The sequence below is a fragment of the Algibacter sp. L4_22 genome (assembly GCF_023473045.1).
Classification (GTDB): domain Bacteria; phylum Bacteroidota; class Bacteroidia; order Flavobacteriales; family Flavobacteriaceae; genus Algibacter.
Window position 1 is genome coordinate 1 of the sequence record NZ_JAMCOK010000006.1, and the last position, 57671, is coordinate 57671.

Here is a 57671-nt window from a genome sequence, read left to right on the forward strand (position 1 = left end):
AAAATATAACTCTGAACACTTTAAATATAGTAAAGAAAACGACACCTATACCTGTCCACAAGGAAACATACTTAAAACTAATGGAAGCACCTATAAAGCGCGTAATTATCGCTTCAAACAATATAAAACAAACACATGTAAAAACTGCCCAGTAAGAGCTTTATGTACAACTTCTAAGGTTAATGGAAAGGTAGTACAGCGCAGTGAATTCCATCGATATATTGAAGCCAACGCACAAAGCGTATTACAAAACCCTGATGCTTATAAAAAACGACAAGCCATTGTTGAACACCCGTACGGAACAATAAAACGCCAGTGGAGTTTTGATCATATCATCACTAAGAAAACGATGCAACGTGCTAGTGCTGATGTAGGGGTGATGTTTATTGCATATAACTTAACAAGAATTTGGAATATCATTAGAAAAACCAACACGTCTATTTCTCATGCTCACAAGGCCTGTATTAGGTTTATAGAAGCTATTTTAAGAGATATAAAAGTGCTCTACGAACAAAATTTAAAAAATCAAATCGTTGAACACAACTAATACTAAAAACTGTATTTTAGTAGAAATATTTAAAATTGCAGTAAGTTATTAGACAGACTGACGTTTACGTATAAGAATAGTGCGTAGTTTGTGTGCGAGGATTTTCCGAAGGAAAATCAGATGCATGCAAACACGCATTTAGTCTTGATTAGGCACTAAATTACGCATTATTTTTATACAATGTTAACGCACGTTGTTATGTTTTTCTCACAAGAGTATTTAAATATGATTTTTTCACGCAACAACGAAAAGTCCGAAGCAACAGTTGCGTATTGTTTCGCAAGAGTCAGAATTTTTTAAACACAAGAGTTAAGTCAGTTGCGCGTAAACTTTACGTATTGCTTTGTCAGAAGTCGGTTTAATTTTTTATTTAATTTTAGTTTGCGAGAGTAAAATCAGACTTAGGTAACAGTTACGTTTTGATTTGACAAAAATCAATTGAGTAAGTTTTAGTAATTGTGTTTAAAATAGTTTGAACGTCTAAATATTAACTAAAAAGAGTCAACCTATATCAGTATAATACAGTTGCAGTTTTCCTGTTTTAGGATTACGATATGAAAAGTAGACATACCAACGTTTGGTTACATCACCTTTAGCATTATAAATTTTTGGTTCTGAAAAAATATTTTTCAATGGCAGACTGTGTTCTAAATCGTGTTCACTTTCCTGTTCAAATGTAACGATTCTGTTCAAATTAGACATAAAAAAAACGGTTTAGTGTGAACTAAACCGTCTGTTTTAAAGCAATTCTACTTAGTAGCGGGAACTGGACTCGAACCAGTGACCTTCGGGTTATGAGCCCGACGAGCTACCTACTGCTCTATCCCGCGATATAATCTAGAAAAAATTTACTTAGCTTTTAACTCTTGGCTCATAATACCAATCAAATTATTTCCGACTGCAAATATACAATGCTTTTTAGATATTACAAGCTTTTTTTTACAAAAAAATCACATTATTTACTAACTTACTTAAAACCTGCATATTCCAAATCAATATTTTTTTTCATTAATATAATTAACACTTTTCACTTAAATAAATGCAGAAAAAAAGGTAACCCTTCAAGGTTACCTTTTTAGTATTAACTGTAAAATACTTTTCCTTATATACTATTCTTTTTCAATGTCTATACTTGCAGCTGTATTGCTATGAAAAATAATATTAGATAAGTTTTGAGGACGATTACCAGAAACCGTAATATAATCCTGTTTTAAATTATTATCGCTTACCATTAAAGTTTTTAGTTTAGCTAAATTAACAAACTCTACTGGCAAGTTACCAGTAAAACTATTTGAAGATAACAATAACTCTTCTAAATTATCAAGTTGAGCTAATTCTGCTGGAATTTCTCCATCCATTTTATTATCCATTAAACCTAACTTCTCTAACTTCTTTAGAGATTTAATACCAACAGGAATTGTTCCTGTCAAAAAGTTACTACTTAATAATAACTCTTTTAAATTGGTTAAATTCATTAATGAATCTGGAATATTTCCTGTTAGTTTATTTCCATAAAGCTTTATACTTTCTATTTTTTTTAACTGTCCAATTCCTGAAGGTATTTGCCCTTCTAAATTATTCATAAATAACACTAAAGCTTTTAAGTCCTTTAAGTTCTCCAAAGAAGCTGGTATTTTACCAGAAATTTTATTGAATCCTAAATTAAGTATTTTTAAATAGCGTAAACTTCCTAATTCATTTGGTAACTCACCTTGCAAGTTATTAAACTGAAGGTTTATCTCTACAATATTATCATTTTTAACCGTAACTCCAAACCAAGTACTTACATCGGCATTTAAATCCCAAGAAGTATTCCATTCTGTTCCATGAGTAGATTTATATAGAGCTACTAAAGCACTTTTTTCATTTTTAGTAACACTAGCAAATGAGTAGCTAGAAATCAAGCAACATATCAATATAAGTTTTAGATTTTTCATAGGAAATACAGTTTTAATGTTTATTGTCCTACAATATTACGCTCAAATCAGATTAATAACTATTTTATTCGTTAAAACGCAAGAAATTTTAACATTTGACTTCAGACAAAATACACTTTTAATCGACAAAACGTATAGATCCTAATAGAAAAGGTCTTTAAAGCTCAATATTCAAAAGCACTCCACAAATTTGAAGCATTTGAATTTCGGCTACTTTCGCCAAATATTTAGCCTGGTTACGGCTCAACTCAGCATTTAACAAATTAAGCTGTGCTTGTCTAAACTCGATAGAATTTACCTGACCTAATTTAAACTTCTCTTCTGTTCTATCAAAATTATTCTGAGATGTTTTAATATTATGCTCCTGCAGTTTATAAATACTTAACTTATTTTCATAATCATCCCAAGCATTATTAAAATCTCGCACTACAGAAACTAAAAGTTGTTCTTTCAGAATATTTTGTGTTTCCAAATTCAATTTAGCATTTCTTACATTAGTAATTGTACTTCCTCCATCAAACAAGTTCCAACTTAAGTTCAAACCTGCAGAAAGTCCGGTATTAATAGAATATGCTGCAAATGAGGCTGCATTATTATTATTTTTATTCCACCCATAGCTCCCGGTTAATCCAACTGTTGGTAAATAGGCTGATGTTTCAGATTTCACTCCCAAAGTATTAATGTCAATATTTTTATTCACCTGTAAAACACTAATATTATTCATCTTAGCATTTTCTAACAACTCATTTTTATCATAAAGCGTATTAAAAGACACTTCTGTATTTATGGTAAAATCTTGAGAAATTGTATTCCCTAATACAAAATTTAAATCACGCTTAGCATTCTTTAATTCTTGAGTAGTATTCATTAAACTAATACTATCATTATTAATATCAACTTCCGCATTAAGGCTTGCTAATCTTGTGCTTTGCCCATAATCAAACTGATATTGAGAACGTATTAATCGGTCTTTAGAAATGGTTAACGTTTGTGAAACGGCATCTTTATTTTCTATGAGTTCGGCTACATTATAATAAATTGAGAACAACTGTACTATGGTGTTTTCAATAGTTTCACGAGCTTGCAACTCAGTTAACTGTTTGGTTTCTTTATTTTGTTTATACGTATAAGATCTTCCCAAACCATCAAATAACGTGTAATTTAAATCTACCGATGCATTATAACTAGAACTCTCTGCACCGTTTAATACTCGATTAGTTCCATCTGCAAAACCAACTTCTGTATCATCTAAATTATAATTTGCTCCCGCACTTCCTGTTACAGTTGGCAAATATCCAGAATTTAAAATATCGGCATTATTCTCAGCAATTTCCACATCGGTTTTGGCTAACTTAATACCGTGATTATTTTCTAAAGCCAAACTAACAGCCTTCTCTGGCGTTATCAATTCTTGTGCAAAAACAATTGTTTGCAACATTATTATTATACTAAAAAAAACAAATTTAATGTTCATGAGCTTCATTTTGTTCTTTAATTGCACGTTCTACTTCTTCTTTTGTTACTTTATTGCCAGTAGCCAACCACTTCGCATTCTTTTTAATACTATTACTAAATGATAAAAATAAAGGTAAAACCAAAAGGGTTAAAATGGTAGCATATGCTATTCCAAAGGAAATTGAAATGGCCATAGGTTTTAAAAACTGAGCTTGTCTACTTTTTTCTAATAACAATGGAGCCAAACCTGCAACCGTTGTTAACGAGGTTAAGAAAATTGCTCTAAACCTAGATTTACCCGCATCAGAAAGCGCCAAATCAAACGGCATACCATCTTTTAAATTGGAATTAAATTTCCCTATTAAAACCAAACCATCGTTCACCATAATACCTATTAATGCAATTATACCTAAAAGCGATAAGATGTTTACCGGAAATCCTAAAACCCAATGTCCCCAAGCCACAGCTGTTAAACTAAAAGGTACTAACAAAATAAGCAAAATAGGTTGACTATAACTTCGGAAAGTAAAAGCAATGGTTATATAAATAAGACACAAAATAGGAATCCCTGCATTTGCAAGTGAGCTCGATAATTTTGAAGCTTCTCTATTTTGACCTTCATAAGATGCTGAAATTGTTGGATATTTAGAATGAATCTCTGGTATAATATTCTTCCGAATATCATCAATAATATCTGTAGCACTTGTGCTTGGGTCTTTTAAATCTGCAGAGACTTGAATTTCTCTTTGTCCTTCTAAATGATTTATAGCAACATCTCCTCTTTGAATAGTGTAACTCGCAATATCCTTTAAAGTTACACGAGCTCCAGATGGTGTTACAATACGCATATCATCTAGATTATTTATGGACTTTCTATTGGATAGATCGTAACGTACCCAAACTTTAATTTCATCTTGTCCACGCTGAAAACGTTGTGCCTGTGTTCCAAAAAAACCAGATCTTACTTGCGTCATAACCGTTTGCAAATCCAAACCTAACAAGTAAGCGCTTTCTTTTAATTCTAAACGAATTTCTTTAATTCCTGCAGGATCATTATCTTCAACATCCTTTAATAGTGGGTTGGTTTTTAAAACCTCTTTCAATTCTAATTTAGCCGCCTTTAATTCGTCTATATTATTACTTAACAAGGATACCGAAACAGGGCTACCTCCAAAATTACCGCCCGATCCAAAAATTAAACGTTCCGTACCAATAACTGGGCCAACAGCTTCACGTAATTTATTTGTTACCAAACTAGCATTTATAGCATCTGGACGCTCTTCGCCAGGCAGCATATTTATTTGTAAACTCGCACTAGATGAACTTGATAAAGACAAAATGGTATTTTCGAACAATACCTTATCTGTTCCTTTAAGGTATTTTTCCGTTAGTTCCTTATTTACCTCATATGCTTTTTCTTGAATCATAGAAATAATAGAATCTGTAACTTTTACATTGGTACCATTTGGCATATCTAATTCTACCGAAACGCGATCACTGGCAACAGACGGAAACAGAGTTACACCAATTATACCACCTCCAACAGAACCAAATGTTAATATTAAAAGTGCTACAAAAAAACCTAAGGATAACATTTTATATTTTAAAACAAAATCTAAACTCGGGCTATAAACCTTATCCCGCAAAAACACCATAAACCTATCACCTAGCTTATTAATGACACGCATTTTAGAAAAAAACTGTTTTAATCTAGAAGGGTTTTTATCTTCTACTTGTTTATGAAGCGCTTTGGAATGTGCTAAATGCGCAGGTAATATTAATAAAGCTTCTATCAAGGAAACAACCAAAGTAAGAATTACAATAACTGAAACTTCACTAAAAAACTCACCAATTCTACTATCTAAAAACAAGAATAATGAAAAAGCCAAAAGTGTGGTAATAATTGCAGAAACAACTGGTGGAAGTACCTCCATCGTTCCATCGATCGCAGCTTGTATTGGTGTTTTACCTTTTTCGTAATGCTGATAAATATTCTCGGCTATTACAATACCATCATCGACTAAAATACCAATAACGATAATCATTCCGAAAAGCGATAAGATATTAATAGTAACATCAAACTGACCTGCAAAAACAAACATTCCTAAAAATGAAATAGGCAAACCAAATGCAACCCAAAACGCTAAACGTGTATTTAAAAATAAGGATAAGAAAACCAATACTAAAATCATCCCAGCAATAGCATTCTCTGTTAATAGTTGGGTACGTTGATTTAGCGTAACAGATAAATCTCTAACAATATGAAGCTTTACGTTGTTATGACTTTCATTATAGCCTTCTATATAAGTCTTCACCTTATCGGCCGAAGAAATTAAATCTTCATTATTTGTACTTGTTACTGTTATATTAACGGCTAATTCACCATTAAAATAGGTGGCGTTTGGCGTTTCGGAAAATCGATCTCGAATTATAGCAATATCATGTAAACGTACAGTTTTACCATCGTCGGTAGCTTTAACAATAATATTAGAAAGTTCTTTTCCATAATAAGATCTATTATTGGCCCGAATTAAATATTCTTCGGTATCGGTTTTTATATTTCCTCCGGTAACTAAAATGTTTGATGCACTTACTGCTTTTGAAACATCGGAAAAACTAATATTGTAAGCCAGAAGACTCGCCTCGTTAACAGCTATTTCTATTTCTTCTTCAGGATATCCCGAAACTTCAATTTGAGAAATACCATCAATAGCTCTTAAATCATTTTCAACTTCCCTACCAAGTTGTTTTAAAGTTGATAAGGGGATGTCTTTTCCGCTTAAAGCGAAAGAAATAGTTTGACGAATAGCCTCTTGTTTTGCTACAATTAAAGGTTCCATTCCCGTTGGAAAAGAAGGCACACGATCTACCGCGTTTTTCACTTCCAATAGCATGAAATCTATATTTTCACCTTTTTCAATTTCAACAGTAATAATCCCGCTATTTTCTCTAGAAACCGAAGTTACTCTATCTACACCTTTTAAGCCTTTAAGATTATCTTCAATTTTTAAAACAACACCTTCCTCAATTTCCTGAGGAGAAGCTCCAGGGTAAGCAACGCTTACATTAATAATTTTAGATTCTGTTAAAGGAAAAAACGAAGACTTAAGTGACAGTATTCCTATAATACCAAAAACAAAAAATGCCAAAATAAAAATATTTACAGCAACGTGATACCGAATAAAATAAGTTATTAATTTTCTCATTATTGATCTTCGGTTTTATCTATATTTTTAAAAGGTTTCACAAGCATTCCTGCATAGGCGCCTGGTACTGGCTTTTTAAGAATTACTGTTCCGTTTGGCACATTTTTTAAAACCACTTTAGTCTCCGAGAAATAAACTGGTTTTGCAGAAATAACATCCAACAAACTATCTCGAACAATAAAAATCTCTTGGCTTTCAGAAAGTAAGCCTCTATCTATTTCTATTGCATCATGCTCCTCTTTTGCATTTAAGTAAGCTTCTAGATATAAACCTTCTTTTAAGGCATCGTCCTTCACGTCAATATAAGCTGCTATGGTTTGCGTAGTTGCATCTACACTACCATTAATACGAGAAACTATACCCGTATAGGTTTCCGTTTTATCTAAATTATTAAGCTTAACAGTTTCTCCAACCTTTAATAAGCTAGCATAGCTTTTACTTAAAGCGACTTCCATTTCGTAAACCGACGGATCTATAAATTCACCAAGTTTCTGTCCGCTTCTAACCAAAGTTCCTTCAGTTACCAAAGCCTCTGTTAAAATACCGGTAAATGGAGCGGTTATAGTATATTTTGATAAACGCTGTTCTAAATTCTTAACATTGTAATATCTAGAAATAATACCACGACCAGTTATAAAATAATTTTCCTTATCGGAAGTCATTTCTGGTAACTTCGGTGTCGCTTTATCTAAATCAAAACCATTAAGATAACTTTGCCATTTTTCAAAAACTTCAGGAAAATCTAAACGTAAATCCGGCATTATTGCGGCTATATCATTATAAAGATTACTTTTTTCCGACTGAACACTTGCATAATGCTCCGCAGCATCTATTCTAATTAATGTCTGGCCTTTTCTATATTTTTGCCCGGGTTTAAAAAGTACACGAGAAGCTTTAAAAACACCTTGAACTTCGGCGTAAAGTTCCACACGTCTTTTAGCAGCCAAACTACCATTAGCAGGAATTACAATCTGAATGGTTTTGTTTACAACAGTATCTGTTAAAACGGTTTTTACAACTTTTTCCTTTACAGGTTTGGGTTTGTTTTTTTCATCAATAAGTTTTTTGGCAAAAAAAACAGAAAATATAATTAATAAAATTCCAATGCCAGAAAGGATAATGTTACGCATGTTAGTAGTTTTGAAAATATATTTTCAAAACTACCTAATAACAAGATGTTATAAAGTTAAAGAAAACTTAAAATAACGTAATAACAGTAACTTACCATTATTTAAGACAAACTGAAACAATTTTGTTTTTAAGATGCTATAAATTCGAATATGACACAAAAAGGAATAAAAAAAGCTAAATGAATATCATTTAGCTTTTTTTTTTATTATTCTATCCTTCAAATTTCTCAATTTCTAGATGAATATCTTCCCATTTCTGCATAAAGTCTTGCAGATCGGATTTCATTTTCTGATAATTCTCAAAGAAGTTTGGTTTAGAAGACACTTCTTCATAATTAATTTCTAACTCTAAATCTATCTTTTTAATCTGGCGTTCAAAATCACTTATTTTAGACTCTACGTTGCTCAGTTTATTATTTAAAGATTTTAATTTCTTCTGATCCTCGTAAGATTGCTGATTCTTTTCCTTTGGCGTTTCTTTAATTACAGTACGTTTTTCAACTTCACGTAAATTTTCAACATTACGTTTTTCTAAGTAATAATCAATATCCCCAAGGTATTCTTTTATTTTTTGATCTTTAAACTCATAAACCTTGTTGGTTAAACCTTGTAAGAAATCACGATCGTGAGATACTAAAATAAGTGTACCCTCAAATCTAATTAAAGCTTCCTTCAATACATTTTTAGATTTAATATCTAAGTGATTAGTAGGCTCATCCATTATAAGCACATTAAAAGGCTGTAGCATTAATTTTGCCAATGCTAAACGGTTACGCTCCCCACCCGAAAGTACACGTACATATTTTTCAGCCTCGTCACCACGAAACAAAAACGAACCTAAAATATCTCGTACTTTACTTCTATTCGTTTCATTAGCAGCATCAATCATCGTATCTAAAACAGTTTTACTACCATCTAAATACTCAGCTTGGTTTTGTGCAAAATAACCTATTTGTACATTATGGCCCAGTTTTAAACCTCCATCGTGCTGAATATCTCCAACCATAATTTTGGCAAGTGTAGATTTCCCTTGTCCGTTTTGCCCAACAAAAGCCGTTTTGCTGTCACGTTCAATAAGTAAATCAATGCCATTTAAAACCTGATTATCACCATAGGTTTTCGATATTTTATTAGTTTCTACAACCACTTTCCCTGGTGTAATAGATACTGGAAAATTAAGAGTCATCACACTATTATCATCCTCATCAACCTCAATCCTATCTATCTTATCAAGCTTTTTAATCAGCGATTGCGCCATAGTAGCTTTAGATGCTTTTGCTCTAAACTTCTCAATTAATTTTTCGGTTTGCTCAATTTGCTTTTGCTGATTTTTTTGAGATGCCAATTGCTGCGTACGTAATTCTTCACGCAATACTAAAAACTGAGAATACGGTTTTGGGTAATCGTAAATACGCCCTAAAGATATTTCAATAGTTCTATTTGTTACATTATCCAAAAACATTTTATCGTGAGATACTATTGCTACAGCACCAGAATAATTCCTTAAAAACCCTTCTAGCCAAATAATAGATTCAATATCTAAGTGATTGGTAGGCTCATCGAGTAATAAAATATCGTTATTTTGAAGTAGCAATTTAGCTAATTCAATACGCATACGCCAACCTCCAGAAAAGGTATCGGTTAGTTTACCAAAATCTTCACGTTTAAAACCTAAACCCTGTAAAATTTTCTCGGTATCTCCTTGGTAGTTATAACCTCCAAGAATATCATATTGGTGTTGTAAATCGTTAATATCAACCATTAACTGGTGGTAACCTTCACTTTCATAATCGGTACGCACAGCCATTTGGGTATTTACCTCTTCCATTTTGGCTTCTAAAATCTTAATTTCGACAAAAGCTTCATAAGCTTCTTCCAAAACGGTGCGCCCCAAAATAAAGTCAATATCTTGTTTTAAAAACCCAATTTTAAGTTCTTTATCTGCGGCAATTTGCCCTGTATCAGGTTCCATTTCTTTCGATAAAATTTTAAGCATGGTCGATTTTCCAGCCCCATTTTTACCAATAAGGCCGATTCTATCGCCGTTCCCGAGTTTAAATGTAATATCTTCAAACAAGTATTCGCCTTGAAATGAAACCGATAAATTATGAATGTTCATCATAGAAATGTAACTTTTATTACAAAGTTTTAATTGAAAAAAACTTACTTTTGCTTTGTAATTGCGGTTGCAAAAATACACAAATAATATGTTTAAAAAAGGTTCAAAAGTATATAGTATTTTCACGGGCACTTGCCCCAAATGTCAAGAAGAATCTATGTACAAAAACAAAAACCCGTATGTACTAACAGAAACCTTAAGCATGCACGAAAAATGCAGTAATTGTGGTACAAAATACAAAATAGAACCTTCTTTCTTCTATGGTGCTATGTACGTGAGTTACGGCGTTGGCATCGCTTTTGCTGTTGCCGCATTTGTAATAAGTGGTCTTATTTTTAATGCAAGCTTAAATGGTATATTTGCATCTATTATAGCTACACTCATTGGTTTTATGCCCGTAATTATGAGAGTTTCTAGAAATATTTGGATCAATCTTTTTATGAGTTACGACAAAAAATTGGCTAAAAAATAAATTGAATTTTATTTTGGACGTTACCTTTTACAATCTTCCTAGGTTAAAATAACCTCGAAAAATTGCAAAAGGTCGGGCTTTCACTACTCGCTCCCTCCTACCGTCGGGGAGCTTAAACAAACCGTTCAATCCCTAACGCAAATCTATCTGCTAAGTTTAATAATAAATCTTAATATATAGTAAGCTCTATTTAAATCGTTCTATATTGATTTCAGCCTCTAAAGGCGTTTCAAATTCAATAAACTCAAAAAGTGCTTTCGCCACATAAGGGCCAATCATTACACCTCGCGTCCCCAAACCGTTTAAAACATATATGTTCTTGTAATCGCTATGTTTGCCAACTAAAGGACGTCTATCCTTCACTGTAGGACGAATACCAGCTAATTGCTTCATAACTTTAAAATCGCACTTAATTACTTTTTCAAGTTTATTTAAAAGTTCTATTTTAGCCTTATCTGTTGTTTCGTGAGTAGTGTCATGCCAATCGTAAGTAGCACCAACCGTATACAAATCTTCTCCTAATGGAATTAAAAACACACCAGCCTTTAAAACAAAATCCATATTCAATTCTGGAGCATAAATAGTAAGTAATTCACCCTTGGTAGGTACCATTGGTAAATAACTAAAAAACGGATTTTTAGCGACTCCAAAACCTTCAGCAAATACAATATGCTTTGCGTTAATGTTTTGATATGTAATAACATCATTTTCTACATCTAGAGCTTCATAATCAAAAGCTGTTTCAAATAAAATACCTTTCTCTAGTAAATCGGTTTTATAAGTTTCAATCAACGTTTTCACATCAATTCTTCCCGTTGTTAAAACTTCTCCAAAGCTGAACGGCGCATCAATAGACTTATTATCATTCTTTATTAAATTTGATGATAAGTATTCTGCCAACCTAGGCTTATCTGAAGCGGTAAACCAATCGTTCTGCTCTTCAAGTGAGGCAAACTTTCTATAAACAGGGATTTTATAATCAAGTTTCACATTGAGCTCGTCTTCAATATTTACATATAAATGTAAAGCCAAATTGAGCTGTTCTTCACTTTTCCAAACCGAAGTAAAGCGTTTTAAAACTACAGGATTGTATAAACCACCTGCTACGGTAGATGATTGTTGCGATGCATTATCGAACACTACAAAACTTTTATTATGCGCCTTTAATTGTTCGCAAAAACTAATTCCGGCTAATCCAATTCCAACAATAATATAATCTACTTTCATGTAATGCGAAGATAAATATTTACAACATCTATTAAACAAAAAAACGCCCACTTAAAAGTGAGCGTTTAATATTTTTATAAGGTAATAGAATTTAATATGTCCACATATCTAATTCAAAATCTCTAATTTTATCTTTAATCCTATCTGATTCCAGTAATTGCATTAAAGAATTATCAGATATATATTCGGTTATAGCTCTATCTCCTTGTACATTTTCTTCTTTATAAGTATAACCATGAAAACGGCGTGCATTCAAAATATGATCGAATGAAAATGGCATTGAGCTATTTTTGTTGTTAAAAGATTTTGCTTCGTGTAAAACCTCGCGAGCATCTGGGAAAAACACCCAAAACAACTCAACTAAATCCGGCTCATCATCATCAATAAAGTTAACATCTGGAGCCACTGGAGCAATACCTAACAATCTGTATTTCATTTCAGCTTGACGCTTATCAAAATACCAAAGTCCTTTAATATGATATTCTCTAATCTCTGCAGCTGTAATATCTCTTCTATTGATATATTCAGCAGATAAAGTTTCTCCAGCATTTAATTGCTCGATACCAACACCTGTTGTATCAATTTTGGATAAAGAAGCTTCAATATCTTTTAATGTTCTTTTAGCATTAAAATACGAGTCATCATAAATATTTTCAATCTTACCGTTTTTAATGTTCTTCATTAGAACATGGTATAACGAGCGTCTGTTACTACTAATATTATTAGTATCAATAGGATAGTATAACGGAAAGTTAGATCGTTCATCTAAAACCACTTTTTCCCAAGTCATTTTAGAAAATAGAATATCACGATCATCTACATAACCGTATTCTAGAGGTTTATCATTGTCTACAGCTTTTTGAGCATCTGTTCTAACACCAATTTCCGCGGGGCTTTTCGCATTTAAAATATTCGCCTGAGCAAACATACCAGATACGGTACAAACAGTTGTTACGGTCAATAAAAAACTTTTCAAATTCATGTTCTTACTATTTATTGTTTTAATGAAGCAACTAAATAAAATATTAATATTTAGTTGCTCATCCTAATAATACTCTTTATTCAGTAATAACTAAACGTTATTTATGCTTTTTTAGTTTGTAAGCTCAATAATAATTGGTGATACTTTTTTAAGTATTACGCTAACACCAGTTGCTTTGGCCTGAATATCAAAAATTGTAACATCAGATCCACGTTTTGCTTTACGTAATGCTCCTTTTGCTCTACTATCTAACTTACCACCACTAACACTTATTGTTGGTTGTCCTGGTACTTTAAATTTAAATCCAGTTACACGTAATGGTAATTCAAAATCAAAATCATCAAATTTAGCTCCAATAGTTGAAATTTCAAGACTATTACGTTGCATTTTTACAGCACCATCTTCACCTCTAATCGTTCCTGTTGGTTTTGGTAAATCTTTAATTCTAAAGGTTGCTTTATCTCCTACGTTACCACCACCATCAGGTAATGATGCGCTTACATTAATAGTTATTTCTCTACCTTTAATTCGAGTAGCATCCATAACATATTTACTTCCAGAAACTTTAGATAAACCTTGAGCTTTAGCATTCACTTTATTATCAGGCACTCCTGCAAAAGAAATAGTCATTGGGTTTTTAACACCTCTATATACTACATTCATTTTATCTGCAGAAATAGTTGCTGAGTTTGGTTTTGCAACTGTTGCAAAAGATGAGTTTACAGGTACTTCAACCTCTTCACCATCTTGAGCAAAAAATAATGCTCCTGCAATTTTATGCTCACCAACTCCACCAGTTCCTACTTTAAGCTTCACTTTTCCACCTTCAATCGTGTATTGCTTATCAGAAAGTTTTCTTCCGTCTAAAGTTAATTCTACTCTACTTGGTTTTGTTGAAGCATCTGTACGACCTAAAACAATTTGTCCGTCGAACTGCTCTCCATTAAAATAAGCCGATTTAGAAGTTTCCATTAAAGTTGTGTAATTTGTCATAGATACTTCACTAGAAAGTGTTCCTTGTAACATATTACCTAAAATTTCCGATTCTGTAGTTTTAATATCAGATTGTAATTGAGTCATTTTTGTTAAAGAAGCTACTAAAGGAAACCCTTTGAAGTTATGATCTAACCACTCTACAGTTCCTGCACCACGCTTAACATCTTCAGTATTAAATTTGTCTTTAACAGATTTAACAACGTCTTCCATGCCTTTTTGGCCTTCTATAACTTTAAGAACTCCTTCTCTAAAACTTACTATTTTAGCTTTAAACTCTTCACCTTCTGGTTTTAATTTTCCGCCTTTAAAAAAGTTTTGATCTAGGTAATCCCCCTTATCCATACTTTCGTATTCTTCAGGATTATCAACAGTCGCGATCATTTTACCTTTTAATTCTGCAAGGTAAGAATTAAAATCATGCGCCAATTTGTCTATCGCTTCTCCTTTAGCCTTTAAAGGTTCGTATTTTTCAGGTTGCTCACCTGCTTTTAACTTTAAGTTATCTACAAAAGTTTTATTTCTTAATTCTGCAGACTCGTTAGATTCAACAAGTCTCTCGTTCATTAATCCGAATGCTGAAAGTACTTCTTTCGACATATTTAATGCTAACATTGCAATAAATATGAGGTACATTAGATTAATCATTTTTTGTCTAGGTGATAAATTTCCTCCTGCCATGGTTAATTAGGTTTTTATAATAGTTAATTAATAATAATTTGGGGTTATTAATTAGCCTAATTATTTATTCATTGCAGATAACATTCCTCCGTAAACACCATTTAATGATGATAAGTTCGATGCTAAAGATTGCATTTGTTCTTTTAATTTTGCTGCATTCTCAACAGATTCTTCATTAATAGAAGCTTGTTTACTAGCACTTTCTAATTGTACTTTATACAAGCCGTTTAATGATTCCATTTGAGATGCTGCTAAAGATAATTCCGCACCATATTTTTTAGTTGCTTCCATAGAATCTACTGTAGGTCCCATATTTTTAGCTGCTCCTTCAAAACTTTTGATACTAGTACCTAAACTTGCGATTAATTCTCCGTCAATTTTAGCCTCTTTCAATAAACTATCTAATTTTTTAGATAATAATCCTTGAGCGTCATCATTTTGAGCTGCTTCTTTTTTTGTTCCCATACCTCCAGATAATTCCGGATATACTAAAGACCAATCTAACTCATCATCTACAGGTTCAAATGCAGATACAGCAAATATAAGCGCTTCTGTTACTAAACCAATTGTTAAAAGAGTATTACCATTTAAGGGTCCAAACTCCATGTGAGTAATTTTAAATAATGCACCAAGGATAACAACTGCTGCTCCTAGGCCATACATCATGTTCATGATTTTTTTACTTGATTTTGACTTTGCCATAATTTTTGATTTTAATTTAAGTACGAATACTTAAGTAGGTTAATTAATAAAAATTTATAATTGATTTGATTTGATTAAATATAATTTAGCTTAGTTACCGTTTTTTGTTACTTGTGTCCCCATATAATCTTGAACGGTTCTAAAGCCAATATAACTTCTTGCAGAATCTGCATATTCATAATCTCTTGAACTTACTTGTAAAAAGTATGCTACATCTTTCCAAGAACCACCACGAACAATTTTACGTTTATTATCTCTATCATTTACACTTGGGTTAATACTTGATGTAAACTCGTAAGATGAAGGATCGTAAGATGCATTTACCCATTCTGAAACGTTTCCAGACATGTTGTATAAATTGAAATCGTTAGGTTCGTATGATTTTGCTTCTACAGTATATAAAGCTTGATCGGCAGCATAATCACCACGTACAGGTTTAAAGTTCGCCATAAAACAACCTCTATCACTTTTTGTGTAAGGTCCACCCCAAGGGTAAGTTGCTGCTTGAAGACCACCACGAGCGGCATATTCCCACTCTGCTTCCGATGGTAATCTAAAGGTATTTACCATAGCTGCACCTTTTTTAGATTTCTGGTACGAATTTTTCTTTAATGTTCTCCACTCACAAAATGCCTTTGCTTGTTTCCAAGTAATACCAACTACTGGATATTCTCCATAAGCATCGTGCCAGAAATAATCGTTGTGCATTGGTTCGTTATAAGAGTATGCAAAATCTCTAATCCAAACTGTTGTATCAGGATATATTTCCAATTCTTCTTTTTTAATGGCATCTTTACGTTCAATCCCTCTGTTTTTCGCAGCTTCTTGAATATCCATATAACTGTATTGGAATTTAAACTTTTTAACATCCCAAGTACGTTGCCCGTTGTAAGAAGCCTCTAAAGGTAAATACATAGTATCCATAACCTCTGCATACCACTCATCTGGGTATTCAGCTGTATCAAAAACTAAATCTACATCTTTATTCAACTTTCTACCTTCATAACCCGTTGGGCCTAATCCAGTATAGTTTTCAAACATGTATTTTTCATAAACAGACATATTTGCAGTATCCGCATCTTTAAATGCATACTCACCAATACCTCCATCTTCTGGTACTTTACCAATTTCATCTGCTAAAACAGCAAGTTTCATTCTAACAATAGAATCTCTTACCCAATTAACAAACTGGCGATATTCACTGTTTGTTATTTCGGTTTCATCCATATAGAATGAACGTACTGTAACAGTTTTTGCGGGAGCATCTTGTACTCCTGCTAAATCGTCATCAGCTTTACCCATTATAAACGATCCACCAGGAATTAATGCCATTCCGTAAGGCTTCTCTGGATGCCATTTTTTTCCTTGTACACCAACTAATTCGCCTCTGTCATTTGAGCCGCAACTTGCTAGCAATACTAATACTGTGGTTAATAATATAAACTTCTTCATAATCATAGAAAACTCGCGGTTAATTATTTAAGCTCCAATTTCGAGAGCGTAAACATATTTATATATTATTTAAAAAACAACTTTTTAATTAAAAAAAATACATTTCGTCGTAAAAAAAACACATTTCACCGATAAAATGCGCGTTTAAGCCTTTTACAGCTATCAAATACTATTTTTCCTAATGGCTTTGTACCAGCGCTCTGGCACTTTATTATTGCATGCATCTTTATAATCTTGGTGCATGCAAGGTAATAACGTATGCCTTTTTAATTTATTATTAACTTCTGATAAAAAAGGTATTTCAATCCACCATCTACCTGTCTTATTACTCTTATAAAACACTAATTCTTCCGACTCAACCAAAGTAATAAATTTTTGGTAAGTATGTTCATCTGAAAAATCATCATCTTTTATTCTATAGTTTACACCTTCAATAAAATACCACAGCATTTGCGACACCAACATTGATGTAATTTCATCATCACTAGATGGCTTATACTCATAAATACCAAAGGAAGACACTTTATTGCTAATCCCGGCGTATCTTGCTATAGCACAAATCTCCTTGCCATCTAAACCGTTTGGCGATACTTTTTGATTTAAACTTACTTCTGAGCTTTTTACAGATCCTAAATCTATACTTACAATGTTAGCATCTCGTAAAACAGGCTCTACTATAGTAATATCGTGTGATATCTGTCCCAATCTATACGATTCAAAATACAAACTATCCATCAAATCTATTTCTTCTTGCGAATTAAAATAAGTTTGATAGCCAATTGTAGAGTAATTAAATAGGTTATAGGGTTGATCTAAAATTATTTTACCTACAAAACTATTGTTTTTAATAGATTTGGTTGAATCGCCTAAATCGAATTTACTATCAACATTTACAATATTTACCATAGGTGCAAAGCTATCGTAAGCCCGGTAATTAGCATAAGTAAGATCTTGAGATCCACCTAAAATTACCGGTATTATATTTTTCTTTATTAAAATATGGATGGCTTCTTTTAAAGCGAAATAGGTATCGTCTACACTTTCTCCTTTTTCAATATCACCCAAATCGGCAACACTAACACTCCAACTTCCTGGAAAAAGGCTATAAAATCCTTTACGTATTTCATCTAAGCAAAATTCTTCTCCAATATAATTAATATCGTTTCTATTTTCTAAAACACCAATAATTGCAATTTGAACCCCTTCTAAATCTGGAATCCCCAACTGCGCAGAGTGAATTTTTATTTTTCGTCCCAAAGCTTGAGCCGAAAGTAACTCATTATGAGCCAATACAAAATCTGAAACAGGAGACAGAAAGTTAAAATTCATTAAAGTATACTATATTATGCTGTTTTGCTTATATACAAATATCAATAAAAAAAGAAAATTAATACTACAAATCTAAAAATTTATATCACAAATAATCACCTAGAAATATCAATTATCTATAAAATTACTTCTTTTTTGCTGTTGTTTTTTTTACTGTTGTTTTTTTCGCAGCAGCCTTTTTAGGTGCTGCCTTTTTTCTTGGTTTTTTCTTCGGGGTTTTGGCTTCAATTAACTTTGCAGCCTCTTCCAATGTCATTTTAGTAACATCAACCGTTTTGGCTAATTCTACTTTAATTTTACCTTTTATTACATTGTGGCGGCCCCAACGTGCCTTCTCCACACGAATACCTTCTTCTTCCCAATTATGAATAACCTTGTCGATTTCTTTTTGAATCTTAACTTCAATAAGCTCTACAATTTCATCATCGGTTAAATTATCCCAATCGTATTTTTTATTCACATTAATAAACAAATTGTTCCATTTAATGTATGGCCCAAAACGTCCTTTACCTTTTTGTACAGGTAAATCTTTATACATGTAAATTGGCGCATCGGCTTTTTGCTTTTCTTTAATTAAAACAATAGCATCATCGAGCTCCACACTTAATGGGTCTGTCCCTTTTGGAAGTGACACATAAGCATCACCAAACTTTACATAAGGTCCAAAACGTCCGTTATTAACAACAACTTCTTCGTCTTCAAAGTTTCCTAAATTTTTAGGAAGTTGAAATAAATCCATCGCCTCCTCGAAGGTTATAGAATTTAATTGTTGATCTGGGCTTAAACTCGCAAATTGAGGTTTCTCTTCATCATCCACCGTTCCTATTTGAACCATTGGTCCAAATTTACCTAAACGCACACTTACTCGTTTACCTGTTTTAGGATCTTCACCTAAAATACGCTCACCAGATTCTCTATCGGCATTTTCTTTTACATCTTCTACAATTGGATGAAAATTAGCATAAAAAGATTTCATCATTTTTTTCCAATCCTCTTTCCCTTCAGCTATTTCATCAAAATCGGCTTCTACTTTAGCTGTAAAACTATAATCTAATATAGACTCAAAGTGATTCACCAAAAAGTCAGTTACAATCATTCCAATATCCGTTGGAACTAACTTCCCTTTATCTGACCCCACTTTCTCTGTTAAAGTCACATCTTTTACATTGCCATCTTGAAGTTTTAATTGCGAATAACTTCTTTCTTCTCCCTCTATAGTTCCTTTTTCAACATAATTTCTATTCTGAATGGTAGAAATTGTTGGCGCATAAGTAGACGGACGACCAATACCTAATTCTTCTAACTTTTTAACCAAAGCAGCCTCTGTATATCTAGCTGGGGGACGCGTATAACGTTCCGTTGCGCTAATATAGCTATTAAGCAATGTTTCGTTAGTTTTCATAGCTGGCAACATACCATCTTGCTCATCTAAATCCTCATCATCGGTACCCTCTAAATACACTTTTAAAAATCCGTCGAAAGTAATAACTTCTCCGTTTGCTGTAAAAGTTTCTTTATGTGTTGATGCACTAATTTTAACATTGGTACGCTCTAATTCTGCCTCACTCATTTGTGATGCAATAGAACGTTTCCAAATTAAATCGTATAAACGTGCTTGATCGTAATCAATATCTACAGAATGTACAGCAAAATTGGTTGGACGAATCGCTTCGTGAGCTTCTTGAGCACCTTTGGCTTTTCCTTTATAATTTCTTGACTTACTATACTTATCACCGTAAGCGTTTCTAATTTCTGCCTCTGCTCCTTTTTTAGCTTCGTCAGATAAATTCACACTATCCGTTCTCATATAAGTAATTAAACCTGCTTCGTAAAGGCGTTGAGCCATCGTCATGGTTTTACTTACCGAGAAATATAATTTTCTAGATGCTTCTTGTTGTAATGTTGATGTTGTAAATGGTGCTGCTGGAGATTTTTTCGCTGGTTTCTTTTGTAAATCTGCTACTTTAAAATCTGCCTTAGCATTTTTTTCTAAAAATTTTTGTGCTTCTTCTTTAGTTGAAAAGTTCTTCGGAAGTTTTGCTTTAAAACTTTGTCCATCTTCATTAGAAAATTCTGCATCTATTCTATATGATGCTACAGGACTAAAACCCTGTATATCGCGTTCTTTTTCAACAATTAATCGAACTGAAACAGATTGTACACGGCCGGCAGATAAACCACCTTTCACCTTTCTCCATAACACTGGAGACAGCTCGTAACCAACAATTCTATCTAATACACGACGTGCTTGTTGTGCATCTACTAAATCGTAATCTATACCACGTGGATTTTCAATCGCTTTTAAAATAGCCGATTTTGTAATTTCGTGAAAAACAATACGTTTTGTTTTGTCTTTATCTAATTTTAACGTCTCGGCTAAATGCCAAGCAATAGCCTCACCCTCGCGATCCTCATCACTAGCTAACCATACCATTTCGGCTTTCTTAGCTAAATCTTTCAGTTTTTTTACAACTGCTTTTTTATCTGTGGAAACTTCGTATTTGGGATCAAAATCACCTTCAACATCAACCCCTAATTCCTTGGAAGGTAAATCGGAGATATGTCCGAAACTAGATTCTACTTTAAAATCCTTTCCTAGAAATTTTTCAATGGTTTTTGCCTTTGCAGGTGACTCTACTATTACTAAATTCTTCGCCATAAATCATTTTTTGAAGCTACAAATGTATATCAAAAAAAGTTTATCTGCCTAATTATACAGATAATCTGTATAATTTTAATACAAAAAACCCCGCTTTTAATAGTAAAAAGCAGGGTTTTATTTTTTTATCCTTCAATGATTTTGAAAATCAACTAATCGATTTCTTACAAAACATTGTAAAAACCAATCGTATTTACATTATTCTACAGAAGTTCCTATTTCTTCAATAGCATTAGTTGTTTCATCAAATCCTACTACTTTTTTATAGATTAAATATATAGGATGCCACAAAAAGGCTTGTAAAAATAATGAACCTAATCCACAAGTAATCATCGATATTACCATAACACAAACGTAACTTACAATAAATAAAGCTATGGTTATTCCCCATTTTTTGGTTCCTATTTTAAAACTCGCTTTAACAATCTCTCCTGTACTAAACTCTGGATTAAAAGCAAAAATGAGCATAAAATACGAAACAGGTACCATTGTATATATTAATGGTATGTAACATAATAATGCAGAAGGAATAACAATACCAATAGAAATAAGCATTAACACAAAGGCTTTACTTAAATGTTTACCTTTTATATAATGAAAAAAGTCTGATGTGGAAACAACTTCATTATGATCCATTCTTTTTATAATTCTGAAAAACGACGCTTGCAATGCTAATGATAAAGTTCCTAAAACAAAAACGCCTATAACTACAAACAGAATATAGATTAAAGACATACCTCCTAAAAATGTATTTAGAGCTTCTTGATCATTATAACCACTATCTTGTTGCGCAACCATTAACCCTATTAAAGGAATGTAAAGCACTATTATTAAAGGCAGCATTACTACTATAGTAAAAACTTGAAGCAAGAAACCTTGAACCCAAGTTTTCTTATACAACTCAATGGCTTCACTAAAAATAGAGCCAAAATCGAGCTGTCTTGCATTATTTACTTTTTCTAAGAAACTAGTAATTGTATTCATATTTAAAAATTGGGGTTAAATTAGTTAAGACGCAAAAGTAATTTAATTTCTGAAAACAAAAAATTGTGTTAAAAAAAGTGTGTTTCTAATTCTAATTAATAAAACTAAAACATGAATTCTTAATAATTACTTATACTAAAAACCTGATTTATAAATGGTTTATTTAAAGTAAAAAAACCATATTAAACATAGGAATAAAGCTTTTAAAATTAAAACTGCCACTTTGTCATAAAATATAAATAATTTGTATCTTTGCACACTTATTGAACAATACCAGTTTCTAGCAAACTATGGAAAAAATTATAGACGAAAACAAACAAGGCGAATCCTTAACTCTGGATAAGAAAGAGGGCAATACACGTAAACTTTTTATTGAAAGTTACGGCTGCTCAATGAATTTTAGTGATAGTGAAATTGTAGCTTCTATCATGAAGGATCAAGGTTTTAACACCACACAAAACCTAGAAGAAGCCGATTTAGTTTTAGTGAACACCTGCTCTATTCGTGATAAAGCTGAACAAACAGTGCGTAAACGATTAGAAAAATATAATGCCGTAAAACGCGATCTTAACCCCAAAATGAAAGTGGGTGTTTTAGGTTGCATGGCCGAACGCTTAAAAACAAAATTTCTTGAAGAAGAAAAAATTGTAGATTTAGTAGTTGGCCCAGATGCATACAAAGATTTACCCAACCTTTTAGCCGAAGTAGACGAAGGGAGAGATGCCATAAACGTAATTCTTTCTAAAGAAGAAACCTATGGTGATATTTCGCCAGTACGTTTAAATACTAATGGTGTAACCGCTTTTGTTTCTATAACACGTGGTTGCGATAATATGTGTACCTTTTGCGTTGTACCTTTTACACGTGGGCGTGAACGAAGTCGCGATCCTCAGAGTATTTTAGAAGAAGTTAACGATTTATGGAGCCGAGGCTACAAAGAAATCACGCTTCTTGGGCAAAACGTAGATAGTTACCTTTGGTATGGCGGCGGACTTAAAAAAGATTTCGTTAAAGCAAGCGATATGGAAAAAGCCACAGCTGTTGGTTTTTCTAAACTATTGGAGCTTTGTGCAAAAGAACAACCAACCATGCGTATTCGTTTTTCAACATCGAACCCGCAAGATTTAACGTTGGATGTGGTTGAAACCATGGCGAAATTCGATAACATTTGTAATCATATTCATTTACCAGTACAAAGCGGAAGCAACCGTATCTTAAAAGAAATGAACAGGTTGCATACGCGTGAAGAATATTTTGAATTAATCGATAACATTCGTCGTATTATTCCAAAGTGTACTATTAGCCACGATATGATTGTAGGTTTCCCTACTGAAACAGAAGAAGATTTTCAAGACACTGTGTCCTTAATGGAATACGTGAAATACAATTTTGGATATATGTTTACCTATTCTGAACGCCCAGGAACTATGGCCGGAAGAAACATGGAAGACAATGTTCCAGAATTAGTAAAAAAACGTCGTCTACAAGATATTGTCGATTTACAACGTATACATAGTGAGATTAGAACTAAAGAGCATATAAACACCATTGTAGAGGTTTTAATTGAAAAAGAATCGAAAAAATCTACAGAACAATGGTCGGGTCGTACCTCGCAAAATGTTGTGTGTGTATTCCCAAAAGATAATTATAAAATTGGCGAATTCGTAAAGGTTAAAGTTATCGACTGTACAAGCGCAACGCTAATTGGTGAAGGCATAGAGTTATCAATGAATAATTAAAAAATTATTATAAATTGAGACTAAGCATTTTTCATTATTCACTTTTAATTTTTAATTAAGAACATGGAATCAGTTCAAGCAATAAAACAACGTTTTGGTATCATTGGCAATACACCAACGCTAAACCGTGCTATAGAAAAAGCCATTCAAGTCGCTCCTACCGATATTTCGGTTTTAGTAACTGGTGAAAGTGGTGTTGGAAAAGAGAGTATTCCTAAAATTATACATCAATTATCACACAGAAAACACAATAAATATATTGCAGTAAACTGTGGTGCTATACCAGAAGGCACTATAGATTCTGAGCTTTTCGGACATGAAAAAGGAGCATTTACCGGAGCAACACAAACTCGTGAAGGTTATTTTGAAGTTGCCGATGGTGGCACCATTTTTTTAGATGAAGTTGGCGAATTACCGCTTACTACACAAGTTAGACTTTTGCGTGTTTTAGAAAACGGCGAATTTTTAAAAGTAGGCTCTAGTAAGGTTCAAAAAACCAATGTCCGTATCGTGGCAGCAACAAACGTTAACCTATTTGAAGCTATCGAAAAAGAAAAATTTCGTGAAGATTTATACTACCGTTTAAGTACTGTAGACATTAACTTACCGCCACTTCGAGAACGTCCAGACGATATTCATTTATTGTTCAGGAAATTTGCCAGCGATTTCGCTTTAAAATACAAGATGCCTACGGTAAAACTTACCGACACCGCTATACAAGTGTTAGTAAAACACCGCTGGAATGGTAACATCCGTCAGTTGAGAAACATTGCTGAACAAGTGTCTGTTTTAGAACAAAACCGTACAATTAGTGCAGACACGCTACGTGGTTATTTACCAACCACAGGATCTAATTTGCCTGCAGTAATTAAAACATCAAAATCTGAAAGTGATTTTAGTAGTGAGCGTGAAATTCTTTATAAAGTTCTTTTTGACATGAAAAGTGACTTAAACGATTTAAAGAAACTCACCATGGAACTCATGAAAAATGGGAATTCTAAGGATGTTGAGAAAAAAAACGAAAGTTTAATTGAAAAAATTTATGGTGAAGAAAATGATGAAGATGTTCTTGATTTTGAAGAAAGCGTAACCAATACGGAATTACTTTCAATACCTGAACATGCCTCAAACAAAGAAGAGCCAGTAAATCCGCAAGATAAATATCACTTTGCCGAAGAAATAGAAGAGGAAGAAACCTTATCTATACACGATAAAGAATTAGAATTAATTAAAAAATCACTAGAACGTCACAGCGGAAAACGTAAATTAGCAGCCGCAGAGCTAGGCATTAGCGAACGTACTTTATACCGTAAAATTAAACAATACGATCTTTAAAAGAACGTTAATAAAGAGTAAAAGGCATTACAAAATAGGCACGGATTCAAGAAAATAAAATGAAACACGCAAAATATATCATTATCATATTAACTATCGCAACCTTAACGAGCTGTGGTATTTACTCTTTTACAGGAACCTCTATTGCTTCCGATATTAAAACTTACCAAGTAAACCGATTTGAAAACAATGCCCTTTTAGTAGAACCCGGTTTAGAACGTGATTTTAAATTAGCTTTAGAAGATTTAATTCAGAACCAAACCAATTTGAGTCTTGTTCCTTCTAATGGTGATTTGGTTTACGAAGGTGAAATAACTAATTATAGAGTATCACCTACTACAGCAACATCAGAAAATACAGCGGCACAAAACAGATTAACAATAAGTGTGAAACTTAGATTTTTCAACAGAAAAAAAGAAGAAGACGATTTAGAACAAAGTTTCTCTTTTTATTATGATTACGAAGGGACTTCGCTACTTACAGGAGCAACAAAAACAACAGCTCACGAAGAAATTTTTGAGCGTTTAACGCAAGATATTTTTAACGCAACACTCGCGAAATGGTAGCAAGCAACTTTTAGTTGTAGTATAAGTTTTCAGTTAAACATCAATAATTATAAAAACACTTGGCTTAGCCCAATGAATCGAACAGATTTTACATATTTACTACAAAACCCGCATGCCATAACGCATAACCAAACCGAGGCTATAAAATCTATTTTAGATCAATATCCTTATTTTCAGTCGGCACGCGCTATTCATCTTAAAGGATTAAAAGACCAAAGTAGCTTAGAGTATAACCAAGCGCTTAAAACAACTGCTGCTTATACTACAGACCGCAGTATTTTGTTTGATTTTATTACTTCGGAAGATTTTATTCAAAATGAAATTTCAAAATATATCAAAAAAAACAGTTTATCTTTAAATGAGATAGAAGTTGATGTTGAAGATATTAGCATTAATAGAAACATTAAAATTGATGATAATCTAAAGCAACAAATACAAGATACAACGGGTGTTTTAGACCCTTCACTATTTCAGCCTAAAGAGGCACGCCCTAAAAAAGAGACTGTTTCTATTTTAGATAAATCGGAAAACATTGAAACCTCAACCAAGGAGATAACTAAGCCCGAAAAAATTACACCAGAAAACGTTTTGAGTTTAGGAACACCACTTCCTTTTGATAAAAAAGAATCGCATTCCTTTAATGAATGGTTAAAAATTAGCCAATTCAAACCTATTGAAAGAAAGACTGAGGTTGTAAAAAAACCCGCTAAAATAAAAACATTAGCAGTCCTAAAAAAGGAGAAAAAGTTCGATTTAATTGATAAATTCATCATTAAGAACCCAAAAATTAATCCTACAAAGCCACTTTCTCAAAAAGGAAATTTGGCTAAAGCACAAATGATGGAGCCAGAAGCCTTAATGACAGAGACTTTGGCGCGAATTTACGTTGAACAAAAAAATTATTCTAAGGCTATTCAATCTTATAAAATATTAAGCTTGAAATATCCAGAAAAAAGTGGTTTCTTTGCAAACCAAATTGAGGCAGTAAAACAATTACAAGAACAAAATAACAAGAAATAATGAGTACGTTTACAATATTTTTAGCATTAATAGTTGTGGTAGCATTTTTACTAATTGTAGTAATCATGGTGCAAAACCCTAAAGGAGGTGGATTATCTTCTTCTTTTGGAGGTGGTGGAACACAGCAATTAGGAGGTGTAAAAAAGACAACCGACTTTTTAGACAAAAGCACATGGTATTTAGCTACATTTTTGTTAGTATTAATATTAGCATCAAACATAGCAATTAACAGAGGCGATTCTTCTTTAGAATCTAAAGCTTTAGATAGTGATGCACCAAGTGCACAACCTTTAGCTACACCTGCTAACACAGCAACTGATGCTGCTACTATAAAAGATAGCGTGAACTAAGATTCTCAAAACATATTAGATTAAAAATGCCAACTTATACAGTTGGCATTTTTTATTTCTGCAAGTTTGTCAGTCTATTGCTCTTGGCATATTTTTAGCTTATTGCTAAGGGTTAATCATAATTTAATTAATTAAAAATAATATAAAAATGAGCTTAAACATTAAACCATTAGCAGACCGCGTTCTTATTGAGCCAGCTGCCGCTGAAACTAAAACAGCTTCAGGAATTATTATTCCAGATAACGCCAAAGAAAAACCACAAAAAGGAACTGTTGTTGCTGCAGGAAAAGGCACCAAAGATGAGCCTATTACTGTAAAAGTTGGTGACACTGTTTTATATGGTAAATATGCTGGCACAGAACTTAAATTAGAAGGTACAGATTATTTAATTATGCGTGAGAGCGATATTCTTGCAATAATATAATTCTGCTTTTTTTATTTCCGTGAAAACGGAAACCTTATTAAACAAAGACTAAAATAACATTAAATAGATTCCCGCCTTCGTGGGAATGAAAAATAAAATTTTTCAAAATGGCAAAAGATATAAAATTTGATATTGAAGCACGCGACGGTTTAAAACGTGGTGTTGATGCATTAGCAAACGCAGTAAAAGTAACGTTAGGACCAAAAGGACGTAACGTAATTATTAGTAAAAGTTTTGGTGCACCACAAGTAACTAAAGATGGTGTAACTGTAGCTAAAGAAATTGAGCTTGAAAACCCATTAGAAAACATGGGTGCACAAATGGTTAAAGAAGTAGCCTCTAAAACCAACGATTTAGCTGGTGATGGTACTACAACAGCAACTGTATTAGCTCAAGCAATAGTAAAAGAAGGTTTAAAAAACGTTGCTGCGGGTGCAAACCCAATGGATTTAAAACGTGGTATTGACAAAGCTGTCGAAGCTATTGTTGCTGATCTTGAAAAGCAAGCTAAAAAAGTAGGTAACTCATCTGAAATGATTAAGCAAGTTGCTTCTATTTCTGCAAATAACGATGATACAATTGGTGAATTAATCGCTACTGCTTTCGGAAAAGTTGGTAAAGAAGGTGTTATTACTGTTGAGGAAGCTAAAGGCATGGAAACTTATGTGGACGTGGTTGAAGGTATGCAATTCGATAGAGGATATCTTTCTCCTTACTTTGTAACGGATGCTGATAAAATGATTGCCGATTTAGAAAATCCATATATTTTATTATTTGATAAAAAGATTTCTAACTTAAACGAAATTCTTCCAATTTTAGAGCCCGTTGCTCAATCTGGTCGTCCATTATTAATTATTGCTGAAGATGTTGACGGACAAGCATTAGCTACTTTAGTTGTAAACAAATTACGTGGTGGTTTAAAAATTGCCGCTGTTAAGGCTCCTGGTTTTGGTGACCGTCGTAAAGCAATGTTAGAAGATATTGCTACCTTAACTGGTGGAACTGTAATTTCTGAAGAAAGAGGTTTCACTTTAGAGAATGCCGATTTAAGTATGCTTGGTACTGCAGAAACAGTAACAGTTGATAAAGATAACACTACAATCGTTAATGGTTCTGGTGATGCTGAATCGATTAAAGCTAGAGTAAATCAAATTAAATCTCAAATTGAAACTACAACTTCAGATTACGATAAAGAAAAACTACAAGAACGTTTAGCTAAATTAGCTGGAGGTGTTGCTGTACTTTATGTTGGTGCTGCAAGTGAAGTTGAAATGAAAGAGAAAAAAGATCGTGTTGATGATGCATTACACGCAACTAGAGCAGCCGTAGAAGAAGGTATCGTTGCTGGTGGTGGTGTTGCGTTAGTAAGAGCTAAATCTGTTTTAGAGAAGCTTACAACCGAAAATCTAGATGAAACAACTGGTGTTCAAATTGTAGCACGTGCTATTGAAGCACCTTTACGTACTATCGTTGAAAACGCAGGTGGTGAAGGAAGTGTTGTAATTGCTAAAGTATTAGAAGGTAAAAAAGACTTTGGTTTCGATGCTAAAACGGATAAATACGTTGATATGCTTAAAGCTGGTATTATCGATCCTAAAAAAGTAACGCGTGTAGCATTAGAAAATGCAGCATCTGTTGCAGGAATGATTTTAACTACAGAGTGTGCTTTAATTGATATTAAAGAAGATGCTCCTGCTATGCCTATGGGTGGTGGCGGTATGCCAGGCATGATGTAATCATCATACCAAACTATATTAAAAACGCTTCTTCCAAAAATTTTGGAAGAAGCGTTTTTTTATGATTAAAATTTAGCTTTATTTTCAAACTAAAAATGAGCCTCTCGTTATTCTTCATCTAAAACAAATTCTGATTAAAACAAAAACTCCAAGCATAACACTTGGAGTTTTTTCCTTTTAAAAAATAACAATAATATTAAACAAATATTATAATCTTTCAATTCGTTATTCCGATACAAAATTATCAGGAATAGTATAAGGTAAATACCAGTTATCTGGGTTAAGTAATTTCGCACGAACGGCTTCTCCTGTGCCAGCATCTCCAGCAGTAATAAACTTATCGGCAATGGCATCGGCTAAGATACTTGCGTCTGAGTCTCTACGAGCATAGCGCATTAAATCTTCCCAACGGTTACCTTCAAAAGCTAACTCTAAAGCTGCTTCATTAAGAATTAACGCACCAACTTCATCCATAGCTGTAGTTATGTTAGACATATCTATATCTAAACCTACAGGTGCTAAACTTGCACGACCACGAACTCCTAAATTACCGATTATTGGTTCATTGTCATCAAAAAGATAATACCATTCATCGAAATTTAAAAACTCTTCTTCATTGAAAAATATTGGAGCATCAATAGGGTCTACATTCGGGTTATTAAATATCCCATTTATTACAACTAAAGCTTGCTCTGGGTAACCAGCGTAATTAATAGCCTCTGCATAACGTAAATATATTTTCGCAACTCTATTCCATGTAAAATACTCATATTGGTATTTTAAAATTAAAGGCTCTACATCTTCAATTGTTGCAGACACCGCCGCTCTTTTATCTAGGTTGTCTACAACTTTAATCCCCTCATATCCCATAGACTGAGAATTCCAATTCGCAATAATTGATGTTGATGCTTGCATTTGTGTTGTAATAACCTCAAAACTGCTATTTGGTTGTCTATACTGTTCACTAAAAGCTACATAATCAATAACAGCAGTAGAACGAGGACTTTCTCCAAAAATATCTGCCCATCCATCGGGATTGTAAGTATAGTTTCCATTATTTTCAGTAACACTTATTCTATTAGTGCTTAAAGTACTAAATTCATCTAAAAACAGCTTATAATTTGTTGCTGCTAATTCATAATTACCTTTCCATAAATACAAATCTCCTAAAAGAATATGTTGATCTGGAATCATTTTATAAACACTAAACCCTTCAGAACCTGCATAATCGGTAACATTATCAACACCTTCTACTTCGGCTAAGTTTCTAATTAATTGATCTAAAGCTTCATCAATACTTAATAAAGGATAAGTATCATCCAATTCATCACTTGTTTTAATTGGAACGGTAATATATGGTAACTTTCCATAATTAATAAGAATTTGCATTTGTGCCCAAGTTCTAATCCTTAAAATCCCGGCGTAATCATCTAATAAATCGCCTTCAAAAGCCTCTTTATCAATGCCTTCTAAGGCAAAGTTACAGTTGTTAATAATAGAGAATATTGTTGTTAAATCCGCATAGCTATTATCGGCACTAATAGCATGATTATTAACCTCTCTAAGCTCATCATTTGTACTGGCGTTAACATTGGTTAAATCGCCACGTAACTCTCCCAATACAACATATTGCCCAGCAACATCTTGTAATTGCGAAAGCACTCCAAATAATGCAGATCTTGTTTCTATCTTACTAGCTCCTAAATAATCTTCGGTAAGCAATACTTCTTCTGGGTCCACATCCAATAAATCATCGCAAGAAGTAAAAAGCGTTAATCCTAAAATGATGCTAAACGTAATGTTTCTATATTGTTTCATTTATATATGTTTTTTATTTTGAATCTTTTATATCAAAAATTATAGCCCTACTCTAAGACCTATTAATACTGAAGTGTATTGAGGTGTAAAACCAGCATCGATACCTTGTAAATAACTTGTTTGAGATGAGCTTACTTCTGGATCGAACCCTAAGTAATCAGTAATAGTAAATAAGTTATTTGCAGTAATAGAAAGCGTGGCATTAAAAAAGTCTGGACTATAAGATACTGACAAAGTTTTTAGACGAATGTATGATCCATCTTCTATCCAACGGTCTGAAAATCTAGAGTTTCCCATAGCATCACCGTAAACTGCACGAGGAATATCTGTATCTTGATTTGCCACTGCCCAACGATTTGCAACCGCTGTACTTTGGTTTGCTAAACCAGACATAGATTCTGTTTGCCAGCGCTGTGCATTATACACATCGTTTCCTTGGCTGAAAGAAAATATAGCTGATAATGATACATTTTTATAAGTAAATGTATTGTAAACCATCCCCGTAAAATCTGGATTTGGATTACCAATAACCACACGGTCATCTTCATTAATTACGTTATCAGAGGCATCAGAATTCACAAAACGAACATCACCTGCAACAAATGATTGCTCAAATCCAGCAAAATCAGTCCAGTTTAAACCATCAGCAGAAGCTTCGGCAGCATTGTTATAAATTCCATTTGTTTTATAACCATAAAACAAGCCTAATGCGCTACCTTCTTTATTGATAATAGTAGCGTTAACACCATCTATATCAAGAATTTGTTGGTCGCCTGGCAGAGACACTATTTCATTTTTGTATTGTGAAATATTTCCACCAACATCCCAACTAAAGTTTTCCGTATTAACAACACGGGCATTTACAGATAATTCGAAACCGTTATTTTTAAGTTTCCCTTCATTTGACAAAAAGCCTTCACTTCCGTAAACTTGATTTATTTCATTCATATTTAATAAACCAGAGGTTCTATTATCAAAATAGTCAAGATTTAAAGATAATCGTTCGTTGAGTAAACCAACATCTAACCCAAAATTAGCTTTTGCTGTTTCTTCCCAACCAATAGAACTTTTTGCTATGTTACCGTTAACAAGCCCTGTTCCTTCTAAAAATCGAGTAGATACAAAATAAGATTCTGCATTATAATTTCCAATACCATCATTACCTGTTAAACCATAACTAACTCTAAGTTTTAATTTATCTATTACTTTATTATTAGCCATAAAATTTTCTGAAGAAATTAACCACCCTAAACCTAAAGCTGGAAAAATCCCAGTAGATTTATCATCACCAAAACGCGATGAGCTATCTAAAGCTAAATTATAACTAACAAAATATTTATTCAAAAATGAATAATCTCCATTAGCATAAATAGAAGCATATTTCCAGTTACCAATATTACCAGAAGTAACAAAAGTATCTCTGTTACCATTATTTAAAGATGTAAATTGATCATCTCCAGAATTCCCACTAATAGAATAAGAGTTTTCATAATTATTTTGGTTATAGCGTACTCCAAGATTTAATGAAAAATCGTGCTTATTATCTACATTTAATACATAGTTTAATCGTGTATCATTATAAACAGAAAATAAACTTTCTACACTTACTTTTGATGTACGGTAAAAAGCATCACCATACTCGTTAAATTCTTCAGATAATCCTAAATCTGGTAAAAACACATTCTGTCTGTTTTTAATATAATTTACACCTGATAAAGATTTCAAGGTTAATTTATCTGAAATTTTATAACCAAAATTTAATTGACCATAAAGGTTATAATCTTTAGCAACAAATGTAGCAACATCTGTAATAACTACAGGGTTACTAAATCCGCCAATATTATCGACATCTTGATATACATCTGTAACAACACCGTCGGCATTTTCTGTATAAGGAGCCAAGAATGGTGACTTATTTAAAGCTGAAGATATAGGAGATGTGCTTAACAAGCCATCATCATATAAACTTCTATCTGTATAACTTACACTTAGATTTGTAGATAACGATAATCGATCTGTTATGCTTGTATCTGCATTAAAACGTGTAGTAAAACGACTAAATTCTGAATTAGAAATTACACCTCCATTAGTCGTGTATCCAATAGATAATCCGTATTTCGCAATTTCATCACCTCCAGTTACTTTTAAATAGTATTCATTAACATAGTTGTCATCAAACACTTCTTTTTGCCAATCGGTAGAATTATGATATTTTTCGTAATCTTGAAACGAAGGACTTTCATTAAAATATGGTAAACCACTAATTTCACTATTGGTATAAAGCCCAGAACTATTTAATTGATTTGATAAATAGTTTTTATATTGACTAGCATTCATCATTCTAATATTATCTGGCGCCGAATTTAAACCTGCCGATGCATAGAAATCAATTTTGGTTGTAACATCATCCGTTTTATTAGTTTCAATAAGTATTACACCGTTTGCAGCTCTAGACCCATAAATAGAAACAGCATCTTTTATCACTGTAATATTTGCAATATCTTTAGGGTTTATATCAGACAAAGGATCATAACTATACCCATTAATAATAGAGTTGTTATTAAAGGTATTAGTTTCTATCATCATCCCATCAATAACTATTAAAGGTTGTGTAGAACTATTTAATGTGTTGTATCCTCTAATAAAGTTATTAGAACCAATTCCAGGAATCCCAGAACGCATGATACTTCTCATACCACTTACTTCGTTTCCTGAAAGCATATTTGCCGCAGACTCACGTGAGGTTGCTAAATTACCTTCTCTAACTGAAACAGCACTTACTACAGACGAGTTACTTTGATCTCCAAGCGGAGAATGAATGGTACTATAATACGTATTGAAATCTTTATTATTAATTTCAATTTCAACTTTAGATCGTCCTTTTAGCGCCACTTCTTTGTTTTGAAACTCTTGACTACTTAATACAAGTGTAGCTCTTCCATCTGGTACTTTTATTGAGAATGCTCCTTTTTCGTCTGTTATTACAGAAGAAAACTTGCCTACCCGCACATTAACGCCCACCAAAGGTTCTTTATTAATGGCGTTAACGACTGTTCCCGTAACTATTTTATTCGATTTTTCCTGTCCTTGCAATGCAAAAGTAATTCCGAAAAATAGAATGAAAAGCAGGGAATATGTATTTTTTATTTTCATCATAATCTGATAATTCATGTTTATTTTTTAGTTAAAATACTTATTCTACTGGCGTTAATTCTACGTAATCAAGTCCAAACTTACGCTCGTACAATATAAGTTCTGGTTCACTAACGTCTATTATAATTTTCAGTTTAACAGTATATTCATTATCAATTTCCTCGTTTATATACACAGGAATATCATAAGTATCACCAATAGGAACAATACCTTCTTCAAGATTGCTTATTACCATAGAATCAATGTTATTTACTACCGTATTTCCACTAGCATCTACATAACTAAATTCAAATTTCAACTGTGTATCTTGAGCTGCTCCAATAGCAGAAAATTTCAAGTTAATATTATAACTTGCAGATAATACATTACTAAAAGCAACTTCAAAATAGTCGTTACCATTTTCTGGATTCGCTAATAAACTAACAATATTAGTAAACTTACCCGATGCCACATCTTGATACTTTTGTACCACTGAAAAATCGGTTAATGAGCCTATCTCTCTTCTTTTATTATTTTCCACCTCGTAACGTATAGGCTTGTACATCACATTTTTCGCATCGTAATTCAAAGTATTTACAACAAATACATTTCCATTACTTAATGATTCAACACTTGTTCCTGTTCCATCTAGCAACACACTATTTCCAACAGTATTTTCTATTAATGAACCATTTAAGTCTTCTAAATCTAAAACAGGAAATGTTAAATTACTGAATATTGTTCTGTCAGTATTACTTTTTACAGAGTCTTCAACAGGATATTGATAATACTCTTTAAAGGTGTCATAAATCCCTGCATAAGCATCATCAGTTAAACCTATAAAAGTGAAACGATCATCTTCAGAGCTTAGATCTCCAATAGTTTTAAATTGCGTATTCGAAGAGCTAAAGATAGAATCGTAAACCGTTTGTCCTAATGAATTTGTTCCCGTTTTAACACTTTTTGCTTCATCGAAAAGTGTTTCATTATACTGAGAAAAATAATCCATTAACGTAGGAAACTCAGTTTCATTATCGTTAAGGAATCCCCAAATATTAGGTTTTACACTTAAAACACTAGATAATTTATGAAGAATTCCGTTAGATGTTAATATATCTTTTTCCAATAGATCTACATCACCAAAAGTAACCTGTCCATCTATATTAGAAAACTCAATAGACTTATCGTTAAGCATTTTAACAAATAGAGGGCTTTCATTTATAGTTGAACCGTAAGAAAACCTAGAAATATGGTTTCCTATTAATTCGGTTAACGCATCCGGATCGTTTAATACATCGCTAGACACTAATGCCAGAGCATCATTGTTTGGTGCCCAAACCGTAAAGGCTTGCGATGAGTTAAGCAATTCTTCAAAACCTGCTTGCTTAACGAGTTCTACAAAGGTTGAATAGTTAGTATCACTAGATAATGTTTCTAAAATACTAGATTCTAAACCTTTATCTTCCTGTCCATAATGCTCGTCCATGGTATCATCTTTACAGCTAAAAGCTACAAGGATAACTAGAACGGCACATATACGGCCAAAGTTAATTATGAAATTATGTTTATTATTCATTTAAAAATTCTTTAATTATTATTTTTATTAGTCCACTGGTACAAACTCAACATAATCAATAGGTACACCTCCTGATTTTATCGTTTCTAAACGAATAACATGAGATTGTTGTACAGGACAAAGCAAATCGCTAGTCACAATAAATCTACCCCATCCAGAAGAATCATAAGCAGAGACACCATATCTATCAATATTTTCCTTAAGGCCTCTAACATAGCCACCTTGTCTTAAAGTAAGCGAATCTACATCTGCCCAATTGCTACCAAATATATCTTTAAGGCTATCTCTCATATCCCATTGTTTACCAATAGGTTCGTTATCCCAATATATTTGAAATACTGGTCTACCATTGTTACCTTGATTTCCAGACACTCTAACTTCATATTTCCCTTTTGGAAGTACTGGTGTATCAAATTCAACCCATGTAAACGCAGCTGAATTCCAAACTGTAAAGTTTTCTGTTGGAGTTTTACTTGAAGCCAGTATTCTAACTTTAATTGCTGGAAAAGTACGTGGATTAGTATACGGGCCCCTATCTTCATCTGGACCATACCATTTACCATTACTTAATTTACCTATAGATGGAGTAAGAGTAAAATCCATAAGTTGATATTTTGCTTTTGGGATAAATATAGTTAGCAATTTATCAACCGTGTGGTACACACCATTTTTTGCAGGTAAATTACTTTCTGCTGCAATCAAAGAAGTCCAGGTTTCTACATCACCACCTGTTTCCGATTCATTAATTTTAAGTTCTTTATCTGTTTTAAAAGACTTTAAAGCATTATTAGGTAAAATAGTACTAAGAAACGCATCATCAGGAAAATCTGATGAATAATAGAAATCATTAGTAGCATGGTACGCCATAAATCGATTTAACGCATTATTTTCATCTGTATAATCTGAATCATCTGGAGAAATAACACTTGCTAAATCTGCAAAAGAATTAATGTTGTTCTCAGCATATATTATGTCAGATTCGGCTAAAACGGTAAAATTTATTCTAATTCCATCGTCATTATAAATTTTTGAAAACTCATCATAATACCCTGTTTGTTTTAAAGCTTCAATAAAAATGGTATACTTACCTGTATCTTCCATAATTTTTGGAACAGCTTCTACGAAAGGTGGTAAAACAGCGTCTATGCCATGTATTACACCGTTATTAGCTTCAATATCATATTGAACTAGTCTAGCCTCTCGGTTTATAGTTACATTAGAAATACCACCGCCATCTACAAAAGACGTTGTTAAATAATCACCAGAATAAGTTAATTCATCAATACGTCCTTCAACAAATCCATTAGTTCTGCGTCTTGATGGTAAAGTATGAAATTTTACAAGCGTTTTTAAAAATTCTTGTTGGTCTTCAGTAGTTAACTCATCAACCGTAGTCGCATTCCATTTTTCTTGTATATAAGCTTTTACAGCCGTATTTGTTGGTACAAAACAGGTATAGTCACCATAACTTTTAAATGCGTTATAGTATTCTGTTTTTTTAAGAAACTCAACATACATAGAAAATAACTCTGGGTTATCGTCTAATACTTCTATAATTGTCATTTCGTCTGTTTCACCATCCGTGGTAAAAAACGTTGTTCCATCTAAATTATCCTCACAGCTGTTTATAAGCAGCATACATAAGCAAAGACCTCCAAGCCAAGTAATTAATTTATTATTTTTCATAATGTTTAGTTTTTAGTTTTTAGTTATCGTAATATGGATTCTGCACTAAATTATCATTTAAATCAAGTTCAGATTGATAAATTGGTAAAAAATACGAATCTGAATCTGAGTAATAACTCAAAATTTGTTCGTAATCGTCTGCACCGGATTTAAAATCAACCAAATTAATAATAAGATCTTGGTCTTGAAAATTATCACGACGTGCAAAACGTAATAAATCATACCAGCGTTTCCCTTCGAAAGCAAATTCTTTTTGACGTTCTAATAATAGAGCATTTAATAAAGAGACTTCATCTATAGTTACACCCAAGGGTATACCAACGGCACGTTCATGTACTTGACTTATAAGAGTATTTGCTTGATCTAAATTCTTGTTCTCAGCAGATAAAATATAAGCTTCGGCCTGCATCAATAAAACATCGGCATAACGATAAAAAATAAAGTTGTTATAATACTCGTCACTACCACGATATTCACCAGTTTGATCTACACCAGCATATTTAAAAACAGTATTAGTATTTAGATCGAAAGTTGCTAAATTTCCACGAATATCATCAGGGAATTCCATGTATAACTCAGCTATACCTTGATATGCCACATAATTACCTCCCAATTGAAAAGAATTTCTAAGTGTTGATGAAATATCACTAAACTGAAGTTCGAAAATACCTTCGCTTGAATTACCTTCAAAAAAGATACTATTAAACCACTCGTCTCCATCCACTAAACTATAACGTCCTAAATCTATTAAACTTTGCGTAGCCGTAATACATTCTGTGTACTGCTCGTTCCATAAATAAGCATCTGCCAATATAGCTAAAGCAGCGCCTTTAGTCATTCTTCCTTTATCATGAGCTGGAGATTCTGAATATCCAAGATTTAAATCATCAACCGCAGACGTTAAATCACTAATAATTTGATCTAAAACTTCTTGCTCTGTGTTTTTTGCCGGATAAAAATTAATTTGATTTGTTGCTGTTGCCGTTAAAACTAATGGCACTTCCTTAAAGTTTTTTACCAAGATTAAATATGCTAAAGACCGAATAGTAATCGCCTCGGCTTTAAATGTATTTAATTCAGCAATAGAAAACGTTTTATCTTGTGCTTGCGCATCATCTGAAAACTCCAATACTAAATTACAGTAGTTAATAGTAGCATAAAAGGTACTCCAGTTTGTTAAACCATCTGAAGGAACCATATAATTTTTCATGATGTTCTCTAAACCTCCACCAGAAGACACCATCATTTCTGCTCTAAATTCGCCCCATTTTAATACTCTATCGGTAAACCCCGATTGGTTCATAGATGCATAACATCCAGCAACAGCCGAACTCACCTGTTCTTTATTATTCCAAAACTCTTGTTGGATTAAATCGTCTTTTGGTTCAAGATCTAAATAATCACTACACGATGCTAGTGTTGCAAAAATCATGGGAACCATTATAAATATTTTAATTATGTTTCTTTTCATAATATCTTAACTTTTTATGCTATTTAAAATGATAAATTTACACCTACGGTTATTTGTTGCGATCTTGGTGTTTGTTCCGAGTCGTAACCTAATCTTGTCCAATCGCTACTTGTTCCGCCTTCAGGATCTACGCCTGTATATTTTGTAAACGTTAGTAAATTGGTTCCTGTAACATAAATCGATGCATTTGTAAAATTCAATTTATTAATAAACGGTTTTGGAAGGTTATATCTTAAGGTAATGTATTTCATTCTTAAAAAAGAAGCATCTTCCATAAAACGATCAGACCCTAAAGTATTAACAGGATTATTATAACTAGCGCCTGGTATATCAGTTTCATCACCTTCAAATCTCCAACGGCGTAATACTGCCGTACTTTGATTATCATAGCTATCCATACTTTCTGTATTCATACGCGCTATATTCATTAACTTTTGATTATATCTATAGTTAAAAGACGCATTTAATTGAAAGTTTTTATAACGAATAGTAGGGCCAAATCCACCAAACAGTAACGGGTTGGCATTACCTAAATACACCACATCAAGTTCATTAATATTTCCATCTTTATTAACATCTTCATACATGGCTTCTCCAGCTTTAAATTCTCTAGTTTTATTAAATACTAAATTTTTAGGTGTTCCGTCCAAATCATAAATAATATCGCCACTGCCATCACGAGCAACTAAATCCTCTGAGGTACTAAACACCCCTAAATAACGGAAGCCATAAAAAGACCCAATTGGATTCCCTTCTTGAATTCTTTTTTCATACCCTCCAGAGCCTGTTGTACGCCAATCACCATCGTCTGTTGTTTGAGCTTCTGTAAGTCGTGTAACAATATTAACATTACGTGCTACATTAAAGCTGAAATCTAATCCAAAATCTTTATTATTTATAATTTTAGCTCTTACATTAAACTCAATACCTTTGTTACTAACATCACCTAAATTTAGATATGGGATATTTGAAAACCCAGAAGTTGAAGGTATTGCCGTGTTTTTGGTTAATAAATCTTTAGTATCTTTTTGATAGACCTCTATATCTCCACTAATTTTACGATCAAAAAATGAGTAAGTAACCCCAAAGTTTTTTTGAATTGTAGTTTCCCAACGCAAATCTGTTAATTCCATACTGTTTGGAATAACTGCAGGCTCACCTAAATACGTATAGTTATATGTTTTGTAAGTGTTATACGAACCATAGTTTACACCTGGCGAGTTCCCATTTTCACCATAACTAGCACGAAATCCTATCTCGTCTACAAATTCTACTGATTCCATAAAAGGTTCATCAGATAAAATCCATTTTGCAGCAACACTAGGAAAGGTTCCATATCGATAATTACTACCAAATTTTGAATTCCCTTCTTGTCTAATACCACCACTTAAAATATAACGATCTAAGTAGGCATAGTTAAAAGCAAAATTAGCACCAATAGTTGTGTTTTTCTGAAAAGTAGAATTTAATGAGTTTCCAGACCCCTCAATTCTAATATTAGCAATAGGCGTTTGTATATCACTACTTGGACTATTACTAGCTACTGCAGTATAGCCTTGACTTGTTTTTTCGAATGTTTGAAAAGAAAAACTTGATAAAAAAGAATGTTTATCACCTAATTCCGGCACCCATATCAATTTATTATCGGTACGCATTACAAAAAATTCACCATCATAAAAGGTAGACCTATTTGCTCCTGAATTTGTCCATGCTACTCCAATAGCTTCCTCTGGTACAAATACAGATCGCTTATCTACATTAATATCAAATGAAATGATAGACTGGAAATTAAATTGTTTATTGGGTTTATAACTAAATCTAAAAACCGGTGTAATTCTGTTATTCTCGGTATTATTTTTAGACAGTCTAGCCATAGCAACAGGGTTATAATAAGTAAGCCCATCATCCCCTTGAACCGAAGTTGCTGGTGTAAAATACTCATCGGTTAAATTACCATTTTCATCAACCTGATAAATAGACTGGTTTGGCATTTTAATTAAAGCTAAAGACCTTAAATTAGCTTGACCTAAGCTGTTATCTTTTTGGTATGAACGATCTAAAGACCCGTGACTATAAGATAACTCGGAAGCAATAGTAATTTTATCCGAAATATTATAATCTAAAATAGCACGTGCAGTAAACAACTTAAATCCACTACCAACCGTTGTTCCTTTTTGGTTTTTATAACTCCCAGATACACGGTATGATGATTTTTCACCACCACCAGATACACTTAAAAAGTGCTCATTGGTGTTCCCTGTTTGGGTAATTTCGTCCAACCAGTTAATATTTTTGTTGTACAAGTTGTAATCTTTATATGTTGGATCTTGCGTAAATGCGCCTTCTGTACTAATACCTTCTGCATCAAGAGGAAAAGTACCGTTTGTAGCAATAAATTCATCCTTTATTAAGGTAGAATATTGATCTCCATTTAACATAGAGATTCCATCGGGTTGTCTTGCAACACTCCCTTTATAGCTATAAGAAAACCTTGCTTTACCCTTAGTTCCACGTTTGGTTTTAATCAATAATACGCCGTTTGCTGCACGCGACCCATATTGTGCCGTTGCTGCTGCATCTTTTAAAACTGAAATTTCTGAAATATCATCTGGTGATACACCAATCATGGCAGCATATTGATCCTCATCTGCTGTAGAAAAATCAAAACCTGAGTCAATTTCTGTTTCATAAGGCACTCCATTAATTACAATTAAAGGTTCTGATGATGCGTTTAAAGATGATGTTCCACGAATACGGATAGATAAACCAGCACCTGGCTCTCCCGAACTAGCTACAATATCCACCCCACTTAAACGTCCTTGTAATTGATCGACAACACCCCCAGATACCGTCTCTGCTAGTTCTTTAGTTGAAATGGTTTCCATAGCCGTAGCAATTCTACGTTTTTCCATTTCGAAATCTCCGTTGAACACTTTTTTTGTACCACGTACAATAATAGCATCTAATTGTGCTACATCTTCTTTTAATGCAATATCAATTAAGGTTTTACTTCCTGGCTCAACTGTTTTTGTAAGAAACCCAATATAGGAATAGGTTAAAACATTACTAGCATCTACCATTTTAATAGAATAATTACCATTAAAATCGGCAACTACACCATTAATAATTCGATTATTTTTATCTTTCTCTGCAATGGTTGCTCCCGTTAACGGTTGCCCATCTGATTCTGATATTATCGTTCCTGATATGTTTACTTGTTTTTGTGCCGACATACTTAGCGCCGAAAACAATACACATACTATCATTAAGACATATGAATATGACCTGTATTTATCCTTCATATTAAAAACTTTTAGTTTTATTATTTTATATAATTATTAATTTCATGTATTACGACTCTTTTTGACAATAAATTCGTAGTACCATTAGTTGTTACAGATTCTCCTGAATCTTCATTTGTAATGGTAATTGAAGATGTTGTATTAACAACTAAAAACTGATCGTACACTGGTGCGAAATCAATAATTTGACTGAAATACATTGAAGAAAAAGTTCCTGTACTTTTTCCATCCGTAGGTAAGGATTGTTGAATGAAATGTTTCTTAGCAAAATTAAGAAGATTCAATTTCGCTGTGGCTTTATCTAATTCCCCCATACCACTCACAGTACTAGGCTCTGCAATAACACCGTCACTAATTGCCTGTGCCACAGCAGCGTTATTAGGAGCAAACAATGTAAAGGTTCTTGTTAGGTTTAGAAAATTAATTAATTTATCATCAGAACCTACAATAGTAATTAATGCATCAGCAGTTTCTAAAACTTCTATAAAAGAAGAAAAATCTGTAGCACTATTCTCTAAAGCACCATAGGTGAAAGCTGTAGGTCTTTCTGTAATACTATTCATTTCATAAAAATTGCCATTGTCTGTCACCTGAATATTCTCTACTAGAGCCGATTCACCTTTTTCAATATCACCACCTCCTTCTGCTGAATTTCCACCAAAAACATGAACAAACTCGCCACTTCTAGTTTGGTAATAATTATCAGAACTAAAATCGATATCTTCATCAATAACTTGATTAAGAACAATATCCTCCAATGTTTTTTTAACATAAGCAACATCTGCTGAATATGTAGAAGTATCATCTGGATTTGGGTATACGCGGTTATTGCCACCTGAAGGATCCCCTTCAACTCGTATATATACTAAAGATGTATCAGTAGGGTCATAAAGTTCAGGATCATCTGTAATCACTGTAATTGTTCGGGTGGCACTATTAGGATCGGCCACGTTAACAAATTGATCATTTCTAATGCCTAACATGGAGAAACGTACCGATTTACTTTCTAATGCCGTATCAATTTTAAGACCTTGAACAGCTTGAAGCATAATAGAATAATTAGGATCCAATAAAAGTGGTCCCATAATAGTTCCAAAACTACTATTGGTATAAACCGTATTTACACCTGTAAAAAAACCGTTGCTACAGAATTTTTTATCTACAACATGTTCTTCTTTAAAATCCACTAAACCTAAACTTGTATCATAACTCTGACCAAAACTACTAGGACAAATATTATAATAATCATTAAAGAAAAAAGGCGATATAAACTTCCCTAAAACCTCTAAAGGCATATCATCATAAGAATTATAAAATTCACCTAAAATACTATTTCCATTTAGATAATTTTCTAAAGCATCATTAGTTGGCGCCAATAGTCCCCATGCCTGAGCCTCGGTTCCATCAATATTTGTTGAGTAATTTTCATCATAAGGATTGAATGGTAAATAGTCGTTTTCAATTCCTGTTTGAAACACAAGTCTATATATTTCTTCTGTTTCACCGGTTTCTTCATTTATCTCATCCCTATTATACCTTAGGTAAGAAAAACGTTCTAACATTTTTTTAAACATGGAGTATTTATCACCATATTCTTCCGATGATAGATTATCATACAAATTCTTTTGAGGCTCAAACACTTTATCTAAAGCATAGATAATTCCATTCTCTGCAACCACATTTTGTTGCGAGACGTTAGCTCCAAAAACCTTCATATCACCTTCGTTAAAAGTCTCTCCCGAAAACATATAATCGTAATCTGAATTCTCTACTCCTTGAACTTCCATATAAGATGGAATAAAATAATTAGTCGTTTTTAACCTACCATTACTATCCTCTATCAAATACTCTCCTGGCTCTATCTCATCCCATCTATCAATATGAGCGTAATCATCAGAATTAATAATTTTATTTGGTGCCGTAAATTGTGTTCTACGTCTAAAACTTTGACCTAAATAAAATCTACTTTTAAAATAGGTTAAAGTTGTAGTATTCCACCCGTCAATAATGATTGAATAATCAACAATATCAAGTATTGTTTGCTCTGGAATAGCTTCAAAAGTAGATATTCCATTTTCAGTCATATAAGCTTCGAAAGCATCATCTGTAGGAGCAAAAACCGTCCAAGATCCTCCTTTTTCTAAAGGCTCTTTATAAGGCGTTTGATCCAATGCCTTTAAATAATTTTCAAATCCACCCATAGATTCTAGTTGCTGATAAATTGTACCAGCTAAATTGTCCGGTCGCGCAAACTCCTCCGAGTCGGGTCTACATCCAAAAGTAGTCATAATTATAAATAATATAATTATACTATTTCTATGCTTCATTTTTTGTACCATATTAATTGTAATTAATTTTAGAATTATTGTTTAGTTATTTAATCAGGTTCTGTCTATAAATTTAAACTTGTTTTCCTCAATTTTAATTAGAAAAGCTATTTAAACACAAATGCTAAAATTTGTTAATTATTGTTAACCATTTGTTAATACAAAAATATATAACAATGATGATTAAGGGTATAAATTATAGTTACTTAGAGATAAATTATAGCCTTTTTACACCGTTTCAAGTCAATAAAAACGGTATTTATTGTAAATTCTTACAAAGAAAAAATATCTATTTTATTTATTCGTAAAAAATTACAGCTTTAATTATCATATTATCAAATTGACATATTTAATTTTGCTTAAACGTTTAACAAAACAATATTTCACCTATTTTTTAATATTAGTTCGATATGAAAATAATGCTTTATTTTACTAAAAACAAAGCGTCATTTTTTCCATAAAAAAAGCCTAATAAGTTTTTATCTTATTAGGCTTTTAAAAATCTAAGATTAAATTTTAATCTTAGATTTTCTAAATACGTATCGTTTTTAAATTTATTTCCAGGAAGAAATTACTCGGTTTCATTTTCTTTTTGTTCGATAAACTGACTTGGAGTAACATCAAACAATTCTTTAAACGTTTTACTAAAATATGCTGTAGAATTAAAACCCGACATATGCGAGATTTCTTTTATAGAATGATTATTTTTTATTAATAATTCTGCAGCATAACGCAAACGAATGGTTCTAATAAAATTACTCGGGTTACTACCTGTTAAACTATTTATCTTCTTATAGAATTGAGATCGACCAATACCCATTTCGTTCAGTAAATCACCTTGTTTAAAGTCTATATCGCTAATATTGGCTATAATTACCTTTGTGGCCTTATCAAGAAATGCTTCATCTAAATTATTAGAAGTTACCTCACTAGACGGGAAAACACCACCAATTTCAGAAAAACGCTGACGCAATCTCTTCTTCGCTTCTAATAAATTATTAATTCTAGCTTTTAGCACATTGGTAACAAAGGGTTTCGAAATATAACCATCGGCACCATGCTCATAACCTTCAATTCTATCTTCCACCAATGTTTTTGCCGTTAATAGAATTACCGGAATGTGGCAAGTTTCTAAATCTGTCTTTATAGAATTACACATTTCAAAACCATCCATTTTAGGCATCATAACATCACTTATTACCAAATCTGGTAGATATTTATGTACTTTCTTTAAACCATCAACACCATTTACTGCCTCCTTAATATTATAATTTTCTCTTAAATCACTACTTAAATGCACACGTAACTCCTTATTATCTTCAACTATAAGAAGCAATGGTTTGTTAGAATCATCACGATCCTCATCATCTCCAGAATCTTCGTTTACATTTGGTAAATTATCGTTAGAGATTAACATATCATACTCGACGGCTTTCATTGAATTAATTAAAAACTCATTTTTAACATTCTCAACGTCGTCCGGCTTACCATCAATATTTAAAGGTATTTTCACTATAAATTTAGTTCCCTTTTTATGTTTACTCTCTACATCTATTTCACCGCCATGCAACTCGACCAAACCTTTAGTAAAATTAAGGCCAATACCTGTTCCTGCTTTTGAAGCATCTAAATTATAAAATCGTGAAAAAATACGCCGCATTTGTTCTTTATCTAGTCCTACACCAGTATCTTCCACAATAACCTCAACATATTCTGTAGATTTTGCTTTTCCTAAAAGCAAATAATTCGAGTTACTTTTACTTGTATTAATCTTATTAATTGTTATCGTAATATCACCACCGCTATTAGTGAATTTTATAGCATTTGAAATTAAATTTGTAATTATTTTTTCCACTTTATCAAAATCAAAAAGAGAAACGATCTTATCGGAAGTGGCATTAAATTTATAATGAATCTCTTTTTTAAAGGCTAAATCTTTAAAAAGCGAAAAAATATCTTCACTAAACTTAACAATATCTCCTTTTTCTAATTGAAGTGGAGCCATACCAACATCCATTTTACGATAATCTAATAGCTGATTTACTAGATGTAATAATCGACGCGCACTTCGTTGAATAGACAATGCAGATGTTTTTACAACTTCAGGGTTATCGTTGAAATTGGATAATATTTTATCTACCGGATTTAAAATAAGCGTTAATGGTGTTCTAAACTCATGAGACACATTCACAAAAAACTGCAACTTCATTTGGTCTAGTTCGTGCTCTTGCTCTTCTTGTACTTTAAGCTCATAATAATACATTAAAAACCTAATAATTAAAGCACCCATGATAATATAAATAAGATAAGCCCACCAACTACGCCAAATAGGCGGCAATATTTTTATGTTTAAAAAAGTTACTTTAGCAGTATCCCATTGCCCGTTTATTGTTGCCTTTACTTCAAACTTATAGGTTCCAGATTCTAAATTAGAGAGATTTACCACACGGTTAGACCCCAATTTAATAAAGTCACTATCCAAACCTTGCATTCTGTAGGCATATTTAACCTGCTCAGGATTATCAAAATAAGGAGCTACAAACTCTAAGGAAACGTAATTCTCTTTGTATTTTAAAATTAGGTCTTTGGTTTCTGATATCCCTTTATTTAAAAGCACTCTACCATTAATTGAATCGCCAGCAAAAACAGTTTTATTATTTAGTTTTAATTTACTTATTTGTGGCTTAAGATCCACAGAAGCTGGAATGGCGATATCATTTGGATTAAAAATATTAAACCCATTTAGCCCTCCTACAATAATGCGACCATCTGTAGTTTTTTCTATAGATTGGGTTTGAAATTCTGACCCTTGTAAACCATCATGCGTGTTGTAATTTATAATTTGATCTGTTTCTGGATTTAATAAGGACAACCCGCCTTTTGTTGTAATCCAAATATTAAAATTATCATCTTCTTTTAAACCAACAACCAAATTATTTGGCAATCCATTTTGCGAAGAATAGGATTTAATTAAATTTAAATTTTCATCTAACTTATATACCCCATTATCTGCACCTATCCATATATTACCGTAGTGATCTTCTGTAATATTATTTACACCAACTTCTATTAAGCCATGTACTTTAACATCAATAAAATTAATATTACTCGGAATGAAATCTTCAAATTCATTCAAATCCACCATATTTAAACCAAGAGCTGTACCAACAAATAAGCGTTCTTTAGAGTCAATAAATGTACTTATAATCGAGTTACTAACTAAACTATTCCCGCTACCATAAGTACTTTTATAATTCTTAAAATACTTAGTTTTTGGATTATAAAGACTAACACCTTCATCTCTTAAGCCAAACCAAATTCTATTTTTAGAATCTTCTACACCACTCCAAACGGAACTTTGCCCAATAGACAACGTATCATTAGCATCGTGCAAAAACGCTTCACTTTTCTCTGTCTCTGGATTAAACTTATTTACACCGCCATCAATGGTACAAACCCAAATAGCGCCTTGATGATCTTCAAAAGTGTATAGAATTTTATTAGAACTTATAGTTTTAGAATCATCCAAACGACTACTATAATGCTTAAAAGTATCTTCTTTTTCATTAAATAAACTTAAGCCTCCATTATAGGCGCTTATCCAAATTCTTCCTTTTGAATCTTGTAAAACAGATTGAATACTCTTTTGGCTTACCCCATCGGCTTTATTCGCCTTATAATAATAATGTCTAAAGGAATAACTAGATGGATCTAATTTACTAACACCAACATCATAGCTTCCAATCCAGAAAACACCTTTCCGGTCTTCAAAAATTTTACTTGGTTTATTATTTGGTAAAGAAAAAGGATCGGAAAAATCATTTACAATATGTTGCTGTAATTCTACATCTCCATCTTGTTTCTTAAATAGATACAAACCAAAAACATCTGTAGATACCCAAAACAATCCATTTCTATCTTGATAAATATCGTAGATAGGAACCTTTTTATCTACTAATGAGACGTGTTTAAAGGTGTTTTCTTTAGTATTCCATAAGATTAGATTAGACAAATCGTTACCAATCCAAAAATCACCATCTGCATCAATAAATACTTTTTTAGTAATATGGTTTAGTGCGTATGCTTCATTTTCACCAATTAAAACACGATCAAAATTATCGTTTTTTCTATTATACTTATTTAAATGTTCTCCATTTGTTCCCGCCCAAATATTATTATCTTTATCTTTTAAAACAACATTAACTCTATTATTATCAATAGTTTTTAAATTGGTTTGATCGTTTATGTAATGGGAAAATTTAAAATTATCTTCATTGGTATTAACATCATATAGCTGAATTTTTATAATACCAATATTTGTTGCAACCCAAAGTGTATTATTTATACTATCATAAAGCAAATCGTTAATTACTTTTTGAGAACTCTTTGACAACGACAGTTGTTTATACAAATTTATCCTAATAAACTCATTGGTATGTTTATTAAATAAATTAAGCCCATTGTTTGTCCCAACCCAAAGATTACCTTCATTATCCTCTTCAATTGCATTTACTCTGTTATTACTAATAGAAGTTGGATCGTTTAAAATAGATCTAAATACCTCAAAATCATACCCGTTATATTTATTAAGTCCATCAATAGTACCAAACCATAAAAACCCTTCTTTATCCTGAAATATTTCGGTACAAGTACTACTTGAAAGCCCACTAAATGTATCTAAATTCTCAAACTTTATATTATTTTTCTGCCCAACAATAATATTTGTTAGTAAACAGAATAAAGCAATAAAATAATTTTTAAAATTCATTTTTATTTGAAATTTCAACAACTAAATGTTATTAATTTACTGAACACGATACTTTCGTTAATTTGTATTTAAGTTTAAATAAAGTATAAAGGTAATTTAACTGGAAACCATGCAGGCTCGCTAAAGCTAAAAGACACCTTATAATGCGAATACAAAACGAAAACCAGTTTAAACTAATATGATAACGGCGTTTTTGGATATTAGCAAAAAGCAAAGTTTTTTACTAATATAAAAAACTCTGCTTTACTAATATTATTTTTAACTAATGTCTCGATTTGTTAAAGATAAATCTCTAATAAATCGGCTTGAGAAGCTTTAATTTTTACGGTATCAATACTGGCTGGCAACAATATGGTTTCACCTGTATTTAAAGTATAGGTATCATCAGCATGACTAATTTCTAAACTTCCGCTAACGCACATATAAATCACGAAAGAATCCAAATTAGAATAATCCTTTTCCAATTCATTTTCAACCTTAATAAAATTCGTTTTAAAATATGGAGAATGCACTAACTTGTTCGCCGTGTTCGCTTTAGTTTCATAACTCGTTTTAAACTCGCTATGGTAAGTAAAATCTATTGCATCTAAAGCTTGATCGTTATGTAATTCTCGTTCTTTACCTGTAGTAGCATCGACTCTATTATAATCATAAATACGATAAGTAACATCAGAAGTTTGTTGAATTTCTGCCAACAACACCCCAGAGCCAATAGCATGAATTCTTCCTGTAGGAATGTAAAACGTATCGCCTTTGGCAACAGTTTCATGATGCATAACATTTAAAATAGTATCATCTTCTAAATGTTTTTGATATTCCGTTTTATTAATTTCCTTTTCGAAACCTACAATTAATTCAGCATCTTTATCAGCCTGCATAACATACCACATTTCGTTTTTTCCGAAGGAATTATGACGTTTTTTCGCCAACTCATTACTTGGGTGTACTTGTATAGATAATGGTGTTTTAGCATCAATAAACTTGATAAGCAAAGGAAAATCTTCTCCAAAAGCTTTGTAAACAGCTTCTCCAACAAAATCACCTTTAAAGGTTTTAATAAGTTCTTTTAGCGTTTGGCCTTTAAGCTCTCCATTTAAAACCTGGGTTTCGTCGCCTTTTACATCCGAAATTTCCCAAGATTCACCAATACTACTTTCGCTGTAATTTTTGTTAAGTTGTGTTTTTAATTTTTCACCGCCCCATAATCTATATTTATAAAGTGGTTCGAATTTTAAAGGGTAAAGTTTCATTTTTCTTAGTATTAAATTTATTTTTTAGATGAATTCCGCTCAATTAAGTGCGTATCAATTAATATGGTTTTTGCTTCTTGATTAACTTCTTTTTTAGCAATATGCTCGAAAATTAATTCTGTCGCTATTTTTCCTATTTCAAATCCCGATTGATCGATGGTTGTTAGCGAAGGCTCGATAACACTAGAAATCGGTTCGTTACTAAAACCAACAAAAGCAATATCTTCGGGTATTTTTATTTGTTGCTCTTTTGTATATTTCATAGCACCAATTGCTGATAAATCGTTAGCAGAAAACACCGCATCAATGGTTATATTTTTCGCTAATAATTTCTGCATACTAATATAACCATCTTGTTCCATAAGTCGAGAACTAATAACGTATTCCTTATTAAAAACTAAATTATTTTGTTTTAGTGCGGCTTTATAGCCTTCAAATCTATTTTTATATATCTCTAATTCTTGTGGTCCCGATAAATGCACAATATGTTTACAACCCTTTGATATTAAATGCTGAGTGGCATCAAAGCCTCCTTTAAAATCATCAATTAACACATTAACAAAGCCTGGAATATCGCAATGTCTATCGAAAAATATAAGCGGAATATTACTGTTTTTCAATACTTCTAAATGGTCGTAATTCATGGTTTCCATAGACACCGAAATTAATAAACCATCTACTCTATTTGCAACTAATCCTTCAACTATTTTTTTTTCGCGTTCTAATTGTTCTAGAGACTGACAAATAATAACATTATAACCAGCCAAATACGCCATTTCTTCTATACCTTGAATTGCCGATGAAAAAAAGTGTCGCGATATTCTTGGCACCACAACACCTATGGTATTAGTAATGTTTTTACGCAAGTTAGAGGCCAACATATTACGCTGATAACCTAGCTCTTCAGCCTTTGCTAATATTTTATCTTTTGTAGATTGAGTTACACGCGGACTATCATTTAAGGCTCTTGATACGGTAGAACTATCAATTTCTAACGCCTTAGCAATATCGTGTATGGTAGGTTTATTATTCAATAGCAAATTGAAAAATTTTAGTTTAGTGTTGACAAATATAACAAAATCCAATCGATTGTATTTGGATTTTATTTATTATATTTACATCTTCTAAAGAAATGTAAAACCTTATATAAAAACTAAATATTATGAAAACCAATTATGAAGTGCGTTATGCTGCGTCACCACAAGATGTTAAATCATACGACACGACAAGACTAAGAGATGAGTTTTTAATTGACAACTTAATGTCTCCAGATCAAGTGAATTTGGTGTATTCTCATTATGATAGATTTATTTCAGGAAGTGCTGTTCCTGTAAAAGAAGAATTAAAATTAGAAGCAATAGACCCATTAAAGGCCGATTATTTTCTTGAACGCCGCGAATTAGGAATTATCAACATTGGTGGTTCTGGTATTGTTACTGTCGATGGCCATGTTTACCATTTAGATAACCGTGAAGCTTTATATGTTGGTCGTGGAAACAAAGAAGTAACTTTTGCAAGCAATTCTGCTAGCGAACCTTCTATGTTTTACTTAAACTCTACACCCGCTCACAAAGAATTTCCTAATAAAAAAATTGGAATTAACGATGTTGAAGTTGTTCAGTTAGGAGCTCCAGAAACAGCAAATGCTAGAACACTTAGAAAATATATTGTAAATAGCGTTGTAGATGTTTGCCAATTACAAATGGGGATGACAGAGTTAAAAACAGGATCTGTTTGGAACACCATGCCAGCTCACGTACACGATAGACGTATGGAAGTTTATTTCTATTTCGATGTACCAGAAGATCAATCTGTATGTCACTTTATGGGACAACCACAAGAAACTCGCCACATTTGGATGCAAAATAATCAAGCAGTGATTTCTCCAGCTTGGTCTGTACATTCAGGTTCAGGAACCAGCAGCTACACATTTATTTGGGGTATGGCAGGTGAGAATTTAGATTATGGTGATATGGATCATTGTAAAATTAACGAATTAAAATAATAAACTAAATACCAAAAAAATTATGTCGATTAACTTATTTGACCTTACAGGAAAAGTTGCTTTAATAACAGGTGCAGTTCACGGATTGGGAATGGCAATGGCAAAAGGACTTGGTGGCGCAGGAGCTACTATAGTTGTAAACAACAATTCTCAAGATAAATTAGATGAAGCTGTAAAAGAATACAAAGCTTGTGGTTTTAAAGCCTTTGGTTATGTGTTTGATGTTACAGATGAAAAAGCTGTAATTGAAGCGGTTGCTAAAATTGAAGCAGAAGTAGGACCTATTGATATTCTTGTAAATAATGCAGGAATTATTAAAAGAACACCTATTGTTGATATGGAAGTTGCTGATTTTGAATTAGTACTTAAAGTAGACCTTGTAGGACCTTTTATTGTTTCTAAACAAATAGCAAAAGGTATGATTGAAAGAGGTGGTGGAAAAATCATCAACATCTGTTCAATGATGAGTGAATTAGGTAGAACTTCTGTTAGTGCTTATGCAGCTGCAAAAGGTGGCTTAAAAATGCTTACAAGAAGTATGGCTACAGAGTGGGCTAGATTTAACATCCAAACCAATGGTATTGGACCAGGTTATTTTGCAACAAAACAAACAGCTCCTATTAGGTTAGATGGCCATCCATTTAACGATTTTATTATTAATAGAACTCCTGCTGCTCGTTGGGGAGATCCAGAAGATTTACAAGGTACTGCTATCTTTTTAAGTTCTAAAGCTAGTGATTTTGTAAATGGACACGTAGTGTATGTTGATGGTGGTATTCTTGCTACTATTGGAAAACCTTCAAACGAAGATTAATTTAAATTCAATATTATGAATATAAATAAAATATTAGTCGGCATTTTTTGCGCTACTATACTTTCTTCTTGTAATCAAAAAGAAAACACAAAATCTATTGTTGTTAAAAACACTTTAGATTTTGAAAAAACTTTTGAAACAGTTGAATTAACCGCAGCATTTTTAAATGTAACCGACTTAAACACGGTTGGTATTCGTGATGCTGAAAATGGGCAGTTACAAGTAACACAAACCGTCGATAATGATGGAGATGGTACTATGGACGAAATTTTATTTCAACCTAAAATTGCTGCAAATTCTGAAAAAACGTTTGAAATTGTATCCGTTACAGAAGCTGAAAAACCAAAAGCTGAAGAACTTTGCTATTCTCGATTTGTACCAGAACGTACAGACGATTATACTTGGGAAAACAATAAAGTAGCTTTTCGAGTTTACGGACCTGTTGCCCAAAAAATGATTGAAGATAGCATACCTGGAGGCACACTTTCTAGTGGTGTTGATGCTTGGTTGAAAAAAGTAGAATATCCAATTATTAATAAATGGTACAAAAAGAATTCTATTAAACCAGGTGCTTATCATGAAGCTTCTCCGGAAGGTCGTGATAATTTTCACGTTGGTGTTAGCCGTGGTGTTGGTGGTATTGCCGTAAAAGCAGACACCACTTATTACTTCTCTAAAAACTATACCAAATGGCGAACCATTACAACAGGACCGCTTAGAACTAGTTTTTATTTAGAATATGCTAATTGGGATGCAAATGGTAAAACGATTAAAGAATCGAAAGTTATTAGTCTTGATTTAGGAAGTAATTTCTCGAAATTCACAACACACCTTGAAGGATCGGATACTATTTCTGCTGGTTTAACTTTACATGAAAAAGATGGCGAAGTTTCTGGCAGTAATGATAATGGTTGGGTAAGCTACTGGCAACCACATTTCGAAACAGAATTAGGAACAGCAATTATTGCTCCTAAAGGAACCTTTTTAGGTTTTGAAACTTATGATACCAACCAAACAGACTTAAGTAATGCTTACGCCGATTTAAAAGTTGTAAACAATGACGTTGTTTATTATTCTGGTTTTGCTTGGAGTGATAGCGGACAATTTAAAGATCGTCAAGAATGGGAAGCATATTTAGATATGTTTTCTAAACAAATTAATACACCTTTAGAAGTTACTTTGAAGTAATAATTAATCTTCAAAACTTTTAAAAATTATATAAAGTGATTGTTCTTTTCTTCTAAATGAAGATTGAAACAATCACTTTTTTTTATGCTTCAAAATTATTTCAATCTAATTTATTCCTAATAAAATATAAATTGAAACTGTAACTACACACAGAAAAATAGACATTGGTTTCGTGTATCTCCATGTTTTCATTTCAACAAAAACAATATTATCTTGCTTCATTTCTGATGTCACCGGATAAAAATAAGAAACGGCAAACATCACTATTATATTAAGAAGAAATTCAATACCCCAAATATGCACAAAATGAATATCAACTTTTAAAATAAAGGTAGTTAGAATATAAAATGCTAATCCTACAAATAAAGCAACCTTTGCGCCCATCGCTGATACTTTTTTTAAGAAAAACCCCGCTAACATAATGGATGCTATTGGTATAAAGAAAATCCCGTTTAACTGTTGCAATAATTGATATAATCCATCGGGAGCATTGGCTACCATAGGAGCAACTAAAATGGCAAAAATCGCCAGTATTAAAGACGTTAATCGGCCTACTTTTACTAATTTTTTATCACTGCAATTCTTTCCTAAGTGCCTTTTGAAAACATCAATACTAAAAATAGTTGCTGCACTATTAAGTACACTATTAAAGGTGCTTAAAACAGCCCCCATAACAATAGCTGCAAAAATACCAACAAGGCCAACAGGCAACACTTTTTTAATTAATTCAGGGTAAATCATATCTTGACCTTCAAACATAGAATCTCCAAAATAGTAAAAGCCAATAACACCAGGTAAAATGATAATAATAGGGACTAAAATTTTTAAAACACCGGTATACAATAATCCTTTTTGAGCTTCAATTAAATTTTTTGCTCCTAAAGCCCGTTGAATTATAGTTTGGTTCATACTCCAAAAATAAAGCTGATTAATTATTAAACCTGTAAAAAGCACTTCAAAAGGTAACACTGAATCTTTAGCTCCAATAACATTAAATTTTTCCGGACTATGATTATAAACCTTAGTTAAACCTGCCAACGGATTACCATCACCTATACTTACCAAAGCTATTAATGGAATCGCTAAACCACCAATTAAAAGTCCGTAACCATTTATAGTATCTGAAATAGCAACGGCCTTTAAACCCCCAAAAATGGCATATACAGATCCTAAAACACCAATACCAACTACTGTTATCCAAAGCCCTTCTTTTTTGGTGACTTCCAAAACTTCCGAAACATTAAAAATACTTTCTAAATTTATGGCACCTGTGTATAAAACAATAGGTAAAAGTGTTACTATAAACGAAATCATTAAAAACAAAGCCACTAAAGTCCGTGTGGTGCTATCAAAACGTTTTTCCAAATATTCGGGAATAGTTGTTAAACCCATTTTTAAATATTTAGGAACAAAATAAATAGCTGCAACTACTAAGGCTAATGCAGACGTAACTTCCCAAGCTATAATAATAAATCCGTTTTTGTAAGACGAGCCATTCATACCAATAAGGTGTTCGGTAGAAATATTAGTAAGTAACATGGAGCCGGCAATAACAACACCTGTTAAACTTCTTCCACCAAGGAAATAGCCATCTTTAGAATTTAGTTTTTCTTTACGAAGTTTATACCAAGAATAAAAAGCTACAAAGACCGTAAAGCCAATAAAAGTTAGCGTAGTGTACATAAATTTAGTTTAGTTAGTTAGATGCAAGAAAATCTGCATATTCAATTAAGCCTGTTGAAACAATAAACTAAAAAAGTTTAATTATTCCACAAGCTTAAAAAAATACAGGAGGTGAGAGTTTATTTTTATTGAAATTAAAACTTCAATTTCTCGGGTAAATATTTCGCTACCAATTCTTTATAATAAGGTAAAAGCTCCTCTGCATTTGGTGGAACTGGTGCTTTGGAATACAAATCGTAAGGATTAAATTTCTTAACCCATTCAAACATTTCAATATCTTTTGCATTCATTAAATGTGTGTAATCGTTTTCGCGATGTTGAGAATAGAACGAGTGATAACGAATCATATATAAGGCTGGATCTGGTAAATAATCCTTCATAATTTGATACAAATACTCATCGTGACCCCAACTCATTTTCACGTTATCTAAACCGCAATTTGGTTTGTAAACACCATACTTTGTATTGAAACGTGAATCTGAATAATCCGGATTCGCTTTAAAAAATTCAGGATAAACAATTTTATCAGAATATGCACAACCAACAGGGAACGTATCTCCAACAACAGCCCACTGCGGCTCGCCAAATAAACATAAAATTTTCCCTAAATCGTGAATAAAACCGGTAAGTATAAACCAATCTGGGTGGCCATCTGCACGAATAGCTTCCGAAGTTTGTAATAAATGCTGTAATTGATCTAAATCAATATCAGGATCACTATCATCTACCAAAGTATTTAAAAAATCTACGGCACCCCAAATAGACATTTCTTTTCTATCGAATTTCAAAAACTCTGCTTCTTTTTCGCAAACAAAGTCATAAGTTTGAAATTCATGATTTATTTTATAAAACTCGCGAACGGTATCTAACCTATCAGAGTCTACATAATTCCTAAATTCCTCTTCTTCTTTTTTATTCTCTTGTGGATCAGGATATCTATCTAATAAATTATCTTCCCAATCGTCAATATCTTTCATTGGATTTTGGACACTCTTATTCTCAGATGGTTTCATTGGTTAAAGCAGATTAGTTTAATTTCTATTCGCAATTTAAAAGATAACACTACAAACAGAATGGACTAATACATCAAAAACATGGAGAAATTATAAAGACAAAATCTATTTAAGCAATTTACTTGGTGGGTAACCAAACTGTTTTTTAAAGCAACGACTAAAGTACAAAGGGTCGTTAAACCCAATTAAATCAGTAACTTCCGACACATTATACTTCTTCGTTTTTAAAAGCTGTACTGATCTTTTTAGTCGTACCGTTCTAATAAATTCGTTTGGAGCCAAATCGGTAAGTTCTTTAATTTTTCGGTATAATTTTGATGAACTCACTCCCAATTCTTCGCAAATATAACCTGTTGTTAAATCGGGTTTGCTAATATTTTCATCAATAAGTTTAGATATTTTCCCCATTAACACCTCATCTACAGGCGAATGTGTAATGAGGCCTATTTCACTTTCCGCATCATTAGAGAATTTCGATTTCAACTCTAATCGCGACTTGATAATATTAACAATTATAGATCGTAATAGAGACGGATCAAAAGGCTTTACCAAATACCCATCGGCACCAATATTATATCCTTTTACCTTGTCTT

38 protein-coding genes and 1 tRNA gene (1 of these 39 running past the window's edge) are annotated in these 57671 nt (G+C 32.6%); 12 read left to right on the plus strand and 27 right to left on the minus strand.

Annotation, left to right across the window (positions count from 1 at the left end; all coding sequences use genetic code 11):
• A partial coding sequence (locus tag M4I23_RS15275; RefSeq protein WP_249754986.1) for a transposase occupies nt 1–547 on the plus strand: 547 nt, incomplete at its 5' end.
• A 757-nt stretch (nt 548–1304) separates the two neighbouring features.
• On the opposite strand, the gene M4I23_RS15280 is transcribed toward M4I23_RS15275, so the two are convergent.
• The 6 genes from M4I23_RS15280 to M4I23_RS15305 all read right to left on the minus strand — a co-directional run bounded on the left by M4I23_RS15280 (nt 1305) and on the right by M4I23_RS15305 (nt 10397).
• Nucleotides 1305–1377, minus strand: a tRNA-Met gene (locus M4I23_RS15280).
• A 279-nt stretch (nt 1378–1656) separates the two neighbouring features.
• Nucleotides 1657–2484, minus strand: a complete 828-nt coding sequence (locus M4I23_RS15285) for a Two component regulator three Y domain protein (protein WP_158848046.1) — start codon at nt 2482–2484, stop codon at nt 1657–1659.
• A gap of 157 nt (nt 2485–2641) precedes the next feature.
• Entirely contained in the window at nt 2642–3958 is a 1317-nt protein-coding gene (locus M4I23_RS15290) for a TolC family protein (RefSeq protein WP_249754987.1), read from the minus strand.
• Entirely contained in the window at nt 3948–7145 is a 3198-nt protein-coding gene (locus M4I23_RS15295) for an efflux RND transporter permease subunit (RefSeq protein WP_249754988.1), read from the minus strand. Before M4I23_RS15295 ends, M4I23_RS15290 begins: the two co-directional genes overlap by 11 nt.
• Nucleotides 7145–8275, minus strand: coding sequence for an efflux RND transporter periplasmic adaptor subunit (locus tag M4I23_RS15300; RefSeq protein WP_249754989.1), 1131 nt, complete (start codon nt 8273–8275; stop codon nt 7145–7147). Before M4I23_RS15300 ends, M4I23_RS15295 begins: the two co-directional genes overlap by 1 nt.
• A gap of 211 nt (nt 8276–8486) precedes the next feature.
• Nucleotides 8487–10397 (minus strand): ABC-F family ATP-binding cassette domain-containing protein, encoded by a 1911-nt coding sequence (locus M4I23_RS15305; protein WP_158848040.1) that lies wholly within the window; start codon nt 10395–10397, stop codon nt 8487–8489.
• 85 nt (nt 10398–10482) lie between these two features.
• Between M4I23_RS15305 and M4I23_RS15310 the strand changes: the two genes are divergently transcribed.
• Nucleotides 10483–10866 (plus strand): DUF983 domain-containing protein, encoded by a 384-nt coding sequence (locus M4I23_RS15310; RefSeq protein ID WP_158848038.1) that lies wholly within the window; start codon nt 10483–10485, stop codon nt 10864–10866.
• A 186-nt stretch (nt 10867–11052) separates the two neighbouring features.
• Here M4I23_RS15310 and M4I23_RS15315 read toward each other — a convergent pair whose 3' ends face one another.
• From M4I23_RS15315 to M4I23_RS15350, 8 genes are all read right to left on the minus strand, one after another.
• Nucleotides 11053–12093 (minus strand): FAD-binding oxidoreductase, encoded by a 1041-nt coding sequence (locus M4I23_RS15315; RefSeq protein WP_249754990.1) that lies wholly within the window; start codon nt 12091–12093, stop codon nt 11053–11055.
• A 91-nt stretch (nt 12094–12184) separates the two neighbouring features.
• Nucleotides 12185–13075, minus strand: a complete 891-nt coding sequence (gene gldN / locus M4I23_RS15320) for a gliding motility protein GldN (RefSeq protein WP_158848034.1) — start codon at nt 13073–13075, stop codon at nt 12185–12187.
• 111 nt (nt 13076–13186) lie between these two features.
• Nucleotides 13187–14749 carry a gliding motility protein GldM gene (gene gldM, locus M4I23_RS15325; RefSeq protein ID WP_158848032.1) on the minus strand — a complete coding sequence of 521 codons (1563 nt, stop codon included), beginning with the start codon at nt 14747–14749 and terminating at the stop codon, nt 13187–13189.
• A gap of 60 nt (nt 14750–14809) precedes the next feature.
• The gene (gldL, locus tag M4I23_RS15330; protein ID WP_158848030.1) at nt 14810–15451 is read right to left on the minus strand and encodes a gliding motility protein GldL; all 642 of its coding nucleotides are present in this window, start codon (nt 15449–15451) and stop codon (nt 14810–14812) included.
• Nucleotides 15452–15541: 90 nt separating this feature from the next.
• Entirely contained in the window at nt 15542–16903 is a 1362-nt protein-coding gene (gene gldK / locus M4I23_RS15335; protein ID WP_199269841.1) for a gliding motility lipoprotein GldK, read from the minus strand.
• Nucleotides 16904–17065: 162 nt separating this feature from the next.
• A complete protein-coding gene (locus tag M4I23_RS15340; RefSeq protein ID WP_158848026.1) occupies nt 17066–18232 on the minus strand; it encodes a formimidoylglutamase in 1167 nt (388 codons plus the stop codon).
• Nucleotides 18233–18356: 124 nt separating this feature from the next.
• Nucleotides 18357–20891 carry a type I DNA topoisomerase gene (gene topA, locus M4I23_RS15345; protein ID WP_158848024.1) on the minus strand — a complete coding sequence of 845 codons (2535 nt, stop codon included), beginning with the start codon at nt 20889–20891 and terminating at the stop codon, nt 18357–18359.
• Nucleotides 20892–21089: 198 nt separating this feature from the next.
• Entirely contained in the window at nt 21090–21875 is a 786-nt protein-coding gene (locus M4I23_RS15350; RefSeq protein ID WP_249754991.1) for a hypothetical protein, read from the minus strand.
• A 290-nt stretch (nt 21876–22165) separates the two neighbouring features.
• Between M4I23_RS15350 and miaB the strand changes: the two genes are divergently transcribed.
• From miaB to groL, 7 genes are all read left to right on the plus strand, one after another.
• The gene (gene miaB / locus M4I23_RS15355) at nt 22166–23614 is read left to right on the plus strand and encodes a tRNA (N6-isopentenyl adenosine(37)-C2)-methylthiotransferase MiaB (RefSeq protein ID WP_158848021.1); all 1449 of its coding nucleotides are present in this window, start codon (nt 22166–22168) and stop codon (nt 23612–23614) included.
• Nucleotides 23615–23677: 63 nt separating this feature from the next.
• Nucleotides 23678–24949, plus strand: coding sequence for a sigma-54-dependent Fis family transcriptional regulator (locus M4I23_RS15360; protein ID WP_249754992.1), 1272 nt, complete (start codon nt 23678–23680; stop codon nt 24947–24949).
• Between the two features lie 59 nt (nt 24950–25008).
• A complete protein-coding gene (locus M4I23_RS15365) occupies nt 25009–25515 on the plus strand; it encodes an LptE family protein (RefSeq protein ID WP_158848017.1) in 507 nt (168 codons plus the stop codon).
• A 72-nt stretch (nt 25516–25587) separates the two neighbouring features.
• Nucleotides 25588–26535, plus strand: a complete 948-nt coding sequence (locus tag M4I23_RS15370; protein WP_249754993.1) for a hypothetical protein — start codon at nt 25588–25590, stop codon at nt 26533–26535.
• Nucleotides 26535–26885, plus strand: coding sequence for a preprotein translocase subunit SecG (gene secG, locus M4I23_RS15375; RefSeq protein WP_158848013.1), 351 nt, complete (start codon nt 26535–26537; stop codon nt 26883–26885). The genes M4I23_RS15370 and secG overlap by 1 nt, the downstream gene beginning before the upstream one ends.
• A 148-nt stretch (nt 26886–27033) precedes the next feature.
• Complete coding sequence (groES, locus tag M4I23_RS15380) at nt 27034–27309, plus strand: co-chaperone GroES (RefSeq protein ID WP_042498021.1); 276 nt, start codon at nt 27034–27036, stop codon at nt 27307–27309.
• Between the two features lie 107 nt (nt 27310–27416).
• The gene (gene groL, locus M4I23_RS15385; RefSeq protein WP_158848011.1) at nt 27417–29045 is read left to right on the plus strand and encodes a chaperonin GroEL; all 1629 of its coding nucleotides are present in this window, start codon (nt 27417–27419) and stop codon (nt 29043–29045) included.
• 225 nt (nt 29046–29270) lie between these two features.
• On the opposite strand, the gene M4I23_RS15390 is transcribed toward groL, so the two are convergent.
• From M4I23_RS15390 to M4I23_RS15435, 10 genes are all read right to left on the minus strand, one after another.
• Nucleotides 29271–30863 carry a RagB/SusD family nutrient uptake outer membrane protein gene (locus M4I23_RS15390; RefSeq protein WP_249754994.1) on the minus strand — a complete coding sequence of 531 codons (1593 nt, stop codon included), beginning with the start codon at nt 30861–30863 and terminating at the stop codon, nt 29271–29273.
• 39 nt (nt 30864–30902) lie between these two features.
• The gene (locus tag M4I23_RS15395; protein WP_158848007.1) at nt 30903–34019 is read right to left on the minus strand and encodes a SusC/RagA family TonB-linked outer membrane protein; all 3117 of its coding nucleotides are present in this window, start codon (nt 34017–34019) and stop codon (nt 30903–30905) included.
• A gap of 37 nt (nt 34020–34056) precedes the next feature.
• The gene (locus M4I23_RS15400) at nt 34057–35571 is read right to left on the minus strand and encodes a fasciclin domain-containing protein (RefSeq protein WP_249754995.1); all 1515 of its coding nucleotides are present in this window, start codon (nt 35569–35571) and stop codon (nt 34057–34059) included.
• Nucleotides 35572–35598: 27 nt separating this feature from the next.
• Nucleotides 35599–37257, minus strand: coding sequence for a fasciclin domain-containing protein (locus tag M4I23_RS15405; protein WP_249754996.1), 1659 nt, complete (start codon nt 37255–37257; stop codon nt 35599–35601).
• A gap of 19 nt (nt 37258–37276) precedes the next feature.
• Nucleotides 37277–38728 carry a RagB/SusD family nutrient uptake outer membrane protein gene (locus tag M4I23_RS15410; protein WP_249754997.1) on the minus strand — a complete coding sequence of 484 codons (1452 nt, stop codon included), beginning with the start codon at nt 38726–38728 and terminating at the stop codon, nt 37277–37279.
• Between the two features lie 23 nt (nt 38729–38751).
• Nucleotides 38752–42030 carry a SusC/RagA family TonB-linked outer membrane protein gene (locus M4I23_RS15415; RefSeq protein WP_158847999.1) on the minus strand — a complete coding sequence of 1093 codons (3279 nt, stop codon included), beginning with the start codon at nt 42028–42030 and terminating at the stop codon, nt 38752–38754.
• Nucleotides 42031–42050: 20 nt separating this feature from the next.
• Nucleotides 42051–44357 carry a fasciclin domain-containing protein gene (locus M4I23_RS15420; RefSeq protein ID WP_249754998.1) on the minus strand — a complete coding sequence of 769 codons (2307 nt, stop codon included), beginning with the start codon at nt 44355–44357 and terminating at the stop codon, nt 42051–42053.
• Between the two features lie 571 nt (nt 44358–44928).
• Nucleotides 44929–49125, minus strand: a complete 4197-nt coding sequence (locus M4I23_RS15425) for a two-component regulator propeller domain-containing protein (protein WP_249754999.1) — start codon at nt 49123–49125, stop codon at nt 44929–44931.
• Nucleotides 49126–49403: 278 nt separating this feature from the next.
• Entirely contained in the window at nt 49404–50375 is a 972-nt protein-coding gene (locus M4I23_RS15430) for a type I phosphomannose isomerase catalytic subunit (RefSeq protein WP_249755000.1), read from the minus strand.
• A gap of 17 nt (nt 50376–50392) precedes the next feature.
• Nucleotides 50393–51409, minus strand: a complete 1017-nt coding sequence (locus M4I23_RS15435; RefSeq protein ID WP_249755001.1) for a LacI family DNA-binding transcriptional regulator — start codon at nt 51407–51409, stop codon at nt 50393–50395.
• A gap of 128 nt (nt 51410–51537) precedes the next feature.
• On the opposite strand from M4I23_RS15435, the gene kduI reads away from it, so the two are divergent.
• From kduI to M4I23_RS15450, 3 genes are read left to right on the plus strand one after another with little or no spacing between them, the layout of a single operon-like run.
• Nucleotides 51538–52380, plus strand: coding sequence for a 5-dehydro-4-deoxy-D-glucuronate isomerase (gene kduI, locus M4I23_RS15440; RefSeq protein ID WP_158847991.1), 843 nt, complete (start codon nt 51538–51540; stop codon nt 52378–52380).
• A gap of 22 nt (nt 52381–52402) precedes the next feature.
• Nucleotides 52403–53194: a gluconate 5-dehydrogenase gene (locus M4I23_RS15445; protein WP_249755002.1), complete on the plus strand. Its 792-nt coding sequence runs from the start codon at nt 52403–52405 to the stop codon at nt 53192–53194.
• 15 nt (nt 53195–53209) lie between these two features.
• Nucleotides 53210–54382: a DUF4861 family protein gene (locus tag M4I23_RS15450; protein ID WP_249755003.1), complete on the plus strand. Its 1173-nt coding sequence runs from the start codon at nt 53210–53212 to the stop codon at nt 54380–54382.
• Nucleotides 54383–54487: 105 nt separating this feature from the next.
• Here the strand turns inward: M4I23_RS15450 and M4I23_RS15455 are convergent, their stop codons facing one another.
• From M4I23_RS15455 to M4I23_RS15465, 3 genes are all read right to left on the minus strand, one after another.
• Nucleotides 54488–56065: a solute:sodium symporter family transporter gene (locus M4I23_RS15455; RefSeq protein WP_249755004.1), complete on the minus strand. Its 1578-nt coding sequence runs from the start codon at nt 56063–56065 to the stop codon at nt 54488–54490.
• Between the two features lie 134 nt (nt 56066–56199).
• Nucleotides 56200–57078, minus strand: a complete 879-nt coding sequence (locus M4I23_RS15460; protein ID WP_249755005.1) for an inositol oxygenase — start codon at nt 57076–57078, stop codon at nt 56200–56202.
• Between the two features lie 105 nt (nt 57079–57183).
• Nucleotides 57184–57671 carry the end of a hybrid sensor histidine kinase/response regulator transcription factor gene (locus tag M4I23_RS15465; protein WP_249755006.1) on the minus strand. The gene runs 3547 nt beyond the window's last position, so 488 of the gene's 4035 nt are visible here — the last part of the coding sequence; the start codon falls outside the window, past its right edge; its stop codon occupies nt 57184–57186.

What these genes read in the sequence shown, in the direction of transcription:
- M4I23_RS15285 (WP_158848046.1), bottom strand. Translation starts at nt 2,484, where the DNA reads ATGAAAAATCTAAAACTTATATTGATATGTTGCTTGATTTCTAGCTAC.
- M4I23_RS15290 (WP_249754987.1), bottom strand. Translation starts at nt 3,958, where the DNA reads ATGAACATTAAATTTGTTTTTTTTAGTATAATAATAATGTTGCAAACA.
- M4I23_RS15295 (WP_249754988.1), bottom strand. Translation starts at nt 7,145, where the DNA reads ATGAGAAAATTAATAACTTATTTTATTCGGTATCACGTTGCTGTAAAT.
- M4I23_RS15300 (WP_249754989.1), bottom strand. Translation starts at nt 8,275, where the DNA reads ATGCGTAACATTATCCTTTCTGGCATTGGAATTTTATTAATTATATTT.
- M4I23_RS15305 (WP_158848040.1), bottom strand. Translation starts at nt 10,397, where the DNA reads ATGATGAACATTCATAATTTATCGGTTTCATTTCAAGGCGAATACTTG.
- M4I23_RS15310 (WP_158848038.1), top strand. Translation starts at nt 10,483, where the DNA reads ATGTTTAAAAAAGGTTCAAAAGTATATAGTATTTTCACGGGCACTTGC.
- M4I23_RS15315 (WP_249754990.1), bottom strand. Translation starts at nt 12,093, where the DNA reads ATGAAAGTAGATTATATTATTGTTGGAATTGGATTAGCCGGAATTAGT.
- gldN (WP_158848034.1), bottom strand. Translation starts at nt 13,075, where the DNA reads ATGAATTTGAAAAGTTTTTTATTGACCGTAACAACTGTTTGTACCGTA.
- gldM (WP_158848032.1), bottom strand. Translation starts at nt 14,749, where the DNA reads ATGGCAGGAGGAAATTTATCACCTAGACAAAAAATGATTAATCTAATG.
- gldL (WP_158848030.1), bottom strand. Translation starts at nt 15,451, where the DNA reads ATGGCAAAGTCAAAATCAAGTAAAAAAATCATGAACATGATGTATGGC.
- gldK (WP_199269841.1), bottom strand. Translation starts at nt 16,903, where the DNA reads ATGAAGAAGTTTATATTATTAACCACAGTATTAGTATTGCTAGCAAGT.
- M4I23_RS15340 (WP_158848026.1), bottom strand. Translation starts at nt 18,232, where the DNA reads ATGAATTTTAACTTTCTGTCTCCTGTTTCAGATTTTGTATTGGCTCAT.
- topA (WP_158848024.1), bottom strand. Translation starts at nt 20,891, where the DNA reads ATGGCGAAGAATTTAGTAATAGTAGAGTCACCTGCAAAGGCAAAAACC.
- M4I23_RS15350 (WP_249754991.1), bottom strand. Translation starts at nt 21,875, where the DNA reads ATGAATACAATTACTAGTTTCTTAGAAAAAGTAAATAATGCAAGACAG.
- miaB (WP_158848021.1), top strand. Translation starts at nt 22,166, where the DNA reads ATGGAAAAAATTATAGACGAAAACAAACAAGGCGAATCCTTAACTCTG.
- M4I23_RS15360 (WP_249754992.1), top strand. Translation starts at nt 23,678, where the DNA reads ATGGAATCAGTTCAAGCAATAAAACAACGTTTTGGTATCATTGGCAAT.
- M4I23_RS15365 (WP_158848017.1), top strand. Translation starts at nt 25,009, where the DNA reads ATGAAACACGCAAAATATATCATTATCATATTAACTATCGCAACCTTA.
- M4I23_RS15370 (WP_249754993.1), top strand. Translation starts at nt 25,588, where the DNA reads ATGAATCGAACAGATTTTACATATTTACTACAAAACCCGCATGCCATA.
- secG (WP_158848013.1), top strand. Translation starts at nt 26,535, where the DNA reads ATGAGTACGTTTACAATATTTTTAGCATTAATAGTTGTGGTAGCATTT.
- groES (WP_042498021.1), top strand. Translation starts at nt 27,034, where the DNA reads ATGAGCTTAAACATTAAACCATTAGCAGACCGCGTTCTTATTGAGCCA.
- groL (WP_158848011.1), top strand. Translation starts at nt 27,417, where the DNA reads ATGGCAAAAGATATAAAATTTGATATTGAAGCACGCGACGGTTTAAAA.
- M4I23_RS15390 (WP_249754994.1), bottom strand. Translation starts at nt 30,863, where the DNA reads ATGAAACAATATAGAAACATTACGTTTAGCATCATTTTAGGATTAACG.
- M4I23_RS15395 (WP_158848007.1), bottom strand. Translation starts at nt 34,019, where the DNA reads ATGATGAAAATAAAAAATACATATTCCCTGCTTTTCATTCTATTTTTC.
- M4I23_RS15400 (WP_249754995.1), bottom strand. Translation starts at nt 35,571, where the DNA reads ATGAATAATAAACATAATTTCATAATTAACTTTGGCCGTATATGTGCC.
- M4I23_RS15405 (WP_249754996.1), bottom strand. Translation starts at nt 37,257, where the DNA reads ATGAAAAATAATAAATTAATTACTTGGCTTGGAGGTCTTTGCTTATGT.
- M4I23_RS15410 (WP_249754997.1), bottom strand. Translation starts at nt 38,728, where the DNA reads ATGAAAAGAAACATAATTAAAATATTTATAATGGTTCCCATGATTTTT.
- M4I23_RS15415 (WP_158847999.1), bottom strand. Translation starts at nt 42,030, where the DNA reads ATGAAGGATAAATACAGGTCATATTCATATGTCTTAATGATAGTATGT.
- M4I23_RS15420 (WP_249754998.1), bottom strand. Translation starts at nt 44,357, where the DNA reads ATGAAGCATAGAAATAGTATAATTATATTATTTATAATTATGACTACT.
- M4I23_RS15425 (WP_249754999.1), bottom strand. Translation starts at nt 49,125, where the DNA reads ATGAATTTTAAAAATTATTTTATTGCTTTATTCTGTTTACTAACAAAT.
- M4I23_RS15430 (WP_249755000.1), bottom strand. Translation starts at nt 50,375, where the DNA reads ATGAAACTTTACCCTTTAAAATTCGAACCACTTTATAAATATAGATTA.
- kduI (WP_158847991.1), top strand. Translation starts at nt 51,538, where the DNA reads ATGAAAACCAATTATGAAGTGCGTTATGCTGCGTCACCACAAGATGTT.
- M4I23_RS15445 (WP_249755002.1), top strand. Translation starts at nt 52,403, where the DNA reads ATGTCGATTAACTTATTTGACCTTACAGGAAAAGTTGCTTTAATAACA.
- M4I23_RS15450 (WP_249755003.1), top strand. Translation starts at nt 53,210, where the DNA reads ATGAATATAAATAAAATATTAGTCGGCATTTTTTGCGCTACTATACTT.
- M4I23_RS15455 (WP_249755004.1), bottom strand. Translation starts at nt 56,065, where the DNA reads ATGTACACTACGCTAACTTTTATTGGCTTTACGGTCTTTGTAGCTTTT.
- M4I23_RS15460 (WP_249755005.1), bottom strand. Translation starts at nt 57,078, where the DNA reads ATGAAACCATCTGAGAATAAGAGTGTCCAAAATCCAATGAAAGATATT.